We start from the raw sequence: 55,864 nt of genomic DNA, 5'->3' as shown, positions 1-55,864 counted from the left end.
GGGTGCGGCGAGCGAGCGCAGACCCTCTTCGAGTTCCTGATCGACAATCGCGAACCCGTCGGCGCGAATCTTCTCGAGTTCGGCACGCAGTCCGTCGGCGGTGGAGATGGTCTTGCCGGTCAGGCGGGCGAAGGACACTCGGGCGAGGTAGGCGTCCAGTGCGTCGTCCGGCAAGCCGGCGAGCAGAACCCTACCCATGGATGTGGCGTACGCGGGAAAGCGCGTGCCGATGGTGATGGAAACCGTCATGATGCGGCTGACCGGAACACGAGCCACGTACACGACGTCGTCACCGTCGAGGATCGACACGGACGTGGATTCACGGACCTTGGCGGACAAGGCTTCCAGATGCGGCCCGGCGATCTCGGGAAGGGACAGACTGGAGAGGTAGCTGTAGCCGAGTTCGAGGACACGGGGCGTCAACCAGAACACCGAACCGTCAGTACGTACGTATTCGAGTTCGACGAGCGTGAGTAGGAAGCGGCGAGCAGTCGCACGCGTGAGATCGGTGTGCCGGGCAACCTCGCTGAGGGTGCGACGCGGGTGCTCACCGTCGAAAGCCTTGATGACGGAAAGCCCACGGGCCAGCGACTGCACGTAGTCCGGGGACGGTCCCGGCGCCTGCTCGCTGCTGTTCTCACTCATGTTGTCTCGTTCTCCTCAGGTTCGGCCGAGAGGTCCGCGAGTGCTTGCTTTCCCAGCGCAAAAGCCAAGTTGCTGTTCGGCACACCCGCATAGACCGCGGTATGGAGAAATACTTCCACGAGCTCGTCGGGATCGATCCCGGCGCGCAGCGCAGCGCGAATGTGCATGTCGAGTTCGTGTTCGTTGCCGACGGCAGTGAGGATCGCGAGAGTGAGGAGCCTGCGGGTGTGGTGATCGAGGCCGGGGCGCGACCAGATGTCACCCCACGCCGTGCGAGTGATGAAGTCCTGGAAAGGGGCGGTGAACTCGGTGGCACCGGCAATGGAACGGTCGACGTGGGCGTCGCCGAGCACCTGGCGTCGTATGGTCATGCCGGCCGACACCGCGGCGCTACGTTGGGCGAGCGCAGATGTGTGCGAGGCAATATGCGTTGCAAGTAGTTTGGTGACGCGCCCGGCCTGTTCGACGCTGGCGAGGTGTGCGCCGGGATCAACGACGTGCAGTACCGCGTCGGCGATGCCGTCGGCGATCGCGCTCAACGTCGCCGGAGGCGTCGCCGGATCCTGCTCGCCAGCGATGAGGAGCGTCGGAGCGACGATGCGGGCCAGGTCGGCGCGGCCGTCCCATACCGAAAGCGCCTCGCAGCAGGCGGCATAGCCCTCGTCGGGTGTGGCTTTGACCATTGCGACGTGGCGGGCAACTAGTTCCGGATCGTTGTCGGCCAGACCCGGCGTGAACCAGCGTCCGACGACGGCGGCCGCGATTGACGCGATACCGTCCGCACGGACAGCCCGAGCACGATCGATCCACGGCTGAGCCGGGGCGAACTGCGAGGACGTGCACATCAAGGTCAACGTCTCGACGCGAGTGGGGTGGTGAGCGGCGATCCACTGGCTGACAGCGCCGCCGAGGGAGAGCCCGACGAGATGTACGGACTCGAGTTCGAGCGAATCGAGGAGAGCGATGACATCGCCGGCAAGATCGGCAATGGAGTAGGGGCCCGCAGGCACCGGTGACTTGCCGTGGCCGCGATGGTCGACGGCGATGACGCGGTAGCGATTCGACAGCGCGTGAATCTGCGGCTGCCACATGGACAGATCGGATCCGAGTGAACCCAGGAGAACCACTGCCGGGGCATCGAGATTGCCGGTCTGTTGAAAGTTGAGCGCGACGCTCATCGAGATCCTCCTGTAGGGCGTTCGGCGAGGGCGCGGTCGACCAGATCGGTGGCGTGGCCCAGATAGTGTGCGGGGTCGAGTAGTTCGGCGATCTCGGTTTCGCTCAGGTGCGCGGCGATGGCGGGATCACGATCCAACCTGATTCCGGAAGTGGCTGCCGCGGTGACGATGTCGCGTGCTCGATCAGTGTGTGCGGACAGGGCCTTGGTGACACGCTCGGCGAGAATCAGGCCACCGGTGATGTCGAGATTGCGAGCCATCGACTCGGTGTGTACTTGCAGGCCGGTGAGGCTCACGGAAAGCTGGTGCGCCGCTCCGCCTGCCAGACGCAGGAGATCGGTGACGGTTTCCCACTCGGCGTGCCAGGGGCCTGCGGCGCGAGCGAATTCGTGATCCATGTTCGACAGGGCTGTGGCCACCAGCGCGGGAGCACGTCGCGCTGCCGCGCGGGCGGTGATCGCGGCAACCGGATTCTGCTTGTGCGGCATGGCCGATGAGCCGCCCGGAGCGCTCTCGGCAACCTCGGACAGTTCGGTGGACGCCATGACGGTGATGTCGGTGGCGGGCTTGGAAACGGCGCCGGCGACGATACCGAGTGTGGTCGCGAGTTCTGCGATAGTCACGCGGTCGGTGTGCCAGGGAGCAACCTGCCTGGCCAGGCCGAGTTCGTCTGCCAGTGCATCGGCGATCCTGAGCCCGTCGGGATACAACGCAGCGAGTGTGCCTGCGGCGCCGCCGAACTGAACCGGCAACGTGGACAATACGATCTCGAGGCGAATCGCGGCGGCATCGAGTGCGGTGAACCAACTCGATGCCAGTAGCCCGAAGGTGGTCGGAAGTGCTTGTTGTCCCAGGGTTCTCGCGACCATCGGAGTAGAGCGATGGATGCGGGCGAGGTGGGCGGCGGAATCGGCGGCGCGGGTCAGGTCGGCCAGAACCACCGCGCCCGCGCGTCGCGTCAACAGCATCAGCGCACAGTCCATGATGTCCTGACTGGTGGCGCCCGGGTGCACCACGGAGGCAGGCACACCTTCCTGTCCCACCCTTTCGCGCAGCATCTTCACCAGCGGAATGACGGGATTTCCGCCGGCGGCCGACGCCCGGCCGAGCGCCACGATGTCCAGACCACCCGGTTGTGAGAGTTCGGCCGCAGCAGCAGCCACCGCGGCGCAATGTTCCCCGTCCGCCAACCCGACTGTGGCCATCGCACAACTCAGCGCGGCTTCCACGTCGAGCAACGCGGTGACCCACGCCTGGTCGGACAGGTGTTCCGCTACTCGGGTGGCCCCGAACACCGGATCGAACAGTGCGCCGCGAGTGGGCATGTGTACTCCTCTTACAGCTCGAAGAAGGGCGTCTCGACGCCATTCGCGTCCTCGTCCTGAACATAGACCGTCCAGGAGTACCCACCGTCGACCTTGGTTGCAACCAGCTTCGCGCGTTCGGTTTCGCTCAGTGAGGACAGCACCGGATCTGTTGCGTGTGCGTCGGCGTCTTCGGGGAAGTACAAGCGGGTGACCAGGCGGTCGAGCATGCCGCGAGCGAAGACCGACACGTTCACGTGTGGGGCCTCGTCCGCATCCGTTTCAGTGGGCTGCGCACCGGGCTTGACAGTGTGGACCAATGCAGTGCCCGTGGGATCCGCTGCGCTGCGGGCGAATCCGCGAAAACCAGCCGGAGTGAGCTCCACTGCGCCACGGGGATCGTCCGGATGGTTGAAGCGTCCGAGCGTATCGGCCTGCCATGTTTCGATCATCGCGTCCGCGACGGGTGTACGGGCGCCGTCGATCACCGTGATGGCCAGCGTGATTCGTCCGGGGGTATCGCTCGGGGCAGCGTCGGGGCCGTCCGTCCAGGGGAGGCCGATGTGCCAGTACGGCCCGACGGTCTGAGAGGGCGTGACCCCGAAGGGGGCAGTGGTGAAGTCGCCGGGGACGACCGGATAAGTGGGTGCGGGCTTCGCGGTGTGATCAGTCATCGTGGTCTTCCTCGTTCTCGAATACGGAGGCGTTACGGCCGCGCAGGACGATGTCGAAGCGGAACCCGAGAGCCCAGTTGGGGACTGTGGCGTCGTAGTCGAAGACGCTGACCATGCGGTGACGTGCTGCTTCGGGTACCGCGTTGTAGATCGGGTCCTGGAAGAACATCGGATCGTCGGGGAAGTACATCTGCGTCACGAGGCGCTGCGTGAATGCCGTGCCGAACAGCGAGAAATGGATGTGTGCCGGTCGCCAGGCGTTGTCGTGGTTCATCCACGGGTAGGCGCCCGGCTTGATCGTGGTGAAGCTGTAGTGGCCGTTCGCGTCGGTGACGCAGCGACCCAGGCCGTTGAAGAACGGATCCAGCGGCGCGGGCCAGTTGTCGCCGGTGTGGCGGTAGCGTCCACCGGCGTTGGCCTGCCACACCTCGAGCAGTGTGTGGGGGACGGGTTTTCCGTCGCCGTCGAGTACGCGGCCGTGAACGACGATGCGCTGTCCCTGTGCTTCGCCGCCGTTGGCAATGGTCAGGTCGTTTTCGCCGGCGCCGACGCGATCTTCGCCGAATACCGGCCCGGTGAGCTCCGTGAGGCGCTGGGGGAGCAGCTTCAGCGGTTGCTTCGGGTGGCGAAGAGAAGTGGTCTTGTAGTCCGCGAAATCGGCCGGGGCGTTGACGCCAGTCGGCCGCTGGTACCTCGGCGGTAGATGCAGCATAGGGAACCTCGTCGTTCGGTTACGTGAAGGTGTTCGCAATGTGTACATGTGTTGCGCTCTGCGAACAGAATAGTTCGTGGATGTGACCCAGGCAATGCCGGGGGCGAGAAATGTTCGTTATGCGGACGGGGGTTCACAATACGTACGGGTCGCGCTACTGTGATCGACATGATGGACAAAGTCATTCCCACTGCTGCCGAGGCCGTCGCCGACGTGCCGGACGGCGTCACGATCGCTGTCGGAGGTTTCGGGCTCGTCGGAGTGCCGGAAATCCTCATCGATGCGCTCCTCGAGCAGGGCGCGACATCACTCGAAACGGTGAGCAACAACTGCGGCACCGACGGGTTCGGGCTCGGAGTGCTTCTGGAGAAGGGGCGTATCCGTCGTACTGTCAGCTCGTACGTCGGCTCCAACAAGGAGTTCGCGCGTCAGTACCTTTCCGGTGAGCTGGAAGTCGAACTCACGCCGCAGGGCACGCTCGCCGAGCGCATGCGCGCCGGGGGAGCGGGCATCCCCGCGTTCTTCACCCCTGCCGGCGTCGGCACCCAGGTCGCCGACGGCGGCCTGCCACTGCGTTACGACGGCAGCGGCGGCATCGCAGTTGCCAGTCCGCCCAAGGAAACTCGTGACTTCGACGGCGTCACCTACGTGATGGAGCGCGGCATCGTCGCCGACTATGCACTGGTCCATGCCTGGAAAGGTGACCGGCATGGCAACCTCGTCTACCGCGCGAGTACCCAGAACTTCAATCCGGCTGCAGCAACGTCGGGGCGCATCACCATTGCGCAGGTCGAGCACCTCGTAGAGCCGGGTGAGCTCGACCCCGCCGAGATCCACACGCCGGGCATTCACGTTCAGCGTGTTGTCCACGTCGGCCCCGTGACGGTCGGCATCGAGAATCGGACGGTACGAGCATGACTTCTGTACTACCCACCAAACTCACTCGCGAAGAGATGGCGGCCCGCGTCGCGCGCGAACTCGAGGACGGGCAGTACGTGAACCTCGGCATCGGTATGCCGACGCTGGTTCCGAACTACCTCCCGACCCATATCACCGTTGTATTGCACTCGGAGAACGGCGTTCTGGGCGTGGGGCCGTACCCGACCGAGGACGAACTCGATCCCGAGCTGATCAATGCGGGCAAGGAGACCATCACCGTTCTCCCCGGTGCGTCGTTCTTCGACTCCTCAGCGTCGTTCGGCATGATCCGCGGCGGCCAGGTCGACGTTGCCGTGCTCGGTGCCATGCAGGTCAGTGCCACCGGAGACCTCGCGAACTGGATGATCCCCGGCCACATGGTCAAAGGCATGGGCGGCGCGATGGATCTGGTCCACGGCGCAAAGCGCGTCATCGTGATGATGGAGCACGTCTCGAAGAAGGGTGAGCACAAGATCGTCGAGGAGTGCTCGCTTCCGCTGACCGGTAAGGGCTGCGTCCAGCGAATCATCACCGACATGGCCGTGATCGACGTGACTGACGACGGTCTCCGCCTGGTGGAGACGGCGCCGGGCATCAGCGTCGACGACGTGGTTGCCGCTACCGGAGCGAAACTGATTCTTTGACAGTATGTTTCATCTGATGGCTCAGCCGCCGGGTCGTGACTTCCATCCGACCCGGCGGCTGTTTTACGCCCCGACGTCGTTCAGCTCGCTCTCGACCGGAATCCAGAGCTCGAACCGTGCGACGGTGAAATCGTCGTTGTATTCGGTACGCATGATCTCGGGACCAGGTACGGAGCGAAAAGGGTTGGCAGGGAACCATTCCGTGTAGATATCTCGCCACAAATACTGCACAGATTCGATTTCCGACCCGTCGGCGGTGAAGACGGCCCACGTGTGTGCGTCGACCGTCAGCGCATCGAAACCCGTGGGTGAAGGTTTGCCGGTGACCACTCCCAGGTAGTAATCCAGTTCTGTGCCTTCGGTTCTGGGATGCGCCAAATTGTCGACGACACTGACGATTCCCGCCGGGTCCTGATCGGAGAGCTCGCGCAACCCTCGCAACGCAACCTTGTCCACGGAGCGGGTGAAATCTTCGATCGCAGAATTGGGACCTTCGTGAACCAATGGAACCCGGGTCTTGAACCCGACTACCGTCAGGGCAGGTTTGTCCACAAGCATGTAGTCCATCGGTGTGGCTCCTTCCAGTGTCACGTGAATGACAAGTTTCTGTTGGGATTTGAGAACGGCGGGAGCGCGTTTGACCGCGCCGGGGCTCACGCCGTGAAATGCGGTGAACGCTCGTGTGAAGGCCTCCGCGGACGAGTAGCCGTACTTCACGGCGGTCTCCAACACTCCTGATCTGCTGACGGACAACTCGGCACCGGCCAGGGTGAGTCGACGTCGACGGATGTATTCGGATACGGGAATGCCGGCCAGGGCCGAGAACATCCTCCGAAAGTGATACTCCGAGGTGGTTGCCAGCCTTGCCATCTCGGCTGTCTCGATCTCGCCGCTCAGATTGCTTTCGATGTAGTCGAGCGCGCGGTTCAGTCCGTCGATCATCGTGTCTTCCTGTTCACGGGTTTCACGCTACGCAGATCACTTGGGCCGTACCCGACTATCCGTGCCCGAAAAAGTAGGGCAGGAAATGCATCTGGACAACTCAGTTAATCATCATTATCTTGAATCGAACATCGATGGTTGACCAGGAGGCACAGTGAGCACCCGTTTTCCGCAGGCTGAATTGACCGAGGTGCCCGAGGACATCGCCGCCAAGATTCTCGAGATCCAGGAGAAGTCGGGGTTCGTGCCCAACGTCTTCCTGATGTTCGCTCGGCGCCCAGCCGAGTTCCGGGCATTCTTCGCATACCACGACGCGATCATGCTCAAGGAAGATTCCGAACTCACCAAGGGTGATCGAGAAATGATCGTCACCACGATCTCTGCGGCCAACAAATGTACGTACTGCGTTGTCGCGCACGGCGCAATTCTGCGTATCTACGAGAAGAAGCCGTTGGTTGCCGACCAGGTTGCGGTCAACTATCGCACCGCAGAGATCTCCGATCGTCAGCGCGCGATGCTCGACTTCGCCACCAAGGTGAACTCCGCCTCACACGAAATCGCCGACGCCGACTTCGACGCCCTCCGTGTGCACGGCTTCGGCGACGAGGACGCGTGGGACATCGCCGCGATCACTGCATTCTTCGGGCTCAGCAATCGCATGGCGAGCTTCTCCGGCATGCTGCCCAATCCGGAGTTCTACCTGATGGGGCGCGTTCCGCGGTCCTGATTCCTGCGGTTAGCGCAGCAGCTCTCAATTTTTCGAACCGACCGGTCGTAACGTCTGGAAGTCAGCCGACGAAGTAAAGGCTGTCCACGCCGGAATTGCCGTCTTCGTAAAGAAGGCCGAAAGGTTGAGCGCTATGTCGGAGAAGTCCATCGCCCATTCTCGGAGGGTCCGCTCTGCGGCCGCCGGTGCCGTACTAGCTCTCGGATTGGCGGTGGGCGGCACGGGAATTGCATCGGCAGAGCCGGAAACCGTGTGTACCCCGAGCGCTGATCCGCTGGTGACCTGCGCCGAGGAAGAGGCAGCTGCCACCACCGACGCCGACGCGGCGACGAGCACCGAGACCACGCCGGAGAAGGTTGAAGCCGGGGTCGCGGGCACGGGCAGTGCCGAAACCGCTGGTACGGACGCTGCAGCACTGGCGGAAGCCGAAGCAAAAGCCAAGGCAGCTGCCGACGCGGCAGCGAAGGCCGCCGAAGCAGCCGCGACGGCAGGGGTCGACTCGTCCGCAGCGACAGACACTTCGGTGAAGGCGACCGAGGCAATGACCCAGGCGAGCGTCGAGGCAACCAAGGCGGCGGTCGAATCGACCAAGGCCAAGGCGGAGGCCGGGGCCGCGGAACAGTCTGCCAAGGAAGCCGAAGAGGCAGCCAAGGTTGCGGAGTCCGCGGCGGCCGATGCGAAAGAGGTAGCAAAAACAGCTCAGGCAGAAGCCGACGCGGCCGCAGCCAAGGCTGCTGAACTCGAGGAGGCTGCGAAGGCCGCCGGTTCGGGGCCCAAGACCGAAGAGGCAGCAAAGGCGCGCGCCGAGGCTAATGCTCTGCAGGCCAAGGCCGATGAGGCGAAGGCTGCCGCGGATGCAAACGCCAAACTGGTAGCGGACAAGAACAAGGAAGCCGAGGAAGCCTTCAAGAACTGGGATTTCGCGAAGGCAGCCGTCGCTAAGGCTCAGGCGTTGGCCGCAGCATGGAATGCCAAGCAGCTCGCGATCACCGTCAAGGAAACTCAGAAGGTGGCCACCGCCGCTGAAACCACGGCCAAGGCAGCCGAGTCCGCAGCTGCCACCGAGGTAGAAGCTGCTACCGCCGCCCGTAAGGCCGCAGATGAAGCGGCGGCTACTGCGGCTTCCGCGCTGAAGGATGCCGACGCTGCGCAGAAGGCCGCGGAGACGGCCCAGGCCGAGGCCGATGCTGCAGGGGAGGCGGCCACCGACAAGCGAGCAATCGCCGACGAAAAGGCTGCCGAAGCCGCCAAGAAGGCCGAAGCTGCCGAAGCCGCGAGTAAGAAGGCGCAGGATCTCTACCTGGCCGCCGAAGACGCGAAGGCGGCGGCCGACGCCGCAGCAGCAAAGGCAAAGGAAGCTCAGGCCGCCGCAGCCGCCGCAAAGGCCGAAGCGGATGCAGCGCAGAAGATCGTCGACGAGCTCAAGGCAAAGGGCGAGAAGGAGATCGACAACGGAACAGGCGTCGGCGGTGAAGTGATCATCGGTGAGCACACCGACGACGGCTCCGGGGTCACGAAGGTCGACGAGACCACCGCTGTAGTGAACAAGACCGGCGTCAAGCTGGTCGGCTACTACAACAACAAGGGAGCCTTCGACGTCGTCGACTACTACGTCACCGATGCCGACGGCGATCCGGCGCTCGCCGGAAGCCTGCCCCCGGTCGACCTTGCTCTCGGTGACACCGCAAGCAGCAGCACCAGCGGTAGCAGCAACTCCAACCTGCCGGCTGTATTGATCGGCGTCGGAGTCGTGGGCGCTGCCGCCGCAGCAGCTACGACGGTGGTTGTTCGTCGCAAGCGTCATGACGGCCCGGGCAACACGTCTGCGTAGCCTCGGTCTCTCGGCGGTAGCGATCCTCGCCCTCCTCGTATCCGGATGTTCGGGCGAGAACGCGGGATCGCTACCTGACCGCTCGCCGGTGCAGTCGCATATCGCGGCTGCACCGGCTTCGGTGACCGTCGATCCGGCAGAACCCGAGAGGATCGAGTTGAGGTCTGCGTCCGGGGTCACGTACCTGAGCAGTCCGTTGCACTCGGAGAAACTGATGCGCGGCGGCGAGAGTGGGCAGCAACTGAATCCCGTCGACGAACTGCCGGTGTGGTGGGGTGAAAGCGGAATGCCGGGAACGTCGACCACACAAACAGTTGTCGTGGTCGGCCACAACTACACCACTCGCGAAGCACCGTTCCGGGCGCTCCGGGTAGTGGAGCCGGGCGATCGAATTCTCCTGGGTACACCGAACGGCACACTCGAGTACGACGTCGAAACAGTCGGGCCGCTGCACAAAGGTTCGCTGCTGGGCGCTCACGAGTTGCGCGAATCGGTTCCGGGACGGCTGATCCTCGCCAATTGTGATGTCGTCGAAGGAGAGTCGACCGACGACAATTACGTTGTCATCGCCCAGCTGGCAGCGCACTGAATCCGTGGCAGTGCAAGAATAGGTACATGGATTCCCTCGGACTTCTCTCGGAACTGGTAGCTCTCGACACGGTCTCGGGGGAGTCCGCTCCTCAACAGCGGGCGATGGATTCGATTGTCTCGTTGGTTCTCTCACGTGCGCCACAGGCGAAGGTGGAGTCAGACCTGACCGGCAATCATCCCTGGGCCTTGATCACCAACGAAGCTGCACCCTCGGCAGCCAGACTCCTGTTCGCCTGCCACGTGGACACGGTGCCGGTGGGCACTGTCTCCGACTGGGAGTTCGATCCGTATGCCGCACAGGTCGACGGCGAATTGTTCCTCGGCAGAGGGACATCGGATATGAAGGCCGGCCTTGTTGCCGCTACTGCCGCGGTTGTCGACGCTTTCGAACGTGGAGTCCCGGTCGCGCTGTTGCTGACGAGCGACGAGGAAATCGGATCGCTCGGGGCTGTTCGTTCGGCCGACGCCGTTGCGAATCTCGAGGTCGGGGCCGTCATCGTTCCCGAGGCGACCGGCAATCGCATCAACCTGGGGCACCGCGGCGCACTGTGGCTCGAAGTGTCCGTCAAAGGAAAAGCCGCGCACGGGAGTACACCGCAGCGAGGAACCAACGCCGTCCTCAAACTGCTTGACGTCGTCGACCGAGCCCGGCGTGAGCTTCCGCTGTCGTCCGACGCGTTTCTGGGTGCCGAAACCTGGAACCTCGGCTTGGTCGGCGGGGGTTCGGCTCCGAACATCGTGCCGGACAGTGCACGTGCGGTGATCGATCACCGCACGGTGGGAGACGGCGCCGACCTGCTCGCGTGGTGGCGAGCCCAACCAGAAGTCGACTCGGTGGAGACGTCGATTCATCTGGGAGGTGTGCGTACCGACGCGTCGGACCCGTGGTTGGCCACCCTGCCTATCCCTGTTGCAACCGAACCGGTTTCGTACTTCACCGACGCTTCGGTACTGGCCGCCGCCGCCCCTGGTGCTCCCGTCGTGATCTGGGGCCCTGGCACTCCCTCGCTGATGCATGCGGCCAACGAAAGCGTCAAGGTCTCCGAACTGGACGATGCGATCGCTGCTTACGGTGCGGTTGCCGCCGCTTGGCCGACGGTGGACTGACGGACAATCAGTTCAGGAGCAAGCGCGATGTGGGCTGTCGACTCGGAAGAGTTGTTCATCGCCTGATCCAGAAGTCGCACAGCTTCTTCCGCGATTCTTTCCTGCGGCTGCCCGACGGTGGTCAACGGAGGGTTGCACAATTCAGAGAACGGGATGTTGTCGAAACCGGTGACCAGAACGTCGCCGGGAACGTCGATGCCCAATGCGTGACAGGTCTGCAACACGCCGAGTGCGATCAAGTCGTCGGCGCAGACCAGGGCGTCGGGGCGAGTTTTGCCGGTCAGGATGATGTTGGATGCCGTGCGCCCCCACTCGATCGAATACTCGCCGAGTTGTGTCCACTCGTCACGAGTTTCGATGCCCATTCGATCCGCGTGGCGGAAGAAGCCGGCCCGGCGAAGTTCTGTTGACGAATTGGTCAGCTCGGAACTGATGAAGGCAGCTGATTGCGCGCCACGCTCCGACAGATGCTCCATCACCAGGGATTGAGCGGCGTCGTCGTCGACGCCGACCCAGTCCGTCTGGGTATCCATTGCAAACCGGTCCAGTTGAACGACCGGAAGCGTTGCCGCGCTGGCTCGGACGGCCTCGGCACTCAGTTCGCCGTGGCACGGGCTGATGATGATTCCGTCCACTTGCCGGGAGACGAGCGACTTGAGCCGCTGCGCTTCCACGTCGGGATCGGAACGAGAATCGCACAGGAACAGTTGTAGGCCGCGCCGAGCGAGGACGTGTTCGACGTTGACCACCAGCGAAGTGAAGAAGGGGTTCGCGATACTCGGAACCACCATTCCGACAGTGTCCGTCCGATTACGACGCAGTGAGCTGGCGATGATGTTTCCCGAGTATCCGAGAGAATCCGCGGCTCGTTTGATCGTCGCTGCAAGCTCGTCCGAGACAGGGCGGGATCCGGACAGTGCCCGCGACACGGTGGCCGTCGACACCCCGGCCAGTTCCGCGACATCGCGAATGGTCGCCTTGCGCATGCGTCCCCCGTTTTCTGCTCGATTCGGGTCCGAGGTTATCGAACCGCACGGTCCAGTGTCCCGCATGTAACGCGATTGAGGCAATCGTTTACAAATTCGAATTGTGAAATCCTTGACACAACCCGGTGTTGATCGCATAACCTGCTAATTCATCAAGGCAATCGATTACATCGTGTGCAGATCTTGTGCATGGACATACAGCGCAAATCTTGCGCATGGAATGGGGTAGCTGAAGTGACCGCATCACCGCTCGGAGTCTTTCCGCCCAAGCCCTCGGCGCTGGCAGAGATGTTCACTGGCACGCCATCTCTCATCGGGGCCATTCACCTCCCGGCCCTGCCGGGCAGCCCGCACTACACCGGGCAGCCGGTTTCGGAAATTGCTCGCTTCGCCGTCGAGGAAGCACACGCGTATGTCGACAACGGTTTCGACGGTGTGATCGTCGAAAATCACTGGGACATACCGTTCCTCAAGCCCGGCGAACACGGATACGAAACCGCCGCGAGCATGGGAGTCATCACGGCAGCGGTGGTCGGCGAGTTCGGCAAGGCCGTCGGCGTCAGCATCCTGTCCAACGCCGGCGAGTGCGGAGTGGCCGCAGCGTGGGCGGCAGGCGCGAGTTTTGTGCGCGTCAATCAGTGGGCAAATGCCTACATTGCCAATGAGGGCTTCATCGAGGGCCAGGCCGCCAAGACGACGCGCTTCCGCCATCGCATCGGCGCCGACCCGGTCCGGATCTTCGCTGACGTGCACGTCAAACACGGTGCGCATGCCATTGTCGCGGACCGCACTGTCGCGGAACAGACCGAAGACGCCGAGTTCTTCGACGCAGATGTTCTGATCGCGACGGGTTCGCGCACCGGTGACGCCGCTTCGGTCGACGAGGTTTCCGTGATCCGAGACAACACCGTTCTTCCGGTGATCATCGGCTCCGGCATCACGGCTGCCAATGTCGCAGCGCTGATGAAGGAATGCGACGGCGCGATAGTTGCATCCTCGGTGAAGGACAATGGACGCTGGTGGGGACGGGTCGCAGGCGAGAAGGCCCGCGAACTGTCCCGGGCCGCAGGAAAGTAACCATGATTGTATTTTGTGGATACGCCAACAACGATGTGACGGTACATGTCCCACACGTACCGGTACTCGGTGAGCGCGTCCAGGCAACGGCCATCAGTCAGATCGACGGTGGAATGAATGCAAATGCTGCGGTATCCGCGGCCAGAATGGGCGCGCAAGTGATCTTTGCCGGTGCCGTGGGCCCGGACGCGCGGTCCACCGAGTTTCTCGAATCCCTCGAGGCAGACGGCGTCGACACCAGTTGGTCGCCGCGAGATGCGTTCCTGTCGACGGCAGTTGTTCTCATCGCGCAGGACGGCGATCGCTCCATCATCAGCCAGGACGACCCGAACGATGCCGAACGCATCGGAGTTGTCGTCACCCGATTGGCCGCTGCCGGCGGTGGACGACTGTTCCTCGACGGATACCGTGCGCCCTTCCTCCCGGATGAATTACCGGGAAGCGTAAGTCTGGTAATCGATCTGGACGGTTGTGAAAACAAAGCCGCGGCACTGCGCGCGTTCGCTCTGGCCGACCACGTCGTCGTAGGGCGTGCCCTGTGGGAAGGCGAGTTCGGGATCGGATTCGACCAGTGGCAGACTCTGGCCGCCGAGCACCACACCCACCTGCTGGTGACCGACGGCTCGCGAGGTTGGACACTGGCCACACCGGACGGCGAGGTGACGAGCGAACCGGCAGTAGTGGTCGACGTCGTCGATGCAGTCGGGGCCGGTGATTGCTTCGGCGGTACGTACATCGCTTTTGTCGACGCCGGGCGCTCACCGGTGGACGCCGCACGACTCGCCGGGGCATCGGCTGCATTGGCTTGCGCCACCGCAGGCCCCCGCGGATGCCCCACCCGAGATGAATTGGACAGCTTCACAGCAACATTGACCCCTCACACCCTTTTGGAGACTCGATGATGAAACGTGCATTGCCTCTGGCGCTGGGAGCTGCAGTCGCGCTCACGCTCACCGCTTGTGACTCGGCTTCGTCGAGTGACTCGAAGGACGCATCGGGGGGCTCGTCCATCCCGCAGCCGACCCGGGTCGCCGAAAGCTGTGACGGGACGAACGGCAAGCTCAAGGTCGGTCTGGTGACCATCAACCTCCAGGCGCTGTACTTCAACCAGATCAACAATGCCGCGAAGAACGTCGCGGACAAGGCAGGCGTCGACCTGCAGATCATCAGCGGCAACGACGATTCCGTCGCGCAGGCCAACGCCTTCGACAATCTGATTGCCGCCGGAGTCGACGCGATCATCGTCGATGCAATCGACACGGACGGAATCAAGCCGTCGGTGGTCAAGGCCAAGAACGCGGGCATCCCCGTCGTCGCGGTGGACGCGACCATCGACGATCCGGCACTGTCGACTCAGGTCGGTACGGCCAACGCCGAGGGTGGTGCCAAGATCGGAAACACCTTGGCCGACGTCGCGAACAACACCGGAACGGTCGGTATCGTCGGCGCGCTCAACAGCACTGTTCAGTTGGAGCGGCAGAAGGGCTTCACGGAGACCGTGACCGGCCGCGGAATGACCGTCGGCACCGTCGTGGACGGACGTAACATTCAGGAGAACGCACAGACCGCGGCGGAGAACCTGCTGACCGGCGGTGGCGACATGAAGTACGTCTACGCAACCGGTGAGCCGGCACTGATCGGTCTCGTCGCGGCGGTCAACAGTCAGAAGGCGCAGGATCGCATCGAAGCAGTCGGTTGGGATCTTTCGGATCAGGCGGTAGGCGGACTCAAAGCCGGTTGGCTTAAAGGCGTGGTCCAGCAGAACACCTTCGAATTCGGCCATGAGGCAATGAATTCGGCAATCGACCTGGCTTGCGGACGCGGCGCTCCGGCAAACATCCCGGTTCCCACCCAGATCGTGACCCCGGAGAACGTGGCCGACTACATGTACTACTTGGAGAAGTAATCATGGCACCTCCACTGATCGAACTCTCGGGCATCACCAAGTCGTACGGACCGGTGAAGTCCCTTCAAGGAGTGGACCTTCGGCTGGCGAAGGGTGAAGTACTCGGAGTGGTCGGCGACAACGGCGCCGGTAAGTCCACTCTGATGAAGATTCTCGCCGGTGCGGTTCAGCACGACGGCGGCGAAATGCGCGTCAACGGTGAACCAGTGCGCTTTTCGACGCCTCTCGACGCGCAGCAGAAAAAGATCGGAATCGTCTACCAGGATCTGGCTCTGTGCGACACGCTGGACGTCGCCAGCAACCTGTTCCTCGGCAGAGAACCGCGAAAAGGCCCCTTCCTCGACCGGCATGCCATGCACGAGAAGGCGGCTCACATTCTTGCCGACCTGCATGTCAAGGTGAAGTCGACCTACCAGGAGATCGGGCAACTGTCCGGCGGACAGCGGCAAACCGTCGCGATCGCCCGCGCAGTCTCCTTCCGCCCAGACGTACTGATCCTCGACGAGCCCACCGCAGCGCTTGCCGTCGCCGAGGTCGAGTCGGTGCTCAAGCTGATCACGGACGTCGCAGCGGCCGGCGTGGGCGTCATTCTCGTGACACACCGCCTGCAGGACCTGTTCCGCGTGTGTGACCGAATCACGGTCATGTACGAGGGGCAGAGTGTCGACGACGTTCCGATCGGCGACCTCAACATCGAGTCCCTCGTCGGACTCATCACTCGAACTCCGGTGCCGCAACGGACATCGGCAGCAACACAGGGAGCCACGGCATGACCACTCTCGAGAAGACCCAGGCGCCGATCGAGCGCAAGCTCGCCGCGAAACCCTCCTTGTGGGACAGCGTCAACAAGCCCACCCTCGCGATGCTGGCGGTGACAGTTGCTGTCGCAGCCGTCTTCTCGGCGACCACGTCGTCGTTCCTGACATTTACGAACCTGTCGAACCTGGCAACCCAGATCGCTCCGGTTCTGATCATCGCGGTGGCGATGACTTTCGTGATCACGGCAGGTCAGATCGACCTGTCCGTCGGTGCGATCGTCGCGTTCGTCGCGGCGATGAGTGCCGAGCTTATCCAGGCCGGCGTCGATTCGTCCCTGGTCTTCGTCGCCGCCCCGGTGATGGGTGCGGCCTGGGGCCTGGTCAACGGATGGCTCGCTGCCTATCAGGGTATTCCGCCGTTCATCGTGACCCTGGCGACGATGTCCGTCATTCGCGGTATCGCGCTGTATCGGACCGAAGGATTCTCCGTTCCGGTTCCGGCCGACACCTACTTCGCGAAGCTCGGAACTGCTGAGTTCCTCGGGTTCTCCGCCAGCGCCTGGATTGCTCTCGTCGTCGTGGTCATCGGAGCAATTGCGCTCAACCGCATGCGCTTCGGGCGCTATGTCACCGGTATCGGCTCCAACGTCGAATCCGTGCGACGGTCCGGCGTCAACACGCGTCGTGTGCTCATGATGACGCTCGTCTTCACCGGCTTGGCTGCCGGTATCGCGGGACTGCTGATCGCGGCTCGACTGGGCTCGGGTTCGGCCAACTCCGCAACGGGATTCGAGCTCACCGTGATCACCGCGGTGGTTCTCGGTGGCACCAATCTCTTCGGCGGTCGCGGCACCGTGATCGGTACCGTCATCGGCGCCGTCCTGACCGGAATCATCGCCAACGGATTGACCCTGCTCGGCGTGAGCCCGTTCCTGACGCCGATCATCACCGGTGTCGTTCTGCTACTGGCCATCTGGATCAACATGCGCGGACATACACTGAGCGCGCTGTGGCGACACCTGCAGTCCGCACCGTCGGGGCCTGCACGCTCATGAGCAAGGTTCGTACTGTCACGGGAACCGTGGACAGCTCGGAACTCGGACTGGTTCTCCCACACGAACATCTGCACAACGACGTCACCGGTGCGTACACCGAGGCCCCGGATCCGGTTGTGGCACAGCGGTTGGCCGGTCCGGTACGCGCCGAGGATGCCTGGCTTCTTCACGACAATCCGTATTACAGTCTCGACAATTGTCGAGTCGACGACGGATCGGCCGTGGTGGAAGACCTTGCGGACTTCGCCCGCCTCGGTGGTCGGACGATCGTCGATCTGACACCGCCGGGACTGGGCCGGGCACCGGAGAAGCTGGCGGAGTTCTCGCGAAAGTCAGACGTGCGAGTGATCATGGGTTCAGGGTGGTACCTCGAGACGACCCATCCGGTCGAGGTCCACGAACTCGGTGTCGACGATCTGGCAGGTTCGCTCGTCGAGGAGTTCGATCCGGCAAAGGAATTGGCTCCTGGCGTGATCGGGGAGATCGGAGTCTCCCCGCTCTTCACTCAGAACGAGGCGAAAGCGTTGCGGGCGGCATGCATCGCCCAGCGCGAGGTGGACGTGCCCCTGTTCGTCCACCTTCCGGGCTGGCAGCGCGTGGGACATCACGTCGTCGACATCGTGGTCGACGAGATGGGCGTCGATCCGCAAGCAGTGGTCCTGTGCCACATGGACCCGTCCGGACACGACGCCGACTACCAACGATCGCTCGCCGACCGCGGTGTCTTTCTCGAGTTCGACATGATCGGGATGCCTTTCGATTTCCCCGGCGAGGGTCTTTCTCCGCATCCGGCGGAAACAGCCACTGCGGTAGCCGGATTGGTCACCTCCGGTCACGCATCACAGCTCCTGCTCAGTCACGACCTCTTCCTCAAATCAATGCTCAGAAAGCACGGCGGAAACGGATTCTCCTACGTACCACTCGCCTTCGCCGCCCGATTGGTGCGCGCAGGCGTAGATCCCCAGCAAGTGTCCGCATTGATGCGAGACAACCCGAGGTCGCTCTTCGAGCAGGCCGCGAAAGGAAACAGAAGCAGTCATGGGTAAACGAGTACTGATCGCCGGCGAGAGCTGGATGACGACGTCGACGCACGTCAAGGGCGTCGACGAGTTCAGTGTCCATTCCTACGTCGAGGGAGTCGGCCCGCTTCGGGATGCGCTCACCTCACGTGGCCACGACGTGACACACATGCCCGCACACCTGGTGCCGACGCAGTTCCCCGGTACCGCAGAAGCACTGTCGCAGTTCGACGTCGTCGTTCTCTCCGACATCGGAGCGAACTCGCTGCAGCTGGCTCCCGGCGTGTTCGACCAGTTCCGCGCCGGCGAGGATCGCCTTGTCGCGCTTCGTGACTGGGTGAACGCCGGCGGCTCACTGATGATGATCGGTGGTTACCTCTCGTTCTCCGGGTTCCAGGCGCGAGCAGCTTTCCGCCAGACCGCGATCGCCGAGGTACTGCCCGTGACGATGCTGGCCGAGGACGATCGCGTCGAGACACCGGCCGGGATCGTCCCCACCGTCGTCGATGCTGCTCACCCGGCTCTCGGTGGTGCCGGCGATTCCTGGCCGGCGCTCCTGGGATACAACCGCGTCGTCGCGAAGGACGGTGCCGTGGTTCCCGCCACCATCAACGGCGACCCGCTTGTCGCTGCCGGTGAATACGGCGCCGGACGGTCGATCGTCTTCACCTCGGACTGCTCGCCGCACTGGGCTCCGCCGGAGTTCTGTGAGCAGTGGCCCGGATACACCGACCTGTTCGACGGCTTGATCAGTTGGGTCGCCGGCGAATGAGTCGCTCCTCAGACCTGCTCGCGCGGCAGCAGAGTAATCTCGCTGCCGCGCGGGCGGTTCCATTCATCGAGGACACCATCGGCGGGACGTTGAGTGATGAGGGATTCCGCCGGTACCTCGTGATCGAAGAGGCATTCGTACTGACGGCCGTCAAGGTGTTGGGGTTGGTGGTCGCCGAATCCCCGACGCTCGACGACGCGCTCGACCACGTGACGTCGATGTCGAACCTGGTGGGCGAGCAGCGCGAGTATTTCGCGCAGTTGCGTTCCCGCTTCCCGTACGAGGGTGACGCAGCGGCGCTGGTCGAGGAGTCGGCCGTGCTGTCCACGCACGCCTTGGCCCTCGCTCGCGAAGAGGGCAGGGCGGCGGCGCTGGTGGGCATGTACGCCGCGGAAACCCTGTATCTGTCGTGGTGCCGGGAGGCGGCGGCAGTGAAGGTAGATCGCGAACCAGCGTTGCAGGACTGGGTGGACATGCATGTCGCTCCGCCGTTCGTGTCTCAGGTGGCGGTGCTGGCGTGCGAGGTGGACGCCATGCCCGAGTCCGTCACCGACGAGGACCTGGATCGGTGGTTCTCCGGCATGCTGGTCGCAGAGATCGATTTTCACAACGTGGTGGTGTGAGGAACTGCTGTGCGCCTTTATTAACCCCCGGCGGTTAATAAAGGCGCACAGCAAAAGGCCCGTAGGTCGCTTTCGCAACCTACGGGCCTCTTCTTTGTAGCGGGGACAGGATTTGAACCTGCGACCTCTGGGTTATGAGCCCAGCGAGCTACCGAGCTGCTCCACCCCGCGTCGGTGTGAAACCAACAGTACACGACTTCTGGAGGCGCAATTACCACCCCCTGTCACCGGCTGGAGTGCGCGCTTTCCGAGTAGTAACCGCGGATGTGTCCGACTATGCGCTGACGTGCGAGTTCGCCGTCACCCGCGTTGACCGCATCCACCAATCCTCGGTGTTCGTCACGCAGTCGCATGCAGGTGCTCGGCCAGCTGTCGATCTGGACGCCCGCGAGAACGTAGGCCTCGATGGACTCGCGCAGGCCGGTCATCATGGCTGCGATCACCTGATTGCCCGCCGCGTCGGCGAGCGCCACGTGGAACTGTGCGTCGAGTAGCAAGAATTCCTCGGCCGAGAGAGCTGCGTCCTCCATCGAGTCGAGCAGTTCGACGGCCGCGCGGAGGTCGGGCGTCGGAGTCCGCGATGCCAGGGATTGCATCACCTCGGATTCGAGAACGAGTCGTGTCTTCACCACATCCGAGACCGGAAAGCCTTGTGCTGCAACCTGCATCCGCATCAGCATGGTCATACCGCCGGTCGGTTTGGCTACGATCATCGCGCCGGACGTCGGGCCGGAGCCAGTCTGCGCCTTGAGGAGGCCGAGTGCTTCCATGACCCGCAACGCTTCTCGGACCGATGACCGTCCGACGCCCAACTCTGCTGCCAGAATTCTCTCTCCCGGCAGGCGCTGGCCAGGAGACACCTCGCCTGAAACGAGCCGACGTTCGAGGTGGCTCAGTACTTGTTCCCACGCTCGCGGGCTCGGCTCGGTCGGCATGAGGCAAGAGCATAACCGGGTGGACGCCGTTTATGGGGTGGCCTGTACGGGGATGTATTACTGTGGTCAGACCACACCGACAGATTGCGGGGAACCACATGCGAGTAGCGCTGTTCGCCACCTGCATCGGGGACACGATGTTTCCCGACGCCGTCAAGGCCACCGCCCTCCTGCTCACCCGTCTCGGGCACGACGTCGTGTTTCCGTCCGGGCAGACCTGCTGCGGGCAGATGCACGTCAATACCGGCTATCAGCCGGGCGCACTACCGCTGGTCGCGAACTACGCCGACACCTTCGGTGATGCGTCGATCGACGCGGTTGTCGCACCATCGGGGTCGTGCGTCGGTTCGGTCCGTCATCAACACGAGATCGTCGCCGAGCGCTACGGCACCGCGTCGCTGTGTGGACAGGTGCAGACCGTGAAGGCAAAGACGTACGAGCTTTCCGAATTCCTCGTGGACGTTCTCGGGGTCACCGATGTGGGCGCGTACTTCCCGCACCGGGTCACCTATCACCCGACCTGTCACTCACTGCGCATGTTGAGGTTGGGGGACAAGCCACTTCAGTTGCTGCGCAACGTCCGCGACATCGATCTGGTCGAACTCCCCGAAGCAGATTCCTGCTGTGGATTCGGCGGCACCTTCGCCATCAAGAATGCGGAGACTTCGACGGCCATGCTGGCGGACAAGATTCGCCACGTTGCGGACACCGGCGCCGAATTCTGCAGCGCCGGAGACTCGTCCTGCCTCATGCACATCGGCGGCGGTATGTCACGACTGCAGATGGGCGCCAAGACCATTCACCTCGCGGAGATTCTGGCGTCGGTGGAAAGCCGGGTGCACGCATGAGCGCTGTGACGCTGGGTCTGCCCAGCTTCCCGCCGAGGTCGCCCGAGGGTGCAGGGTTCCTGCGAGGTACTGAGAAATTCCCCGTCGCAGCACATCACGAGCTGGCCAACGCGCAACTGCGACGCAATATCGGCAAGGCGACGCACACCATCCGTGCCAAGCGCATCAACGTGACTGGAGAGCTGCCCGATTGGGAAGAGCTGCGTGACGCGGGTTCGGCGATCAAGGCCGACGTCATGGCGCGGTTGCCGGAACTGCTCGAACAGTTCGAGGCTGCAGTCATCGCGCGCGGTGGGCATGTGCATTGGGCGGCGGATGCCAACGAGGCCAACGCCATTGTGACCGAACTTGTCAAAGCCACCGGCTCCGACGAGGTCATCAAGGTCAAGTCGATGGCCACGCAGGAGATCGGTCTCAACGAGCATCTCGAAGCCCACGGAATCACCGCCTACGAGACCGATCTCGCGGAATTGATCGTCCAACTCGGCCACGACAAACCGTCGCACATCCTGGTTCCCGCGATCCATCGCAACAGGTCCGAGATTCGGGAGATATTCCTTCGTGAGATGCCAGATGTCGATCCGAACCTCGGGGAGAACCCGGCCGAACTTGCCGCAGCTGCACGAAAGTTCTTACGCCACAAGTTCATGACGACGCCGGTCGCCGTCTCCGGCGCCAATTTCGGCATCGCGGACACGGGCACTCTGACCGTCGTGGAGTCGGAGGGCAACGGGCGAATGTGCCTGACGCTGCCGAAAACACTGATCACCGTGATGGGCATCGAGAAGATTCTGCCGACGTATCAGGATCTGGAGGTCTTCCTGCAACTGCTGCCGCGGTCCTCGACGGGGGAGCGGATGAACCCGTACACCTCCATGTGGACCGGCGTCACGCCCGACGACGGTCCACAGGAGTTCCACCTGGTCCTCCTCGACAACGGTCGGACTGCCGCGCTTGCCGACAAGATCGGGAGGGAAGCCCTGAGCTGCATACGGTGCTCGGCGTGTCTGAACGTGTGCCCGGTCTACGAGCGCACCGGCGGTCACGCCTACGGATCGACCTATCCGGGACCGATCGGCGCGGTGCTGACTCCGCAGCTCGCGGGCATGCATGGCAAAGACGATCCCAACTCGACGCTTCCCTTTGCCTCGAGTCTGTGCGGTGCGTGCTTCGACGCCTGCCCGGTCAAGATCGACATACCCTCGCTGCTCGTCGAATTGCGGCACCAGAAGGTCGAGCAATCCGGTGTCACGGCAGAGTCTTTGGCGATGAAAGCCGCCTCTCTGGCGATGTCGACCGAGGGCCGGTGGACGTTGGCTCAGAAAGCTGCCGGGCTCGGACGCGTCGTGGCCGGCAGGAAAGGGAAGATCTCTACGTTGCCACCTCCATTGAACGGTTGGACAGCTGCCAGAGACATTCCCGCACCGCCCAAGCAGACCTTCCGATCCTGGTGGGACTCCGACGAAGGCCGCGCGGCATTGGACGAGGCTCGTCGTGACGGGAAGGCGGACAGATGAATTCACGTGAAGTGGTGCTCGGACGCATTCGTGATGCCATCACCTTGGCGCCCGCCCGCGAAGGCGAGATACCGCGAAACTACCGGACTGGCAGAACCATGTCCGACGAGGAACTCATCGATTTGTTCGTCGACCGTCTGGTGGACTACAAGGCGCACGTTCACCATTGCGCTGCAACAGAAATCGCCGAGGCCGTCGCCGGAATACTGAAAGGGCGCGGACTACACACTCTGGGGATCCCCGCCGGCCTCGACCGATCATGGGTAGCCGGATTCGACGGAACGCTGGTGGTGGACAGCCCGGACGTACCGGCTCCTGAACTCGAGAACCTCGACGCCGTTGTCACCGGCTCGAAGGTATCGTGCGCCGAAACCGGCACCATCTTCCTCGACGCCGGTCCATCACAGGGACGCCGTGCGTTGACACTGGTACCGGACACACACATCTGCGTCGTGTATCGCAGCAGTGTGGAAGTGGGAGTGCCGGAGGCGATTGCGAAGCTGACACCGGAGCGCCCCACCACCATGATCAGCGGCCCGTCGGCGACCTCCGACATCGAACTCGAGCGCGTCGAAGGTGTCCATGGTCCGAGGAATCTTCACGTCGTCATCGTCGACGGTTGATTCCCGTCGAGCGGGAACTCGGAGGCAGCGGGCCACATCAGCGTCTAACGTCCCGGCCATGACACAACTGTTGGCAGGCAAGGTCGTTTTCATCACCGGTGCAGCGCGGGGTCAGGGACGCAATCACGCGATTCGACTCGCGCAGGAAGGTGCAGACGTCATCGCTGTCGACGTGTGCGCGTCGGTGTCCGAAGACGTGGGTTACGCGGCCGCGACTGAAGCCGACCTCGACGAAACGGCTCGTCTCGTGCGAGCGGAGGGGCGCGAGATCGTCACCGCTGTAGCGGACGTCCGTGACCTCGAGGCACTGCGTGCGGCGGTGGCGTCGGGCGTCGACAAGTTCGGTCGCCTCGACGTCGTGATTGCCAATGCGGGCATCGCTACGTGGAACCGTTTCTGGGAGATGCCTGAAGAACAGTGGTCGACGCTGGTGGACATCAATCTCAATGGTGTCTGGCGCACGATGACAGCTGCGGTTCCTGCAATGATCGAAGCCGGCAACGGTGGTTCCATCGTGATTGTGAGCAGTGCTGCCGGCGTCGCCGAAGCGCCCGGCTGCGCGCACTACTCGGCGGCCAAGCACGGCCTCGTGGGTTTGGCTCGTACTGCTGCAACGGAATTGGGAAGCTTCGACATTCGAGTCAACAGCATCCACCCTGGCGCGGTGGAGACCGAGATGGGCAACGATCCCAACGTCGGTAAGGTACTCACTACTCATCCGGAGTACATGAACTCGTACAAGTGGCCGCTCACGTCCGTCCCGCGCACCACCGTCGAGGACATCTCCAACGCCGTCGTCTACCTCGCGACGGACCTCTCCCGCGCGGTCACCGGGACGAAGATCGTCATCGACATGGGTCAGACGATGGCGTAGTTGCGCTCAGAGGAGATTGAACTGCGCGACCTCGATGGTGTTCTCGACTGCCTCCGAGAGGGTGCGGATACGCTCGTCGGCGCCTGGCGCGGTCAGTATCGCCAGGCGATCGGCGTCGCCCATCGGAATGCTTCGCGCCAGGGCATACAGCCGAGAACCCAACGGATCCAAGGGATCAGGTGGGACGGGCATTCGTGGGGTCTGTTCGCCGGCCCGTAGTGCGAGCTTTCCCAACATTCCGTACATGAACTCTATGCGCTCGAGGAGTGAGTCGTATTCGTAGGCGGTGACGGGTGTTCCGTTGTTCTCGTCCGGCCACAGTTCGACCTCGGCAAGTGGGTAGGGATCGTCCGGCAGCCAGCGATTGACCCGGATGCGGTCTTCGGTCCGGCAATACAACTGATACCGCCCGGCACCCATGGCGACATGAGACTCGATCCGAGCCAGAGTGCCGACGTCGTGACGTGATTCGCCGCCACCGACCTCGTGGCCACGAGCGATGAGCACTACTCCGAACAGTGGGCCGTCGGCAGCTTCGAGAACGTTCTCGACCAGTGCGCGATACCGAGGTTCGAAGATGTTCAGGGGCAACACCTCACCCGGTAGCAAAGCGGAGCCGAGCGGAAACATGGGGAAGATGGGCATCAGGGGATTCTCAACCTCGGAATCGGAGGGGCGGGGAAATCGCCGGGGCGATCGATTTCGGCGAGCAGGTGCTCGGACCACGTCAGTAGACCGGGGATATCGAGGCCGTGCGGACTCTCGACCTCGTAGTGCCTGATGCGGTCGTGACCCTGGCCGAGGAGTGAGACGGCGCCGGTGTTGTTGCCCCGAAGCAGATGGGTGAGCCCGACGGCCAGCTGAGCCAGTCCCTGCCACAGGTCACGTTCCTCGGGCGGCGCGCTTTTCCACGTTCCCTCGAGAATCTCGTGTGCATGGAAAGGCATGCCGTGGTCGAGGAGGCGCTGAGCCTCGGTGATCGACTCGTCTGGTGGCAGGCGTACATCGTCGGGAATGCGCGGGACACCGCCCGCTGCGTCGCGTGGCAGTGGACGTCCGAGTCCGTCACGGGGCCGCGAATTGAGGGGTTTCCCAGCGGCGTCCCGGTCGCGTTCGGTCATACACTCAGCCTAACGGCAGCGCCTCGGCCGAACTCGCCAAAAGTTTTTTCGAGTCGCCTGTCGATCCCGGGGAGAACCGTTCGTCGTCATGTTGTAAGGCAAGAAAGCCGCAAGAAAAACAACAGACCAAGGAGTCAGTCATGAAGTACATGTTGCTCATCTACACCGCACCCGGCGGAGACACCGAACCCCAGTGCACGTTCGAGGACTGGCAGCAATACGACAAGGAAATGAAGGATGCCGGGATCTGGGTGTCCGGCGATGCCCTCGCCGACCTGACGACAACGACGACGGTTCGGGTCTCGCAGTCCGGAGAAAAGACCGTCACCGACGGACCCTTCGCAGAAACCCGTGAAATCCTCGGCGGCTACGACGTCATCGACGTTCCCGATCTGGATGCGGCGCTTTCATGGGCCGCGCGGTGCCCCGGCGCGCGCGACGGCGGCAGCGTCGAGGTGCGTCCACTGGCCGGGTTCGGGGACTGATTCGCCGTGGACGAGCAGGCCGAGAACTCCATCGAGTCAGTGTTCCGGGAGGAACGCGGACGACTCTTGGCCTCGCTCGTCCGCCGCTTCGGTGATCTGGATCTGGCCGAGGAAGTCACCTCCGAAGCCGTCGAGGCCGCGTTGGTGCACTGGCCCGTGGACGGAGTGCCGGCTAAACCCGGCGCCTGGCTGCTGACCACGGCGCGTCGTAAAGCCGTCGACAGGCTTCGTCGTGATCAGGCCTATGCGGCGCGATTGGCGGTGATGCAGGTGGACGCCGATCGTGCCGACCCGGCGCCGCCCACAGTCGACGGAGAACTTCCCGACGAGCGGTTGCAGCTGTTCTTCACCTGCTCGCACCCAGCGCTGGCCGAGGACGACCGAATCGCACTCACCTTGCGTTGCCTCGGCGGGTTGACGACGCCCGAAGTCGCTCGGGCCTTCCTCGTTCCTTCGGCGACGATGGCGCAGCGGATCGTGCGCGCGAAGAAGAAAATCCGTCAGGCTCGGATTCCCTTCCGCACTCCCAGCGCCGAAGAACTCCCGGAACGTTTGCCCGGTGTTCTGCAGGTGATCTACTCGGTGTTCACCGAGGGGTACGCAGCGAGTTCGGGTCCGGATCTGCAACGCGTAGACCTGGCGGTGGAGGCGATCAGGCTGGCGAGGATCTTGCGCGCATTGCTTCCCGATGAGCGCGAGATCGCCGGGTTGCTTGCATTGATGCTTCTCGTCCACGCGCGTCGGGATGCCCGTACCGACGCCGCCGGCGGGATCGTGCTCCTCGAAGACCAGGATCGCGGGTGTTGGGACCAGCCGATGATCGAGGAAGGCAGCGACCTCGTCGTAGTCGCGTTGACCGGGGGAGCGCCGGGGCCGTACGGGGTGCAGGCCGCCATCGCCGCATTGCATGACGAGGCCGCAGATGTGGAGAGCACCGACTGGCCACAGATCTGCGCGCTCTACGGAGTGCTCCTCACGCTGACTCCGTCGCCGGTCGTGGCCGTCAATCGGGCAGTAGCGTTGGCGATGCGCGACGGCGAGGAAGTCGGGCTGACTGCGCTGGAGGAACTGGCAGCGGAGCCCAAACTTGCCGACTACCATCCGTATCACCTTGCACGAGCCGAACTACTTGCTCGGTTGGGGCGCACCGACGCAGCGGCATCCGCGTACCGACAAGCTCTGAAACTCGTTGGTACGGAACCGGAGCGGGCCTACCTGGAGCGTCGGTTGGGTGAGATCTCCGATTGATCGGCTCCTATCGAGGGACGTCGAGATCGAAGTACAGGGTCTCGGACCAGTAACCGAGGCCGAGCTCGCGTAGCGGTTCCTCGACGCTCTCCTGAGTCGGCGTGAACAGTCGCTCCCAGAAGCTTGGCTTGACGGGTGCGAGCGTGGCCAGCGCCGCCTCCATCTCGGCGTCGATGTCCGCCAGACCGGTCATCAGGGCCGTGCCCTGTTCGGCGAACGGTTCGTCGTCCATGTCGAAGATCTCGCCGCACTCGAGGACGAAGTAGTGGTCGGGCTCGGTGTGGCTGCGCAGGAAACGCAGCGCATCGCCGGCCATCGTGCCGAGTTCGGGGTGATCGATTCGGCCGAGGAAGTCTTCGAGCCGGGCGATACCAGGACCACAGGGCGCGGTGACCGCGATCAGGTCGGGGGTGTCGTCCCAGATGATCGACTGTTGGGCGAAGGGATTCACGGACACAAGGATCCTCGGGACCAGCGGTATCGCGTACGACCACTCGGAGATACCGGTGAGACCTCGGGCGCGAGCGGCAGCCGGATTCTCATGCGGGGCAACAGGGGTCGAGTAGAGATAGGTGCGGTTGGCCACTGGCCGAGTCCTTTCTGCGGTCGGTGTCACCTGATTCGGGCGGCGCCCACCATCCTCAATGCCAGGTCTCCGTACAGTTTTCCGATGTCTTCCGGATTCGTGTAATTGCCGGCCGGGAACCAGCGGCACACGTCGACGCACAGGGACATCAAGGCGAGGGTGACGCCTTCGGCATCGGGGATCGTGAAGTCGCCTGACTGCACGCCGGCATCGACAACCTCCCGGACCACCCGCGTCGTGCTGCGGCGAAGCGCGACGACGGTTCGGTAGTGCTCTGGTGTGAGGGCAGTGAGTTCGTACTGGACAACGCGAGCGAGTGAATGGTGCCCCGCCTGCCAACTGGCGAAGGTGCTGATCAGTTCCTGCAAACGAACGGACGGTTCTTCACCCGGTCGGTCGGCGCCCTCGACCACCTTCAACGCTTCGGTGTGGCCTTCGTAGCTGATCGCGAAAAGCAACTCTTCTTTCGAGCGGTAGTGCGGGTACATGGCGGCGGGACTCATGTCGAGTCGCGCGGCGATGTCACGGGTGGTGGTGCCGCCGTAGCCGGCAGAGGCAAAAGCGTCCACGGCTGCCGCGCGGATACGGGCCGCAGCTTTGGAGGGGCTGATCACCACGTCAGGTGAATCGCTCACGGTTTCCTCCAGGTGTGACGGATTTCGATGTTGACAATATCCCGCTCTCGATTCACTATAAGCAGGTGCTTAGATTCTAAGCGAATGCTTAGGAACATCGTTACGTGTGGCTTTGCCACGCCGAAAGGAAGCAACTCGTCATGCGTCGCACTCTGTACGGACCCGATCACGAGGCATTTCGCGAATCTGCTCGCGAATTCGTCAACCGGAACATCCTTCCGGTCGCAGAGAAGCTGATCGACCAGCGCTTCATCGATCGTGAAATCTGGCTCGAAGCGGGACGCAACGGCTTCCTCGGACTCGAGGTTCCGGAGGCGTACGGCGGAAGCGAAGCCGGCGACTACCGCTTCAACGCGGTTCTGGCCGAAGAGCTCTCGCGCGCCAGTGCAGCTGTTGCTTCGAGCTTCGGCATTCACGCCGACGTCGTTGCTCCCTACCTCGTTCAGCTCACCACCGAAGAGCAGAAGCAGCGTTGGCTGCCCAAGTTCTGCACCGGTGAGATGCTGACGGCCATCGGCATGACCGAGCCTTCCGGTGGATCCGACCTCGCCTCGCTCAAGACCACTGCGGTCAAGGACGGCGACGACTGGATCATCAACGGCTCCAAGACCTTCATCACCAACGGCTACAACGCCGACCTCGTGATCGTGGCGGCTCGGACCAGTCCCGAGAAGAAGTCCAAGGGCATCACCCTCTTTGCCGTCGAGACCGGCATGGAAGGCTTCGAGCGCGGACGCAAGCTCGACAAGGTCGGCCAGCACGAGTCCGATACCGCCGAACTGTTCTTCGAGAACGTTCGCGTGCCGTCCACCAACATCATCGGTGAGATCGACCGCGGCTTCATCCACATGATGGAAATGCTGCCGCAGGAGCGCGTCGGCGCTGCGGTGTCCAACATCGCGCACGCCGCTCCGATCCTCGAAGAGACGCTGCAATATGCCAAGGACCGCAAGGCTTTCGGTCAGCCGATCGGCTCGCTGCAGTGGAACAAATTCCTTCTCGCGGATCTCGTCACCCGCATCGAGGTCACCCAGGCCTACGTCGACAACTGCGTCGCGGCACACGCTGCCGGCGAGCTGACCGCCATCGACGCCGCCAAGGCTAAATGGTGGACCGCGCAGGTGCAGAACGAGGTCCTCGATCACTGCGTTCAGTTGCACGGTGGCTACGGCTTCATGACCGAGTACCGCGCCGCTCGCGCGTGGATGGACGCCCGCGTCACCAAGATCTGGGCCGGATCCAACGAGATCATGAAGGAACTCATCGGCCGCGATCTCGGCCTGTAATTTCGCAACTGCAGTCGATACGTCACTGCAACCGCCACTTCCCGAACCCGACGACACAGGAGCATCACCGCGCATGTCTGTTCTCGACAAGTTCTCTCTGACCGATCGAGTGGTCATCGTGACCGGTGCGTCGTCGGGCCTCGGGGTGGCGTTTGCGAAAGCCGCAGCAGAGGCCGGCGCGGACGTCGTCCTCGCTGCTCGCCGCGTCGACAAGCTCGAAGACACGGCCAAGCTCGTGCGTGACGCAGGCCGCGAAGCATTGTGCGTGGCCACCGACATCGTCGATCCGGCTCAGGCTCAGAACATGGTCGACGCCGCGATGGAGAAGTTCGGCCGCGTGGACGTGCTGGTCAACAACGCCGGCGTCGGAACTGCCGTTCCGGCGACCCGCGAGACCCCGGACCAGTTCCGCGCCGTCATCGACATCAACCTCAATGGGTCCTACTGGGCAGCGCAGGCCTGCGGCCGCGTCATGCTCCCAGGCAGCTCCATCGTCAACATCTCGAGCATTCTCGGATTGACGACCGCCGGACTCCCGCAGGCCGCCTATGCGGCGAGCAAGGCAGGCGTCGTCGGATTGACCCGCGACCTCGCACAGCAGTGGGGAACGCGCAAGGGCATTCGCGTCAACGCGATCGCGCCCGGCTTCTTCAAGTCGGAAATGACAGACCAATACAACGACGGTTACTTGGACGCGATGGCTCCGCGCCTGATCCTCGGCCGCATGGGCGATCCGGAAGAGCTCGCGGCCACCATGGTGTGGCTCGCGTCCGAGGCCGGCGGATACGTCACCGGTCAGACCATCGCCGTCGACGGAGGAATCACCATCACCTGACGCCGATGCCGAGATGTCGCCGGCTTTGCCGTATAAGTAGCTGGTGACCTCTCGCGCCGAACCTCAGGAGAACTGGGAAGACCGTCCGCCACCATCCATGGCTGCGACGGAGCTTCTGCGTGACCTGCCGGTGACTGCCCGCGGCGTCCGGACCAGGGCTTCTCTGGTCGCAGCGGCTCGAACGGTGTTCGAGCGCGCAGGGTATCTCGACGCCCGTCTCACGGACATCACCAAGGAAGCGAACTGCTCCACCGGCACGTTCTACACCTACTTCGACAACAAAGAGCAGATCTTCGCCGCAGTTCTCGACGTCGCGCAGGAAGACATGCTGCACCCCGGCATGGGACGGGTCCGCGACGTCGACAATCCGTATGCGGTCCTCGAATCGAGCAACCGTGCCTACCTGACGGCTTTTCGCCGCAACGCCAAACTCATGGGCCTACTCGAGCAGGTATCGCATATCGACCCGGCCTTCGCGAAACTGCGTCGGGACCGCGCCGAAACCTTCATTTCTCGCAATGCCCGAGCCATCGAACGCTTGCAAGCAGCTGGCAAGGCAGACGCCTCGTTGGACCCGCTGTTGGCTTCCCGAGCACTGTCGGCGATGGTGAGCCGCCTTGCCTACAGTTCATTCGTCTCCGAGGAACCTGGCGCCGACGGCAACCCCGTCCCGTTCGAGGACGTCGTCAAGACGGCTACTCAGGTGTGGGCCAACGCGCTGGGACTCGAAGGCGACCGCGGGTAGTTTCAGCCTTCGCCGCGGGCCGCGAACTGCTCCTCGAGGCTGTGGCGCAGTGTTTCCTCGCTGTTCTTGACAGCGTTTTCGACGAACGGTCCGATCAATCGGCCGAGTGCCTTGCCGGCAATGCCGCCGGGCAGTTTGTAGGCGAAGTCGACGGAAAGCTCGGTCTTGGAATCGTCGATCGCGGCGAACTCCCACGTGGACGAGTTGGATACACCGCCGAGCGAGGACAGCTTGATGATCCGATTCTTCTCCCACTCGGTGACCTCGAGTTTGGAGCGCAACGTGCTCGGCCCGATCTGCATGGCCGCGTCGAACGTGGCGCCGAGTCCCTGATCGAACTCTCCGAACGGGGTGAACTCGGAAACACCGAACATCCACGTCGGGACATTGCGGTAGTTGTCGATGTAGTCGAAGGCGACATCAACCGGCACGGCAGCAACCGCGGTGTGGCGAACATGGATCATGACTGGTCCCTGTCTTTCGGTGAACACCGACTCTAACCAATGGCTCCGACGTGTTCGGCGGCGGCGCAAGAGCGATCTACGGTATCGGTATGACGAACGAGCTTCCGGTACGCGGGTCCTGGCGCGATTACGAAGACCTGGGACTACCGAAACCGCTCGCTGCGGCGCTGGAGGCGTTCGTCGAGCAGGGCTATCACGGGACTTCGATCCGTGACGTCGCGTCGCGGTCCGGGCTGTCGGTGCCGGGGCTCTACCACCACTACCCGTCCAAGCAGGCTCTGCTGATCGGTCTGGCGACCGTGGTGATGACGGAGTTGTTGGAGCGAAGCCGCGCCGCCGAACTCGATGCCGGGGACGATCCCTCCGATCGCTTCGACGCGGTGATCGAATCTCTGTTGCGGTTCCACATGTTTCGACGCGAGCAGTCGTTCGTCGCCTCCTCGGAGATTCGCAGCATGGAGCCCGACAGCCGGGCTGGTTACATCGCCCAGCGCGACGAACAGCAGAAGCAGGTGGACCGGATCGTCCTCGACGGCGTCGCTTCGGGAGTGTTCGAGGCCGACCATCCCGAGGACGCCAGCCGAGCCGTGGTGACGATGTGCGTCGCCGTCGCGGTCTGGTACCGACCGGACGGTGAGTTGTCTCCGGACGAGTTGGTGGAGAGGTATTTGGAGATAGCGAGGCGCATGGTGGGGGCGAAGCGGGTGGGGGAGTGACTGTGGGGGCGAAGCGGGTGGGGGAGTGACTGTGCGGGCGAAGCGGGTGGGGGAGTAACTGCTGTGTGCAGTGTCGCGGAAGGCGGTCGCCAGCGTTTGGTGTCGGCCACGACGCGTTCAACCTCGCTTTTGTTTGCCTGGGAAATCGCGTAGGTCGGTCGCATTGACCAGCGCGCGGACACGGTTTGTTGCGTTGCGAAGGCGTTCTCCAGCTATCGGATTCCGGACGGCCGCGGCGGCCAACGACTTTGCAACAGTGGCGACTTCATCGCCGCCGGGGATCAGTAGGCGGTCAGCGCCGGCCAGGAGGCTTGCGAGTGCGGTCTCGCGGGTGACCGTCCACGCGTCGTTGCAAAACAGTGCAGGCTCGCTGTAGCTACTTTTACACCGGCACGAGGCTCACCTTCGGGCACACGGCTCGGTCGATCAATTACCAGTGCGCTGATTCTTGCCCTATTGACTCTTCCACGTGCGGTGATACGTTTAACCGCACGAGAATGGTGAATGTTATCCCCCGGTGTCGTTACGCGCAATGATGCAGTGCGCAGTGTCGACCTGGCGGGCGTGCGGCTGCGGGGACTGTTTGGCCTAGGATGTGCGCGATATGTGCATATTTATGGTGAATTAGTTCTCGCACTGCGCATCGTTGTTGTGATGGCGACTCCGTAACGTGATTTGGACAACGCTGATTGCAGTACATGACGTGCCTCGCAACCCTATTGAGGGGCACGCGTGTGCAGATTGAGGACTCACAATGACTACGAACATTTCGGAAGACCGGCCGGCGCTGAGCCTCCAGCGAATTCGGCTTGCCCGGGTTGCGACATTCTTCGGATTCGCGCAATTGGGAGCGGTCATGCTCACGTGGTCGACGAACACCACTGCGCTCCGTGCTCACCTGGGGTGGTCGGGGGAGGGCGGAGACTCGAATTTCGGGCTGGTGGCACTGGCGATCGGCGTCGGCGCTGCAGTCGGCTGCTTCCTCATCGGGCCGTTCGTCGACAGGTACGGTCCGCGAGCCACCTGTATGCCGACGATGATCATCTACCCGTTGATGTATATCCCGTTCGCGTTCTTGCAGGGTATTGCCAGCGCAATGTTCCTCGGCGTGATGATCGGCCTGTTGAGAGGTGCCTTCGATACCGCCTTCAACACACACGGTGTGCAGGTGGAGCGTTACTACGGCAGGCCCATCATGTCTGCGTTCCACGCGGCCTATCCGGCAGGCGGATTCGTCATCGGCCTGGTGGCCAGTGCAATCGCCCGTCACTATGTCGAGAGCCCCGCCGTGGCCTACATCTCGATCGGTGTCACGATGTCGGTTCTCGGAGCTGTGTTCGGTCGCTGGCTGTTGACTCGCGATGAGCTGCTTCCCCCGGCTGCCGCAGTCGCGATCGAGAAGCAATCGACAACCGAGAGATCGGCGTCGACGACGACTTTGCTGATCATGGCCGGATTCGGCCTCTTGATGCTGGCATCGATGCTCAGCGAAGGCGCAATTCTGGACTGGGGACAGGAGTTCGTCCGGCGCCATGCCGATACCAGCGCAGGTATGGCTGCGACAGCTGTGACCTTCTACTCCGGTGCACAGTTCGTGGGGCGCCTCTTCGGCGACCGGCTCGCCGAGTACTTCGGTGCGCGCGTCATCGTGGCCGTCAGTGGTGTGATCGGATTCGTCGGTGCCTTGCTCGCGATCGGGGGTGCGTCAGCTCCGTTCGCCCTGGTGGGATTCGTTCTCCTGGGGCTCGGGCTGGCATGCATGGCTCCGCTGATGCTCTCTGCTGCCGGCCGTCGTGACCCCGAGAACGCCGGAAGAAACATCGGAATTGTCAATGCGATCGGCTACGTCGGCATGCTCGCCGGGCCGGCTGCGATCACGCTCATCGTCGACGGATTCGGAATCGGCTGGATGCCGGCGCTGCCGGCAATCTTGCTCCTGCTCATCGCCGTCGGCGGTCCTGTTTTGATGAAAACCGTTCCGCAATACTCGGAAACTGAACGTACGGGAAATGCTCCGAAGCCGGAGCATCACACGGTCTCCCGCTGAGGTCGAACAAGCAGTGGCCCACGTGCGAGTACATCGAAATCCGGTGTACTCGCACTGGTGTCACCGAACGGAAGGAAATTCTGTTCGGGATTTGAGGAAGAAACATGAGCACCGGCGGACCTTCGGAGTCGATCAGACGTTCTGCGCGAGCGCTGATCGTGGATCATTCGTATCGAATACTGTTGTGCAAGTTTCGATCTAGATCCGATGAAACCTATTGGATCACGCCCGGTGGCCGTTGTGAGGAACGTGAGACCCCACGCGGCAAACTCGAGCGAGAGCTTCGAGAAGAGGTAGGGCTCGAACTACGCACGACGCAGCCGCTCGTCTGGCGCCAAACGATCATCGATCCAGAGCACTTTCCCGGATTCAGCGGCGTCGACAACTTCTATTTCCTGGTTCGAGTTCATGAATTCGAACCACGAGGGGCACTGACCGACGCAGAATTGCGCGATGAGCACCTACACGGTTTCAGATGGTGGAGTCTGGAAGAGATCGAGAACTATTCGGGTTCGGCCCTTTTCGCGCCTCACGATATCGCCGAGAGGCCCGATCTCACCCTTCGTCGCGGCTCGCCGTGCCCGGTAGTGTGTTTCGGCTCGGATTGATCCAGGTTGCTACTCGTACAGAATCGGGCCGCGCGATCGCTGGCGACACCGACGCCACGTACATGACAAGACACCGACGCTCTGTACAGGAGAATATGCCGCAACTGGGCAGCGACCCGTCGTAGACAACCCCGTGGACGACTCGTGATGCCAATGCCGTTCGAGGTCGACGGGGTTATGTTCGGCGCACCAGGACTGTGCCGTTGGTCGCAGAGTTGGTTCCAGACACGTGAAACATTGCGTGCGCCCAAGGGCGGTCCGCGTTCAGCAACGAATTCTCTTCGATCATCCTGTCGTCGTGATAGCCCTGTGGATCCTCGCCGAGCTCGACCAATCGTTGTCGCGCTGTCTCCGGTGCGGTGTCGACCCACACTGTCGCGTCGTACAACATCCGCAATGAACGGCGGATCGACCCGGCACCTTCCACGAGAAGCAACGTCGTCTGGTCAGGGACAGCGATATCGCGAGGCTTGTCGTGGTTCGGCTGGAAGGTGAATGGAAGCCCATTTCGCCGGATAGGTTCCAGTAATTCCTTGGCGAGCAAGGTATCCCAGCCAAAAAATGTTCGACTGCACGCGATGTCATCTGTGTGCACGATGACCGTCCCTGTACAGTTTGCCGATAGCAGTGCGGCCAGCGTCGACTTGCCGGAACCACCCCTCCCATCGATCCCTACGATTGCCGGGCCGCGCCCAACTGAACCGGCCCGCAGAAGTTCCACGAATTGTGGGATCGCGAATCTATTCCAATCCGTATTTTCGTCACGCTCAGTGGGACGTTTCATGAACCTCTACCTTGGATCGAACCAGCTCCGAGTGTGAATTGTGAACGGCTACTGTCCACAGAAGTCGACTGGGACCCGGTTACCCGTCCTGGCCGACTCGAGTATCGAGATGCTCACTGCCAGTGCGTTGGTCGCGTCGAGTCCGTCGACGACTGGTCGGCCGTCACCGCGCGTGGCACGGGTGAAGTGTTCCAGCGTGATGTCGTACGTGTGCCGGCGGTCTTCGACATCGATCTCGTGCGATCCCCGGCGATCGTGCAGAACGACCGACCCGATGGGTTCCGGAGTCATGACGTCGGCTGCATGAAGGCTGCCGGCTGTCCCGTGCACCTCCACATACGTGGGTGCGAATGGCGTAGTGAAAGTGTCGTGGAATCGTACAAGGACGTTGTTCTCGTAGAGAATCGACGAGGAGGCTGCATCTTCGGCTTCGGTCACCCAATCTCCTTGGGCCACAGTGATCGCGCTCGCCGTCAGTGCTCTTGTGCCGAGTAGCGGATTCACGACGGAGGCGTTGTGGCAGGAAAGATCCATGACGGCGCCTGATCCCGGCGTGCTACCGAGTCGCCACCCTCGCAAACGTTCGGGTAGGAGCGACGTGTGGCGAACACTGACCGACAGAATCCGGCCTATGTCGCCGCGCGCCACTGTGCGTCGAATGGCCTGGTGCGTACCTGCTGCGGGCAGGTGGTGGTTGACGCCTAGGACTACGCCGGCGGATTCGCAAGCGGCGGTCATCTTCCGCGCATTGTCGATGCTCGTCGACAGCGGCTTCTCACAGAGAACGTGTTTTCCGGCTGCTGCCGCCGCGCACACCTGCTCGAGGTGGCGATCATTTGCACTGGAGATGTAGACCGCATCGATGAGGGGATCGCTGAGCAGATCGTTCAGCTTGTTCGTTCCGTTCGATATCTCGTTCCGACGTGCGTACTGCTCGGCATGGTCCGCATTTCCGCTGTACACGGAACTGATGTGGTGGCCGGTCCTTCGCAGTGCGGGAATCATTCTCGTTTCGGCGATATCACTCGCACCGACGATTCCCCAGACGAGATGCGGTTGTTCGCTCATCGAAGTATTCCTTCTCGGGCATCGACGATGTCGAATAGACAGCGACGGCTCCGGGTATCGGCCGACTCGACGTCAGGAGTTCGGCGCGGACGAAATCTGGTAGGCCAACCCTACGAAGTGGCGATAGATATCGACAGCGCCAAAACGTGCAAGCGTGAGCCGCTGATCGACCACTGTGAGCAGGCGCGAGCGCTGCACCTGCTCTGACCGTGAGCTTTCGAACGACCGGCATATCATGCACGGATTGGGCAGAATTTGGCAGAAGTGGTTCCCCCTATGTGTCTGTCCGCTGGATCACTTCGCAGGAAAGCTAGGGCTATCAGTTTGATTTCATGCCTCACCTCGAAGGAGTAACCCGCCAATGTCGTTCGTTCTCAAAGCCGCAGTCGGCGAACCAGCGCAGCGTGCCAGCAATCCGGCGGTGGTCGACACTGTCGCGGGTGTGATCGCAGACATTCGTGCCAACGGTGACGACGCGGTCCGCAAGTACTCTGACCGTTTCGACCGGTGGTCACCGGATTCGTTCAGGCTCGACGAAGATCAGATCCGCGAGATCGTCAATTCCGTCCCGACAACGGTCCTCGAGGACCTGCAGTTCGCGCAGCGTCAGATTCGCGACTTCGCCCAGGCGCAGCGCGACACCATCACAGACCTCGAGGTCGAGACTCTGCCCGGCGTGTTCTTGGGGCACCGGAACATTCCGATCGACGCGGCTGCAGCTTACGTTCCGGGTGGCAGGTACCCGCTGACAGCGTCGGCGCACATGACGGTGCTGACCGCGAAGGTCGCAGGCGTCGAACGCGTCGCGGCTACGACGCCCCCGAATGACGGGCTTCCGCCCCAGATCAGCATCACCGCAATGCATCTCGCCGGGGCCGACGAGATTTTCGTGCTCGGTGGCGTACAGGCGATTGCAGCGCTGGCTCTCGGTACCGAGACGATCGATCCTGTCTCGATCCTCACGGGGCCGGGCAACGCATACGTGGCAGAGGCAAAGCGTCAACTCTTCGGTGAGGTCGGAATCGATCTCTTTGCAGGTCCCACCGAAACACTGATCGTTGCCGACGAGTGCGCCGACCCGTTCACCATCGCAGTGGATCTACTCAGCCAGGCTGAACACGGTCCGGATTCACCGTGTGTGTTGATCACGACGTCCGAGGCTGTGGGCAACGAGGTGATCAAACACATCGACGCATTGCTACCCGGTCTGGAGACGAACGCGATCGCCGGGCCCGCTTGGCGCGACCACGGACAGATCCACGTTGTCGAGACTCTCTCCGAAGCATATGAACTCGCGGACAAGTTTGCCTCCGAGCACGTACAGATCCTGACGCAGAATCCGCGTGAAGCGCTCGACAGCATGAGCAACTACGGTGCCCTTTTTCTGGGGGAAGGAACGTGTGTTCCATACGGCGACAAAGTGATCGGGACCAACCACGTACTTCCTACTCTTGGCGCTGCGCGCTACACCGGAGGGCTCTGGGTAGGGAAGTTCCTCAAAACCCTCACTTTCCAGGAGGTGCGCGATCCGGCGGCGAGCGCCAGGATCGGCGAGATCGCTGCGCGACTGTCCCGACTGGAACGCTTCGAAGGCCACGCCCGTTCAGGTGACCTGCGTGCGGCGAAGTTCGGTGGAGCCGAACTACCGTGGGGCGAGATCCCGGTGGCGGCAAACCTCAAATGACGATGCGCATCGAGCACGACCTGCTCGGTGATCGCGAAGTGCCTGCGGAGGCCTACTACGGCATCCACACGCTGAGAGCACTGGAGAACTTCCCGATCACCGGTATTCCTCTCTCGGTCCACCCGGACATGGTATCGGCGTTGGCTGCGGTCAAGCAGGCCGCTGCTCGGGCGAACGCCGACCTCGGAATCCTCTCGCCCGAGCATGCAGCGGCGATCGAGCAAGCTTGCAAGGAGATTCGTGCGGGCAGGTTCACCGACCAGTTCGTCGTCGACGTCATTCAGGGTGGTGCCGGCACGTCATCGAACATGAACGCCAACGAAGTGGTCGCGAACCGCGCGCTCGAAATTCTCGGCGGCGAACGGGGGCAGTACCAATTCCTCCATCCGCTCGAACACGTCAACATGAGTCAGAGCACCAACGACGTCTACCCCACCGCGATCAAAATCGGCTTGCAAGGTGCCGTCACCAGGCTTCGAGGTGCGATGGACGAACTTGCAGGCGCATTCGCGGAGAAAGCAGCCGAGTTCTCCCACGTGCTCAAGGTCGGGCGGACTCAGTTGCAAGACGCGGTCCCGATGACTCTCGGTCAAGAGATTGTCACGTTCGCCGTGATGATCAAGGAGGACTCTCAGAGACTGGAAGAGGCCGCTCGGTTGATCTCGGAGATCAACCTGGGAGGGACGGCGATAGGTACCGGTCTCAATGCGCACCCGGAGTACGCCAGACGTGTGCGTGAGCATCTGGTGTCGATCACCGGTCTCGACATCTCGACGGCATCGGATCTCATCGAAGCAACCCAGGACGTCGGGGCCTTCGTTCAGCTGTCGGGAGTGCTCAAGCGTACCGCGGTCAAACTGTCCAAGATCTGCAACGATCTGAGATTGCTGTCCTCAGGCCCACGAGCAGGTCTGGGTGAGATCAATTTACCTGCGGTGCAGGCAGGTTCGTCGATCATGCCCGGAAAGGTCAATCCGGTCATTCCGGAAGTGGTCAATCAGATTGCCTACCGGGTGGTGGGAAACGATCTGACCATCACCATGGCTGCCGAGGCGGGTCAACTGCAGCTCAACGCATTCGAACCGGTCATTGCACACAGCTTGTTCGAGACTGCAGAACTCCTCACGCGGGGCTGCACTGTGTTGCGCGAGCGATGCGTGATCGGCATTACCGCCAACGTCGAGCATCTCGAACGAACGGTCGCGGCTTCGATCGGTGTCGTGACCGCGCTCAATCCCTACATCGGCTACACAGCCGCGACGGAATTGGCGGCGGACGCGCTTGCTTCCGGTCGTACCGTCGTGGAGTTGGTGCTCGAACGCGGGTTGTTGGGCAAGGAGGATTTGGACGCGATCATGGAGCCTGCGAATTTGGCACGAACTGCGATCGTGTCGGCTCCCGATTTCGATCCACTCGTCCCGTCGACCTGACCAGGTCTTCAGGGCGGTTGACACCGCACATGTGGGCGGTATCGTTTAGTGATACGTATAACTACTTGCAGTCCTGTTGTGTCAGGATTGACAGAAGCTGAGTCGGCACGGTTCAAGGACGTACCGCGCCAAGCCAGCCAGGAGACGGAAACCATGTTCGAAAAGACACGAATGGACAGTCATCCCCCCTGTAAGAGCAACTACGACGTCATCGTCGTGGGAAGCGGAATGGGGGGTGGAACGATGGCATACGCTCTCAAGGATTCCGGCCTCGATGTGCTCTTGATCGAGAGGGGAGACTTCCTTCCACAGGAACGTCAGAATTGGGACCCCCGAGCGGTGTTCGAGAAAGATCGGTACAAGAACGCCGAAAAATGGGTCGACACCGAAGGGCGGGAGTTCGCCCCCGGCACCTACTATTACGTCGGCGGAAACACCAAATTCTACGGTGGCTCGTTGGTCAGGTTCAGGAGAGAGGATTTTCAGTCCTCACGGCATCAGGACGGTGAATCGCCGGCATGGCCGTTCTCGTATGACGATCTCGAACCCTACTACGCACGTGCCGAGCAGGTGTACAAGGTTCACGGCGACCACACCGACGACCCGACGTTGCCACGCGACCAACCATTTCCGTACCCTCCCGTAGGGCACGAGCCAGCGATACAGCAGGTCGCCGACGACATGCGTAAGGCGGGTTTCACCCCTTCCAATCTCCCTCTCGGGGTCGACCTTCGGCAGGGTGGGTCATGTATTCGATGCAAGACATGCGACGGGTTCCCCTGCCGTACCTTGGCGAAATCGGATGCCGACGTCTGTTGCGTGCGACCCGCACTCGATTCGGGCAACGTCGAAATCGTCACGAACGGGTACGTGGAGAAGGTGTTGACCGACGATTCCGGACGTCGAGCATCAGGCGTCGAATTGACCCATCGCGGCGTCACCTCCACAGTACGTGCGGATACGGTCGTAATCTCCTGTGGTGCGGTCAATTCTGCAGCGCTGCTGCTACGTTCGGCCACATCTGTCCATCCTGACGGGCTCGCAAATTCCTCCGGAATGGTCGGTCGTAACTACATGGTGCACATGAACTCGATCATGGTGGCCATCGACCCACTCAAGAAGAACAAGTCCGAATTTCAAAAGACGTTGTACTTCAACGACTTCTACCTGCGTGGCACTGACGATCATCCGTATCCGCTAGGCCACGTGCAACTGATCGGGAAGCTCCAAGCGGAGATGATCAAGGGGCAACGGCCCCACATCCCCAAATGGGCGTTGAGCCTTGCCACGAACCGTAGTACCGATTGGTGGCTGTTCACGGAGGATCTGCCCAACCCTGAAAATCGTGTCACGCTGACTCCCGGAGGGCGTATCCAGATCGCATGGAAACCGAATAACGTCCGGGCACACGAGGTTCTGGTTCGCGAGACGCGAAAAATGCTTCGCAAGATCGGATTTCCGGTGGTCATCAGTGAAGGAACAGGGATAGAGGTCAACTCGCATCAGGCCGGAACCGTTCGGCTCGGTACCGACCCGGCTACATCGGTCCTCGATCCGAGTTGCCAGGCACACGATGTCGACAACCTGTATGTCGTCGACTCCTCCTTCTTTCCGTCGCTCCCGGTGATGAATCCGGCGCTGTCGATCGCGGCGAACGCGTTGCGTGTTGCAGATTCGATCATCGCTCGAAGTGGCGACTCCACGGCGGGTGCATCGCACGGCTCGTCGATCTCTGCATAAATTGCTCACCCCCAATTCTTTTCGATTCGAAAGTGAAGAACATGACTGTGCAAAAGCTCACCGGTGGCCAGATGGTGGTCGACATACTGATCCGTGAAGGAGTTGAAAAGGTATTCGCTATTCCGGGACACGGCAATACGGCGTTACTTGATGCGTTCGTCGACCGGGCCGACGAAATCGAGTTGGTTCCCGCCATCCACGAGCAGGGCGCCGCACACATGGCCGACGGCTACTACCGCGCATCGGGCAAGATCGCGGCCGTCTGTACTTCCATCGGACCGGGAGCGACAAACACCGTAACCGGAATCGCGACTGCGTTCGCGGACTCGCAGCCGATGATTCTGATCACCGGCGCCGTTCACACGTATATGGAGAACCGCGGCGTCCTCCAGGAGATCGATCGGCCGCACGGGAACAATTTCCCACGGATGGTCGAGCCGGTCGTCAAGCGCTGGTGGCAGCCCGGTCGACTCGAGCAGCTACCTTCCGCGATGGCTCAGGCGTTCAACACGATGCTCGAAGGTCGCAGAGGGCCTGTCCTGGTGGATATCCCGCAGGACCTGCAAGCTGAGTACGGCGACTATGTTCCAGAGTTGTACTCGCGCCGAGCTCAGACCCGGGCGACTGGTGATCCCGTCGCCATTGCCGAGGCAGCCAAGCTACTGGCGGGTGCTAAGCGTCCCGTGATCCTCGCTGGCGGAGGCGTCATCGCAGCCGAGGCCGGTGCGGAACTCCTCACACTGGCGGAACGTCTCGGCGCTCCCGTGACGCACTCCTTCCAGGGCAAAGGCGCATTCCCTGCAGACCACGATCTGTACGCGTGGCCGTGCGGCGACATGGGATCGATTCCGGGTAACGGAGTCACCAAGACCGCCGACGTCATTCTTGCAGTGGGTTGCCGGTTCAGCGATCGCATCACGTCCTCGTATCGCCCAGGAGTCACATTCGACATCCCTAACACGAAACTCGTTCACATAGACATCGACGGATTCGAGATCGGCCGCAACTACCCGGTCGAGGTCGGGATCGTCGGCGACGCCAAGACCTCGCTCTCGTCTCTGATCGACGAACTCGGCGCACCGGCAGCGGATTACGACTTCCGGGCAACCGACTACTACGCCGAACTTCAGGACTTGAAGGCACGGTGGGACGAGCACCTGCGCCCTATGCGTGAGACCGACTACTTGCCGATGACCAACTCGCGGGCAATGGTCGAGATCCGAAAGGTCCTTCCGCGTAACGGAATTCTGGTCACCGATTCCAGCAACCCGGCAAACCAGGCGTTCAACGAATTCCCGATCTACGAGCCGAAGAGCAACATCGTTGCCGGCGGATTCTCCGGAATCGGATTCGGTGTACCTGCCGCGATCGGCGCCGCGATCGGCGCACCGGACAAGCCGGTTCTCGCGCTCGTCGGCGATGGCGCGTTCCTACAGACCGGCACGGAGATCGCAGCTGCCGCCATGAGCGGCGTCAATGTCGTCTTCGTCGTTCTGAACAACGGTGGCTGGGAAGCAATCAAGGACCTCCAGATCAATCTCTTCGGCGCGGAACGGGAAATCATCTCAGGCTGGAAGTTGCCGGATGGATCCCCGTACTTCGCCGATATCACTGCGTTCGCGCAGTCCCTCGGATGCAAGTCCGAGCGAGTCGAGGATCCCGCAAAGCTCGGCGCCGCTGTTCAGCGCGCATTCGAGACCGAGGGCCCCGTAGTCATCGAGGCGATCAGTGCTCGCGAGCTGCCCTGGACCGAGATGCATGCAATGGGTTGGTGGGATATCACCGTACCGGCCTACCACGGCGAAGTTCGAGACGACTACGTGAACCAGCGCGGCTTCTGACCCACCCCTCACCGGAAAGTAGTTGTAAGTCATGGGCAACATCAAACTCGGACTTAATCTGGAGTTCGCGCGATACGAGAACGGCTCTTTCGATTGGGCCATGGACCAAGCTGCCGAGATCGGCTACAAGTACGTCGAGCCGATGGTGCACTGGGGTCGTGAACTGCTCAGTGCAGCAGGATATTTCCACAGCCGTTCCATGCTCGACGATCCGTTGATCCTGCGGAATGCGGCCGAAGATCGCGGTCTCAGCATCTCGTCGCTGTCGAGCCACGCGCCACTCGCCAAGCCGGAGGTGGCAGTGGAGTACTTCCGCCAGGCCATCCGCTACGCCGCGGAGGTGGGTTCTCCGATGATCATGGTCGACGATGGACCCACCCCGTCCTGGACCACGGAGGAAGAGAACTACACGCTCATGCGGTACACCCTGAAGGAGGCAGCGCTGGTCGCGGAGCCCCGGGGTATCAAGATCGCAATCGAGACCCACGGGCCGTACACCGCGACTCCGGAGCGCCTCGACAAGATCATGAATTTGGTCGACAGTCCTGCCCTGACGATCAACCTCGATACCGGAAACAGCTACCTGAGTGAGAACGATCCGCACGAGTGGCTCGAAGCCATCATCGGTCAGGTCACGCACTTGCACGCCAAGGACATTGCGGTGGACGACGCGAAACGTCTACGCGGAAAAGTGAGAGGCATGCTGGGATGCGCCTGCGGTGAAGGTGTCATCGACTGGAAGCGCATCGTCGACACGCTCGCCGCGGCCGACCACGACGTCGTCTTGTCGGTGGAGTGCGGCACGCTCGACGCCGCGAAGAAGAGCTACACCCACCTCAGCGCATTGATCGAAGCAGTCGGTCAGTAGCCGTGTTCGGTTTGGAGACGCATCCGGGAAACATGAATACAGTCGTGATCATGAACCCGTCCGTGATGAAGCAGAGGATTCCGAACGGTGAAGTACCGACCGTCGAGGAGTTCGTGACAGCCCCGCCTGCCTTACGCGCACTGCCGATCCCGCGGATCGAAGCCGTCGATGGCCGAGTACAGATCAACTAACCGAACACCGAAAGTGCTCGGGCCCAACCTCATCAGGTTGGGCCCGAGCACTTTTCGTCTCGGCGGCTGTAGACCTGCCTCGTCTGGGGCGGTGGGGGCCAGAGGGGTGACGGAAAGGGTCTCGGATGTCCGACGCCGACGCCGACGCCGACGGTGACGGTGACGGTGACGGTGAGTATCGGATCCGCGACACGAACAGGCCCGTCGAAAGTCGTGGTGACTTCAGACGGGCCTGTACGTCGATCTGCCTGCAGCTACAGCTGCTTACGTGACGGCCTCTGCAGGTCGAGCGCCGGTGATCATCGAGACGATCTCGTCGGCGGTGGTTTCCTTGGTGTTTCGGCACCCGACGACCTGGCCTCGCCGGAAAACGTACACCCGGTCGGTCAGTTCCAGCACCTGTTGCATGTTGTGGCTGACGATGATGACCGCGACTCCGCGTTGTTTGAGGCGTTTGATGATGTCGTGGACGTGGGCGGTCTCCTGCAGGCCCAGTGCCGCTGTGGGTTCGTCCATGATGATGAGCTTCGATCCCCAACCGGATGCGCGGGCGATGGCGATACCCTGGCGCTGGCCACCGGAAAGACCCCGAACGGTCCGGTGTACCTCGGGCACGTTCACTCCGATCTCCGTGAGCAATTCGGTTGCACGCTTGGCCATCTTGCGTCTGTTGAGCACGCTCAAGCCGCCCAAGTTGATCAGCTTCTCTTCACGCCCGAGGAACAGGTTGGTCAGGACGTCGAGGTCGTCTGCGAGTGAAAGATCCTGATAGACGGTTTCGATCCCGGCTTCGCGTGCATCGATCGGGCTTTGGAACTCACAGTCCGCACCGTCGAATCGGATGGTGCCATCACTCGACGGTTGCGCGCCGGAAAGGATCTTGACGAAGGTGGACTTGCCTGCGCCGTTGTCGCCCATGATGGCGATGTGCTCACCGTGTCCGACGCTGATGGAGGCGCCTTGCAAAGCTTTGACGCCGCCGTAGAACTTGGAGAGGTTCGTAGTCTGGAGAAGAGGCTCGGTGGTGTTGGTGATAGTACTCATTGAGGTGGTTCCGATCTGGGGGGGTCGTCTCGAATCAGTACGCTGCGGGAGAGTCGGCGACATTGGCGGATGTTACGGGCGGGATCGGGACGAAGATCTTGGGTTGCACCGTGCCACCGTCCAGCAGGGTCAGCATGGCGGCGACAGCTTCTCGCGCCATCTCCTTGGGATCACCGTTGATGGTTCCGTACGTGTCTCCCGCGAGGATGCTCTCGCGCATCTCTTCCGGATAGTCGTTGCCGACGAAGACGATTTCGCTTCGGCCCATAGACTTGGCCAGGCGGGCGCCCGCAGCCAATTCAGGTCCTTGCGCGACCACGGCGTTGATCTGCCCCGCCGGATACTTCGCGAGCCAGTCCTGGGTCAGGCTGATGGTCTTGTCGTTCGCCCAGTTGTTCGGCTGCTCTTCTACGAGCTTGACGTCGGGGAAGTTCTCCTGCAGTTCGGCACGGAATCCTTCCGACCGACCGATCTGCGGCCCACTGCCGAGGATGCCGGTCATCAAGGCGACGTTGCCCCGATTGCCTATTGCTCCTGCGACCATCTTCGCCTGCTCGCGTCCGACCTGAACGTCGTCGGTCCCTACGAACGAGGAGACCGGGGCGTCTTCGGACAGCGCCAGGGAGAATGCGATGACCGGGATTCCTGCTGCTTCGGCTCGTTTGATAGACGGAGTCATGCTGTCCTGGTCGCTGGGGGCGAGGAGAATGGCGTCGACCTTCTGCGTGACCAGCTGGTCCATTCCGCTACTCATCTGAGCGATGTCGTTGTGCCCGTTGACAACACTGAGCTTGTATCCCGCAGCTTCAGCTTCTTCTTGCACAGTCGAGATGGCTACGTTCATCCATGGGTCGACGCCGACGTCGTACACCACGAAGCCCAATGTCTTGTTCGCACCCGAGGAAGGTGCGGTTCCGCAGGCCGTGAGTGCGACGGCGACGAACGCAGCCAGGCAAAGGGCAAATGCGGTTTGGATCGTTCGAGAAGTTCTTCTTACGGTCATGTGTTTTCACTCCTGGAATGTGGTTGGCTGCGAGGGGAATCGGATGTATCAGCGTTTGCGGGCGCTGCGGAACGCTTCGAAGCCGACTGCGAGCAGAACGGCCGTACCCGTCAGCGCCGGCTGCCAGTAAGCGGACACGCTGTACAGGTTCAACGCGTTTGTCAGGACGGTGAGCGACAGGATGCCGATCACCGCGGAGCTGATGCCGCCGACTCCGCCGGTGAGTGGTGTGCCGCCGATGATGACGGCGGCGATGGCGAGAAGTGCCCACTGTGTACCTGTTGCCGGACTCCCGATTCCGGAGATCGAGACAAGAAGAATTCCTGCGATGGCGGCGCACAGCCCGCCGATGGCATAGACGGCAATCAGAACCCGATCGACATGGATTCCGGCGCGGCGCGACCCTTCCTTGTTGCTCCCGACGGCGTAGATGTGCTGGCCGAAGAGCGTGCATCGTAAGACGAACAGCAGAATCAGGATGACCACGACGAATGTAAGACTGGCAAAGGAGATTCCGGCGATGTTCTTCAAGCCCAGATCGGTCCATCCGGAAGGAAGAGGAGCGATCGGGGTGGCGCCGGTTGCGGCGTACAGCAGTCCGGTGACGACGGCTTGTGTACCGAACGTGGCCACGAATGGGTTGATGCCGATCTTGGCTACGAGGATGCCGTTCACGAAGCCGGCGAGTAGACCGGCGACCAATCCGACGAGAATTCCGATGGCTATACCGTGCTGGAGACTGACGTACGCTGCAGCGCATCCGGCTGCCGCTGCCACGATTCCGACCGAGAGATCGAAGCCACCCGAGATAATCATCAGCTGCATACCGCCGGCAATGATTCCGACCATCGCCGCCTGTTGCAGCACGTTGAGCAGGTTGTCCGACTGCCGGAAGATCGGGTTGGCGATGCCCAGAATCACCACCGATGCGACCAGTACAGTCAGCATCACCCGCTGAACGACCTGCGAAGGTGTGCTCGGCAGAATGCGTTTGAGCAGAGCCGGTAGCCATTCCTGCGAGGATGCGTGGGGCGGCTGAGGTGCCGCGGAACGAGTGGAACGGCCGACGTCATCGACAGAGATTCCCGCGCTTGGCGGCCGTTTCTGCTGGTCTTCGGTCAGGGGCATTGAGGACTCCTCGAAAGGGTGTTTCGGTGTTCGGTCGAAAGAGCGAAATCAGGTCACCCGGTCGCACGGCGTTGTGCGTGTCGAGATTCGGATCGGTGCCCTGCAGTTCGCGTTCGGTTCGAGAATCGGTAGCGATTACTCGGACGGTGGGCCGGCAGTACAGGGGCGCTGAAACAAATCTTCGGACAGGTAGGAAGCGGGTTCGCCATGTGTCTCAACTCTGTTTGGCGACCCCCGGCGAAGCCCTGGGGTTGTAGAAATACTGTCCTGTGACTGCATTCACAGCTAGACGCAAGCCGGGAAAGATGTCTCGGCTGGACGACACGTTTTGTGTAGTGTCTTTGACATGTCTTTCACGGTTGCGGACGCTCTGGAACTCTCACTGATCCGCGCGGCCGGTCCTCACGTACTCACCAGCGGAACGGATCTGGATCAACGCGAAGTCCGATGGGTTCACTCGTCCGAGATCCCCGATATCGCACGATTTCTCAGCGGCGGCGAATTGTTGCTGACGGCGGGCCTCGGTATAGGGGAAACAGAAGCCGAGCAGCGTGCTTACGTGAAGGCGGTTTCTCGAGCCGGTGCGGCAGCTCTGGTGATCGAAGAATCCGGTCGCATGTTCGATCGAGTTCCTCAAGCTGTTGTGCAGGAAGCCCAACAAATGCTGCTTCCGGTGATCGCGCTGACCCACGAAGTGTCGTTCGCCGGAGTCTCCGCCCAGGTGCACGAAATTCTGACCGAAATGCGACTTCGGAGCCTGACTCGTGAACGTGAGGTCGAAGCAACATTCTCGGGATTGCTGCTCGACGGCGCAGACCATCTCGGAATAGTGGAGACTCTGGCGGCGCTCACCGACAGCACGGTGGTTCTGGAAAACATCGCTCACCGGGTGACGGTCTATTTCTCAGTGGACGGTGTCGAATTCGACGACGACGAGTGGAATCGTCACGCCAGAGTATCGCACGACAATGAAACTGATTGTGTCCGAAGGCCCGTCGTCATGCGTGGTCAACCGTGGGGGTGGATCCACGTGCTCCAAGGACAATCGCCGACCGCGCCGTTCTCGGCTGAATTCGCGGCGGAGCGGGCAGCAGCAGCGATCGCGATCTCGCTTCTCACCGATCGTAGCCGCGAGGCGCGTGACGATCAGCGCAGTACCGCTTTGATGACACACTTGCTGCTGGGAGAAATTTCCGGCGATGAGTTCGTGAAGCAGGCCAGTCGTCTGGGGTATCGGCTCGGATCTGGCCTGATGCGAGTGTTCGTGGCCAACAAGAATACTCGTGACGATTCTGCTGGAATCCGGCCCAAGCGCAGGAGCAGTCCCAATGCGATCAGTGCCGACATGGGTGATTACATCGTCACGGTGGCGCCGGAAGTGAGTGGCCGTCCGCCGGAGATCGAGGATCTTGTCGGTTTCGTCGGTGCGGGTGTCGGTGTGAGCCGCGCTATTTCACGTGACATGGTTGCTGTCGCGCTCACTCAAGCGCGCAGTGCTGCCGCGGTCGCCCGAGCTTCTGGTGGTGTCCTTCACTTCGACGAACTGGGGGTCGAGCGGATTTTGGTGACCCTGGCGCAGGGCCCGGAACTGGCGAGCTTCGTCGAAGACGAATTAGGTCCGTTGTTGACGAAGGATGCGCACTCGGCCAGTCCGCTACTGCCGACACTGCGCGCATTTCTCAGCGTCGACGGTCGCAAGACTGAAGCGGCGGACAAGCTCTACGTGCAGCGCAGAACTCTGTACAACAGGTTGGAGCGGATCTCGACGATTCTCGGGAAATCCCTTGATGCCCCGGAAACGCGGCAGCGCTTGCTGTTGGCAGTCAAAGGTCTCGAGCTGCTGGAGGGGTCGGCGATCAGTTCGTCGCGACGTTCCGGAAGGAACTAGCATTCCGACTTCGATGAGGGGGACGGCGGTGCGGGCTGCGCGCGCGGCAGTGAGACGGCCTGTTGCCGGCAATCCGCACAGGGAACCACCGGGCAGTCCCAAGATGACGAAACCGAATCCGCTGGTGGTGAGCTCGAGTGCATTCTTGACGTCGGGTGTCCCTGTCGCCCAAGAGGCTTGGCAAGCTCCGTGAAGTGCGAAAGATGACAAGCAATGCCCATTTCGTGCGGTCGAGCACGAACGGCGACTTCGGCTAGAGGATTTCGTTGATTCCCTTCATAGAAGAGATGAGTGAATCGTATCACTAGGTGATACGATTCACTCATGTCGGTGGTGGTAAAACAAGGTGAAGGTTGAGATGTGGCGTGACAGGCGAAAGTATCGCAAACCACGGTGTCGCGCCTACCTTCTCCCGAAGTGTTCAGTCGGGGCAATCGCCGCTGTCGACGGTACGTCTCACGGACGTCGTCGTGTGTACATGTGCGGGACCTTCAGTGCAGAAACATCTTTCAGGCTACCGAGCTACGGCAGGAGTGGGGCGACGAACATGGCTGGTCACCGTATGGAGGAAGAAGTGGGGTACGTCTGTGTCACGTGTCGCCATATCGGTTCGTCGTTGCCTATGCCCAAGCCGTCTGTGCCGCTCGCCGTGCGAGCTCGATGCAACCTCTGTGGCGAGATCGACACGGCGATGTCGGGGCGGAAAGACGATGTGCCATACCGTGTCGAGCTCTTCGGGGGCTTTCGTAGAGCTTGGACGCATGCAGTCCGGTGTGGGCGAATGTGTGAACACCATCTACTGTGACGACAGGTCAACCGAAGCCGACACTCGGTTGAAACGAGACCACGATAGAATTCGTGAGATCGTCAAGGGTTACGGCGGATGATTCGTCCGGAGCAAGGGGAGTCGCTTCAGTGGTTACGATGAAGGACGTGGCGCGGGCAGCAGGCGTCTCCCAAGCCGCTGTCTCATACGCGTTCAGTAACTCTCCGAAAGTTTCTGCATCGCAGCGTGATCACATCTACGCAGTCGCTCAGTCTTTGTCCTACGCCGGGCCGAACATCGTCGGCAGTAGCCTGCGCTCCGGCCGAGTCGGAGCGGTTGGCATCATGGTGATGGAGTCGTTGGGGCACGCACTGGAAGACCCGTCGACCATGCTGTTGATGAAGGGGGTAGTCGAAGTCAACGAACTCGCCGACGTTGCCCTGACTTTGTTGCCGTTGGTCTCCAGTAGGGAAGAAGGATTCAATTCTCCCGCGGTCAGAGGTTTGGTCGACGGAGTCGTCCTGCACAATGTGACTCCTACCCACCCGATCATTGCGGCCCTGATTCACTCCGGAACGCCGGCAGTTGCGATCGATTCACCCGCGGACTGCGGCTTGCCGTTCATCGGAATCGATGATCGCGCTGCAGGATTCAAGCAGATGGCCCATCTCTTGGATCTCGGGCACCGAAGAATCGGTGTGGTCTGCGAACGTTTGAACATCGGTGGCACCGACGGGTCGATCTCCAAGACAGTTGTCGAACATTCTTCCGAGCGGGTCCAGCGAGATCGGATCCTCGGGTACTTCGATGCTGCAACTGCGCGGGGAGATGCCGGTGTCTCGATCGAGGTTTACGAGGCTTCAGGTATCGATCGTGACAGCGGCGTCCGTGCTGTCCGCTCGATGGTCGAGAAACTGAATCCGACCGCAATAGCCACGACGTCAGATGTCTTTGCCGTCGCTGCCTTGAGCGTGCTCCGTAGCATGAATATCCCAGTACCTGAGGTTGTTTCGGTTGTCGGATTCGACGATGCCCCCATCGCCGAACTCATGGATCTGACCACTGTGCGTCAACCGCTGGTGGAGAAGGGCCGCGCCGCAGCCTCCATGCTGCTCGACAATATCGACGGCGCGAAGCGAAGGCAGAAGATCTTCAAAACCAAGCTGATCGTCCGAAACTCGACAGGCCCGGTCAGCACAGTCTGAACGAGACCATGCTGACCGGGCCGGAGTGGTCAGGATCGATAGACTTTCCGGTACAGTTCGGCGATTTCCTGTGCGCTGGGCACCACCGGGTTGTTCGACGGAGAACCCGACGCCAACGCCTGGTCCGCCATCAGTGGAATGAGCTCCTCCCAGCGAGTCTCGTCGATGCCGAATGTGCGCGGACTGGGTACCTCTACGTCGACGCACAAAGTATCGATGAAGTCGACCAGCTTGTGCGAGGCCGCCTCGTCTGAGTCGCCGCGATCTGCCGCGCCCAGCTGCCTGGCGCAATCGGCGTATCGATCACGCGCCCCGGGTATGGAGAACGCGGTGATCGCCGGAAGCAGCATTGCATTGGAAAGTCCATGCGCCACATGGAAATGTGCGCCGATCGGACGACTCATCCCATGTACCAGGCACACGCTCGCATTGGAGAACGCCATACCCGCCTGAGTAGAAGCATGCATCATCTGTTCGCGCGCCTCCCGATCTGAGCCGTCACGGTACGCGCGCAAGAGGTACTCCCCGATTGTCTTCATCGCCGACAGTGCGAGCCCGTCCGAGATGGGGTTTGCCTTCTTACTGACGTAGGCCTCGATCGCGTGTGTAAGTGCGTCGACACCTGTGTCGGCCGTCAGTCTCGGCGGCATCGACATCGTGAGGTCGGAATCGACGATCGAGGCGATCGGAAGAAATGAAAGTCCAGGGCACAGCATCTTCTCGTCGGTGGCGACATCCGTGATGATCGTGAATTGTGTTGCTTCCGAGCCACTTCCTGCCGTCGTCGGGATGGCGATGATCGGAAGCGCCGGCCCCGCGTACACCCGAGGGGCTTTGAAATCGCGCATGACGCCGCCCTGCTTGAACAAGACGGCAAGTGCTTTTGCCGTGTCCATCGGGCTGCCACCGCCGAAGCCGATGATCGAGTCGGCATCGTGGGCGGTCAGAGCGTCGAGACCAGCCTGTAGAGAATCGGTAGTGGGGTCGGGAACCGTCTCGGAGAAGAGTGCGGCCTTCTTTCCTGCTGCTGCAACGATCTTCAGCAATCGATCGGCTGAACCATTGGTGACCATGAATGCGTCGGTGACGAGAAGCGGACGCTCGATGTTCAGATCCGTCAGCACTTCGCCGAGACTCTCGACGGACCCAGGACCAAGTTTCAAGAACCGGGGAAATGAAATGTTGGCAACCATGCCGATCCCTTCGAATGTTGTGAATGTATTTCCCAGCCCGTGGTATTCGGACGGGACAGGGACTCAGTTGTTTTCGGGGAAGCCGAGGTTGATGCCGCCGTGGCTGGGATCGAGCCAGCGGGTAGTGACGACCTTCCCGCGGGTGAAGAAGTGGACACCCTCGGTACCGTGAGCGTGCGTGTCGCCGAACAGGCTGTTCTTCCAACCACCGAAGCTGTAATAGGCCATGGGGACTGGAATAGGGACGTTGATCCCGACCATACCAACCTCGATCTCGTTCTGGAAGCGACGTGCTGCGCCACCGTCATTGGTGAAGATCGCGGTGCCATTCCCGAATGCACTCGAATTCACCAGGTCGAGTGCTTCGTCGTAGGAGTTCACCCGCACGACCGAGAGCACAGGGCCGAAGATTTCGTCTGTGTAGATGCTCATGTCGGTGGTGACGTGGTCGATCAGGGTCGGGCCGAGCCAGAATCCGCCCTCACCACCGTTCGCCTGCACTTGCCTGCCATCGACGACGAGTGTCGCGCCGGCGGCCTCACCGGCGTCGACGTAGGAGGCGACCTTGTCGCGGTGGGCCTTGGTCACCAGAGGGCCCATGTCTGAGTTCTTCGTGCCGTCACCGGTTTTCAGGGTGCGGGTCCGCTCGGCGATCTTGCCGACGAGTTCGTCGGCGATGTCGCCGACGACGACCAGTGCCGAGATCGCCATGCAGCGCTCGCCGGCCGAGCCGAATCCGGCGTTGACCATTGCGTCGGCGGCCAGATCGAGGTCTGCGTCAGGCAAGACGATCGCGTGGTTCTTCGCTCCTCCGAGAGCCTGAACGCGCTTTCCATGGCTGGTGCCGGTGCTGTACACGTACTGGGCGATGGGGGTTGAACCGACAAACGAAACGGCCTTGATCGCAGGGTTGGTCAGAAGTTCGTCGACAGCTGTCTTGTCGCCTTGCAGGACGTTGAACACGCCTGCTGGAAGTCCTGCCTCGGCCCAGAGTGCCGCGATCCACAGCGAAGCAGATGGAACTTTTTCGGACGGCTTGAGTACTACCGTGTTTCCGGTGGCGATCGCGATGGGGAAGAACCACATCGGGACCATCGCGGGGAAATTGAACGGCGAGATTATCGCGACCGGGCCGAGTGGTTGACGGATCGAGGTGACGTCGACGTTCGTCGAGGCATTCTCGGTCATACCGCCCTTGAGCAGGTGCGCGATGCCACAAGCGAATTCGACGACTTCCTGGCCTCTTGACACCTCGCCGAGTGCGTCGGAGAGGACTTTGCCGTGCTCGGCGGTGATTATCTCGGCGAGTTCGTGCTTGCGGGCATTGAGCAGTTCGCGGAACGCGAAGAGGATTGCGGTTCGCTTGGCGAGCGAACTGTCGCGCCAATCGGGAAACGCAGCAGCAGCTGCGTCGATAACGGCGCGTGCGTCTTGCACGCTGGCGAGCGCGACACTGCCAGTGACGGCGCCGGTCGCAGGGTTCGTGACCGGAGCGGAGTTTCCGCTCGAACCGGGGGCGATCGTGTTGTCGATCCAATGTGCGATGACAGTCATGACTATTCACTCCTGAGGCTGGGGTTGATTCGAGTCTGTGCCGCAGAATTGCCGTCGTCAACAAGTAAGATCGCAGTACTCAATGCAAAATTGCAGCCAAGAACGGGAATGGCGATGTTTACTTCTGACAACCTGCGCTTTCTGCTGGAACTGTCACGCACGGGGCGCATTTCGGATACGTCGAAGCGGCTGGGGGTCGATCAGACCACTGTCTCCAGGAGAATCTCTAGGCTTGAAAAAGACATGGGAGCAAGGCTTTTCGATCGCGGCGTCTCGGGCTGGCAGCTGACCGAGGCGGGCAGGCGATTGGTTCCCTACGCGGAGAGTATCGAGTCGACGCTACTTTCTGCGCTCGGTGAGACGACCGCCTCGGCGTCGCCGAGCCTCAACGGGACGGTCCGGATCCTGACCCCAGACGGCTTCGGTGCCTTCGTCTTGGTTCCGGGCCTGCGCTCTGTCCGTGTCCGGCACCCGGATTTGTACACCGAAGTGCTGACTTCGACTACCCACGATGTGTTGACCGGGCGTGACTTCGACGTCGCCGTCACGTTGGAGCGTCCCTCTCCCCGATCTGTGGTCGTCAGCAAACTTGCGGACTACAACTTGCGGCTTTACGCCTCGCGTCGGTATCTGGAGACGCACGAGTCGATCTCGTCGGTGGACGACCTACGTCATCACACGCTCGTCTGGTATGTGGACGCGTTCTTGGATGTCGAACCTCTGCGTATCCTCGACCGGATACTGCCTACCGGGCGGGCGCAGATCCAGACCAATAACATCGCTGGTCACTACGAGGCGGTCAGGCACGGTGTGGGAATCGCGCCCTTGCCGACATACATCGGCGCGACCGACGATGACCTCGTGCCGGTGCTGCGTGACGAGTTCGTAATTCGGAGGTCGTATTGGCTCGTTGTCCCGCGCGAGCTGATCAGATTGGCCCGCGTACGGGCGATAAGCGATGCCTTGCATGAGATTGTCGACAGGAATCCCGACCTCCATGCGCGGTGATGTGCGTTTCCTGTATTCCCCGGGTTGGGCGATGGTTGACGGTCAGTTTGTAGCGCCTGAGGAATGATCGCGATGTCAGGTGTGGACGCTGTCGAAGGGTCTTGTGGAATGTGCGAAGAGGGGTGGGTTACCCTGAGGTCTTCAACAATTCGAGGGCTGCGTTCCGGCCGGCACCGAAGGGGTCGGTGCCGATACCGATCCCGTCTGCGACGAGGGCACCTTCGTGAAGCAGCATGATTGCCTCGACGAGACGTTCGTCGGCTAGTCCGTCCGTCGCCAGAATGCGCCGGAAAAGGTCTGACATCTCCCGCTTTTGTTCGGCGATGACAGCGAACACCGGATGTGAGTGATCGCTGAACTCGGCGTGCGCGTTGATCATGCTGCACCCTTTGCCTCCGCTCGCCTTGGACCAGGAGGCGGAAGCGTC

56 protein-coding genes and 1 tRNA gene (2 of these 57 only partly in view) are annotated in these 55,864 nt (G+C 62.0%); 35 read left to right on the top strand and 22 right to left on the bottom strand.

All coding sequences use genetic code 11. The features are described 5' to 3' along the window. The 5 genes in view from M1L53_RS11800 to pcaH are tightly spaced (at most 11 nt apart) and all read right to left on the bottom strand, a layout consistent with a single transcriptional unit that may run on beyond the window. On the bottom strand, window positions 1–645 hold the 5' portion of the coding sequence (locus M1L53_RS11800; protein ID WP_054188427.1) for an IclR family transcriptional regulator C-terminal domain-containing protein. The gene continues 180 nt to the left of window position 1, outside the view; 645 of the gene's 825 nt are visible here — the first part of the coding sequence; it begins with the start codon at window positions 643–645; its stop codon lies off the left edge, out of view. Next, window positions 642–1,823 (bottom strand): 3-oxoadipate enol-lactonase, encoded by a 1,182-nt coding sequence (gene pcaD / locus M1L53_RS11795; RefSeq protein ID WP_054188426.1) that lies wholly within the window; start codon window positions 1,821–1,823, stop codon window positions 642–644. Before pcaD ends, M1L53_RS11800 begins: the two co-directional genes overlap by 4 nt. Beyond that, entirely contained in the window at window positions 1,820–3,148 is a 1,329-nt protein-coding gene (gene pcaB, locus M1L53_RS11790) for a 3-carboxy-cis,cis-muconate cycloisomerase (protein WP_054188425.1), read from the bottom strand. The genes pcaD and pcaB overlap by 4 nt, the downstream gene beginning before the upstream one ends. A gap of 11 nt (window positions 3,149–3,159) precedes the next feature. After that, complete coding sequence (gene pcaG / locus M1L53_RS11785; RefSeq protein ID WP_030536553.1) at window positions 3,160–3,801, bottom strand: protocatechuate 3,4-dioxygenase subunit alpha; 642 nt, start codon at window positions 3,799–3,801, stop codon at window positions 3,160–3,162. Next, on the bottom strand, window positions 3,794–4,513 hold the full coding sequence (gene pcaH / locus M1L53_RS11780) for a protocatechuate 3,4-dioxygenase subunit beta (protein WP_007730015.1): 720 nt from the start codon (window positions 4,511–4,513) through the stop codon (window positions 3,794–3,796). The genes pcaG and pcaH overlap by 8 nt, the downstream gene beginning before the upstream one ends. A 171-nt stretch (window positions 4,514–4,684) precedes the next feature. Here pcaH and M1L53_RS11775 point away from each other — a divergent pair, with 171 nt between their 5' ends. Next, window positions 4,685–5,431, top strand: a complete 747-nt coding sequence (locus M1L53_RS11775) for a CoA transferase subunit A (RefSeq protein ID WP_030536554.1) — start codon at window positions 4,685–4,687, stop codon at window positions 5,429–5,431. Then, a complete protein-coding gene (locus tag M1L53_RS11770; RefSeq protein WP_054188424.1) occupies window positions 5,428–6,075 on the top strand; it encodes a CoA transferase subunit B in 648 nt (215 codons plus the stop codon). The genes M1L53_RS11775 and M1L53_RS11770 overlap by 4 nt, the downstream gene beginning before the upstream one ends. Before the next feature lie 63 nt (window positions 6,076–6,138). On the opposite strand, the gene M1L53_RS11765 is transcribed toward M1L53_RS11770, so the two are convergent. Continuing rightward, a complete protein-coding gene (locus M1L53_RS11765) occupies window positions 6,139–7,017 on the bottom strand; it encodes an AraC family transcriptional regulator (protein WP_054188423.1) in 879 nt (292 codons plus the stop codon). A gap of 154 nt (window positions 7,018–7,171) precedes the next feature. On the opposite strand from M1L53_RS11765, the gene M1L53_RS11760 reads away from it, so the two are divergent. The 4 genes from M1L53_RS11760 (at window position 7,172) to M1L53_RS11745 (ending at window position 11,273) form a co-directional block, all read left to right on the top strand. After that, a complete protein-coding gene (locus tag M1L53_RS11760) occupies window positions 7,172–7,744 on the top strand; it encodes a peroxidase-related enzyme (protein WP_054188422.1) in 573 nt (190 codons plus the stop codon). Between the two features lie 133 nt (window positions 7,745–7,877). After that, on the top strand, window positions 7,878–9,575 hold the full coding sequence (locus M1L53_RS11755) for a hypothetical protein (RefSeq protein WP_030536557.1): 1,698 nt from the start codon (window positions 7,878–7,880) through the stop codon (window positions 9,573–9,575). Then, the gene (locus tag M1L53_RS11750; RefSeq protein ID WP_047272058.1) at window positions 9,547–10,164 is read left to right on the top strand and encodes a sortase domain-bontaining protein; all 618 of its coding nucleotides are present in this window, start codon (window positions 9,547–9,549) and stop codon (window positions 10,162–10,164) included. The genes M1L53_RS11755 and M1L53_RS11750 overlap by 29 nt, the downstream gene beginning before the upstream one ends. 26 nt (window positions 10,165–10,190) lie before the next feature. Then, window positions 10,191–11,273 (top strand): M20/M25/M40 family metallo-hydrolase, encoded by a 1,083-nt coding sequence (locus M1L53_RS11745; protein WP_030536559.1) that lies wholly within the window; start codon window positions 10,191–10,193, stop codon window positions 11,271–11,273. On the opposite strand, the gene M1L53_RS11740 is transcribed toward M1L53_RS11745, so the two are convergent. Further along, window positions 11,234–12,259, bottom strand: a complete 1,026-nt coding sequence (locus tag M1L53_RS11740; RefSeq protein WP_042446970.1) for a LacI family DNA-binding transcriptional regulator — start codon at window positions 12,257–12,259, stop codon at window positions 11,234–11,236. The two genes, M1L53_RS11745 and M1L53_RS11740, sit on opposite strands and share 40 nt — an antisense overlap. A 234-nt stretch (window positions 12,260–12,493) precedes the next feature. Here M1L53_RS11740 and M1L53_RS11735 point away from each other — a divergent pair, with 234 nt between their 5' ends. The 8 genes from M1L53_RS11735 to M1L53_RS11700 are packed head-to-tail and all read left to right on the top strand — an operon-like array spanning window position 12,494 to window position 19,469. Continuing rightward, window positions 12,494–13,336, top strand: a complete 843-nt coding sequence (locus M1L53_RS11735; protein ID WP_054188421.1) for a BtpA/SgcQ family protein — start codon at window positions 12,494–12,496, stop codon at window positions 13,334–13,336. A gap of 2 nt (window positions 13,337–13,338) precedes the next feature. Beyond that, entirely contained in the window at window positions 13,339–14,238 is a 900-nt protein-coding gene (locus M1L53_RS11730; RefSeq protein WP_054188420.1) for a carbohydrate kinase family protein, read from the top strand. Beyond that, window positions 14,235–15,242, top strand: coding sequence for a substrate-binding domain-containing protein (locus tag M1L53_RS11725; protein WP_019745494.1), 1,008 nt, complete (start codon window positions 14,235–14,237; stop codon window positions 15,240–15,242). The genes M1L53_RS11730 and M1L53_RS11725 overlap by 4 nt, the downstream gene beginning before the upstream one ends. Before the next feature lie 2 nt (window positions 15,243–15,244). Continuing rightward, complete coding sequence (locus M1L53_RS11720) at window positions 15,245–16,015, top strand: ATP-binding cassette domain-containing protein (protein ID WP_003939830.1); 771 nt, start codon at window positions 15,245–15,247, stop codon at window positions 16,013–16,015. Then, window positions 16,012–17,055, top strand: coding sequence for an ABC transporter permease (locus M1L53_RS11715; protein WP_003939698.1), 1,044 nt, complete (start codon window positions 16,012–16,014; stop codon window positions 17,053–17,055). The genes M1L53_RS11720 and M1L53_RS11715 overlap by 4 nt, the downstream gene beginning before the upstream one ends. Beyond that, complete coding sequence (locus M1L53_RS11710; protein WP_228232250.1) at window positions 17,010–18,101, top strand: phosphotriesterase; 1,092 nt, start codon at window positions 17,010–17,012, stop codon at window positions 18,099–18,101. Before M1L53_RS11715 ends, M1L53_RS11710 begins: the two co-directional genes overlap by 46 nt. Then, window positions 18,094–18,846 (top strand): glutamine amidotransferase, encoded by a 753-nt coding sequence (locus tag M1L53_RS11705; protein WP_003939869.1) that lies wholly within the window; start codon window positions 18,094–18,096, stop codon window positions 18,844–18,846. Before M1L53_RS11710 ends, M1L53_RS11705 begins: the two co-directional genes overlap by 8 nt. Next, window positions 18,843–19,469, top strand: a complete 627-nt coding sequence (locus M1L53_RS11700; RefSeq protein WP_042446961.1) for a TenA family protein — start codon at window positions 18,843–18,845, stop codon at window positions 19,467–19,469. Before M1L53_RS11705 ends, M1L53_RS11700 begins: the two co-directional genes overlap by 4 nt. 97 nt (window positions 19,470–19,566) lie before the next feature. On the opposite strand, the gene M1L53_RS11695 is transcribed toward M1L53_RS11700, so the two are convergent. After that, window positions 19,567–19,640: transfer RNA gene (locus M1L53_RS11695), tRNA-Met, on the bottom strand. Window positions 19,641–19,693: 53 nt separating this feature from the next. Next, window positions 19,694–20,404: a FadR/GntR family transcriptional regulator gene (locus M1L53_RS11690; protein WP_030536564.1), complete on the bottom strand. Its 711-nt coding sequence runs from the start codon at window positions 20,402–20,404 to the stop codon at window positions 19,694–19,696. A 98-nt stretch (window positions 20,405–20,502) separates the two neighbouring features. Here M1L53_RS11690 and M1L53_RS11685 point away from each other — a divergent pair, with 98 nt between their 5' ends. From M1L53_RS11685 to M1L53_RS11670, 4 genes are read left to right on the top strand one after another with little or no spacing between them, the layout of a single operon-like run. Continuing rightward, window positions 20,503–21,252 (top strand): (Fe-S)-binding protein, encoded by a 750-nt coding sequence (locus M1L53_RS11685; protein ID WP_054188419.1) that lies wholly within the window; start codon window positions 20,503–20,505, stop codon window positions 21,250–21,252. Continuing rightward, window positions 21,249–22,769, top strand: a complete 1,521-nt coding sequence (locus M1L53_RS11680; protein WP_047272064.1) for a LutB/LldF family L-lactate oxidation iron-sulfur protein — start codon at window positions 21,249–21,251, stop codon at window positions 22,767–22,769. The genes M1L53_RS11685 and M1L53_RS11680 overlap by 4 nt, the downstream gene beginning before the upstream one ends. Continuing rightward, on the top strand, window positions 22,766–23,392 hold the full coding sequence (locus M1L53_RS11675; protein WP_050654583.1) for an LUD domain-containing protein: 627 nt from the start codon (window positions 22,766–22,768) through the stop codon (window positions 23,390–23,392). The genes M1L53_RS11680 and M1L53_RS11675 overlap by 4 nt, the downstream gene beginning before the upstream one ends. A gap of 58 nt (window positions 23,393–23,450) precedes the next feature. After that, window positions 23,451–24,266 (top strand): mycofactocin-coupled SDR family oxidoreductase, encoded by an 816-nt coding sequence (locus M1L53_RS11670; protein ID WP_054188418.1) that lies wholly within the window; start codon window positions 23,451–23,453, stop codon window positions 24,264–24,266. 6 nt (window positions 24,267–24,272) lie between these two features. Here the strand turns inward: M1L53_RS11670 and M1L53_RS11665 are convergent, their stop codons facing one another. Further along, window positions 24,273–24,911 carry an LON peptidase substrate-binding domain-containing protein gene (locus tag M1L53_RS11665; RefSeq protein ID WP_003940076.1) on the bottom strand — a complete coding sequence of 213 codons (639 nt, stop codon included), beginning with the start codon at window positions 24,909–24,911 and terminating at the stop codon, window positions 24,273–24,275. Beyond that, window positions 24,911–25,387, bottom strand: a complete 477-nt coding sequence (locus tag M1L53_RS11660; protein ID WP_003940372.1) for a DUF309 domain-containing protein — start codon at window positions 25,385–25,387, stop codon at window positions 24,911–24,913. The genes M1L53_RS11665 and M1L53_RS11660 overlap by 1 nt, the downstream gene beginning before the upstream one ends. 140 nt (window positions 25,388–25,527) lie before the next feature. On the opposite strand from M1L53_RS11660, the gene M1L53_RS11655 reads away from it, so the two are divergent. Both M1L53_RS11655 and M1L53_RS11650 read left to right on the top strand, forming a co-directional pair. Next, window positions 25,528–25,872 (top strand): YciI family protein, encoded by a 345-nt coding sequence (locus M1L53_RS11655; RefSeq protein ID WP_003939718.1) that lies wholly within the window; start codon window positions 25,528–25,530, stop codon window positions 25,870–25,872. Between the two features lie 6 nt (window positions 25,873–25,878). After that, window positions 25,879–27,120 (top strand): RNA polymerase sigma factor, encoded by a 1,242-nt coding sequence (locus M1L53_RS11650; protein ID WP_003940594.1) that lies wholly within the window; start codon window positions 25,879–25,881, stop codon window positions 27,118–27,120. A 7-nt stretch (window positions 27,121–27,127) separates the two neighbouring features. Here the strand turns inward: M1L53_RS11650 and M1L53_RS11645 are convergent, their stop codons facing one another. Both M1L53_RS11645 and M1L53_RS11640 read right to left on the bottom strand, forming a co-directional pair. Continuing rightward, window positions 27,128–27,706 (bottom strand): hypothetical protein, encoded by a 579-nt coding sequence (locus tag M1L53_RS11645; RefSeq protein WP_042926530.1) that lies wholly within the window; start codon window positions 27,704–27,706, stop codon window positions 27,128–27,130. 26 nt (window positions 27,707–27,732) lie between these two features. After that, window positions 27,733–28,341 (bottom strand): TetR/AcrR family transcriptional regulator, encoded by a 609-nt coding sequence (locus M1L53_RS11640; protein ID WP_050654586.1) that lies wholly within the window; start codon window positions 28,339–28,341, stop codon window positions 27,733–27,735. A 140-nt stretch (window positions 28,342–28,481) separates the two neighbouring features. Here M1L53_RS11640 and M1L53_RS11635 point away from each other — a divergent pair, with 140 nt between their 5' ends. The 3 genes from M1L53_RS11635 (at window position 28,482) to M1L53_RS11625 (ending at window position 31,207) form a co-directional block, all read left to right on the top strand. Then, window positions 28,482–29,627 carry an acyl-CoA dehydrogenase family protein gene (locus tag M1L53_RS11635; protein WP_007730036.1) on the top strand — a complete coding sequence of 382 codons (1,146 nt, stop codon included), beginning with the start codon at window positions 28,482–28,484 and terminating at the stop codon, window positions 29,625–29,627. Window positions 29,628–29,700: 73 nt separating this feature from the next. After that, complete coding sequence (locus M1L53_RS11630; protein WP_003939707.1) at window positions 29,701–30,462, top strand: SDR family NAD(P)-dependent oxidoreductase; 762 nt, start codon at window positions 29,701–29,703, stop codon at window positions 30,460–30,462. 97 nt (window positions 30,463–30,559) lie between these two features. Next, window positions 30,560–31,207, top strand: coding sequence for a TetR/AcrR family transcriptional regulator (locus M1L53_RS11625; protein ID WP_007730038.1), 648 nt, complete (start codon window positions 30,560–30,562; stop codon window positions 31,205–31,207). 2 nt (window positions 31,208–31,209) lie between these two features. Here the strand turns inward: M1L53_RS11625 and M1L53_RS11620 are convergent, their stop codons facing one another. Next, complete coding sequence (locus M1L53_RS11620; RefSeq protein ID WP_003940411.1) at window positions 31,210–31,671, bottom strand: SRPBCC family protein; 462 nt, start codon at window positions 31,669–31,671, stop codon at window positions 31,210–31,212. An 89-nt stretch (window positions 31,672–31,760) separates the two neighbouring features. Here M1L53_RS11620 and M1L53_RS11615 point away from each other — a divergent pair, with 89 nt between their 5' ends. The 3 genes from M1L53_RS11615 to M1L53_RS11605 all read left to right on the top strand — a co-directional run bounded on the left by M1L53_RS11615 (window position 31,761) and on the right by M1L53_RS11605 (window position 35,042). Then, a complete protein-coding gene (locus M1L53_RS11615) occupies window positions 31,761–32,387 on the top strand; it encodes a TetR/AcrR family transcriptional regulator (RefSeq protein ID WP_030536574.1) in 627 nt (208 codons plus the stop codon). Window positions 32,388–33,141: 754 nt separating this feature from the next. Next, the gene (locus M1L53_RS11610) at window positions 33,142–34,434 is read left to right on the top strand and encodes an MFS transporter (protein WP_054188417.1); all 1,293 of its coding nucleotides are present in this window, start codon (window positions 33,142–33,144) and stop codon (window positions 34,432–34,434) included. A gap of 104 nt (window positions 34,435–34,538) precedes the next feature. Beyond that, the gene (locus tag M1L53_RS11605; protein WP_054188416.1) at window positions 34,539–35,042 is read left to right on the top strand and encodes an NUDIX domain-containing protein; all 504 of its coding nucleotides are present in this window, start codon (window positions 34,539–34,541) and stop codon (window positions 35,040–35,042) included. Between the two features lie 175 nt (window positions 35,043–35,217). Here M1L53_RS11605 and M1L53_RS11600 read toward each other — a convergent pair whose 3' ends face one another. Beyond that, a complete protein-coding gene (locus M1L53_RS11600) occupies window positions 35,218–35,637 on the bottom strand; it encodes a hypothetical protein (protein ID WP_125052065.1) in 420 nt (139 codons plus the stop codon). 237 nt (window positions 35,638–35,874) lie between these two features. After that, window positions 35,875–36,894, bottom strand: a complete 1,020-nt coding sequence (locus tag M1L53_RS11595; RefSeq protein ID WP_042923914.1) for a Gfo/Idh/MocA family protein — start codon at window positions 36,892–36,894, stop codon at window positions 35,875–35,877. A 361-nt stretch (window positions 36,895–37,255) separates the two neighbouring features. Here M1L53_RS11595 and hisD point away from each other — a divergent pair, with 361 nt between their 5' ends. From hisD to M1L53_RS11565, 6 genes are all read left to right on the top strand, one after another. Further along, complete coding sequence (hisD, locus tag M1L53_RS11590) at window positions 37,256–38,578, top strand: histidinol dehydrogenase (protein ID WP_054188414.1); 1,323 nt, start codon at window positions 37,256–37,258, stop codon at window positions 38,576–38,578. After that, window positions 38,575–40,008: an aspartate ammonia-lyase gene (locus M1L53_RS11585; RefSeq protein WP_042923920.1), complete on the top strand. Its 1,434-nt coding sequence runs from the start codon at window positions 38,575–38,577 to the stop codon at window positions 40,006–40,008. Before hisD ends, M1L53_RS11585 begins: the two co-directional genes overlap by 4 nt. Before the next feature lie 153 nt (window positions 40,009–40,161). Next, on the top strand, window positions 40,162–41,748 hold the full coding sequence (locus tag M1L53_RS11580; protein ID WP_054188484.1) for a GMC family oxidoreductase: 1,587 nt from the start codon (window positions 40,162–40,164) through the stop codon (window positions 41,746–41,748). A 41-nt stretch (window positions 41,749–41,789) separates the two neighbouring features. After that, complete coding sequence (locus M1L53_RS11575; RefSeq protein WP_054188483.1) at window positions 41,790–43,589, top strand: thiamine pyrophosphate-binding protein; 1,800 nt, start codon at window positions 41,790–41,792, stop codon at window positions 43,587–43,589. A gap of 31 nt (window positions 43,590–43,620) precedes the next feature. Next, window positions 43,621–44,457 carry a sugar phosphate isomerase/epimerase gene (locus M1L53_RS11570; protein WP_054188413.1) on the top strand — a complete coding sequence of 279 codons (837 nt, stop codon included), beginning with the start codon at window positions 43,621–43,623 and terminating at the stop codon, window positions 44,455–44,457. 50 nt (window positions 44,458–44,507) lie between these two features. Continuing rightward, on the top strand, window positions 44,508–44,648 hold the full coding sequence (locus M1L53_RS11565) for a hypothetical protein (protein ID WP_156778931.1): 141 nt from the start codon (window positions 44,508–44,510) through the stop codon (window positions 44,646–44,648). A gap of 264 nt (window positions 44,649–44,912) precedes the next feature. Here the strand turns inward: M1L53_RS11565 and M1L53_RS11560 are convergent, their stop codons facing one another. From M1L53_RS11560 to M1L53_RS11550, 3 genes are read right to left on the bottom strand one after another with little or no spacing between them, the layout of a single operon-like run. Then, window positions 44,913–45,692: an ATP-binding cassette domain-containing protein gene (locus M1L53_RS11560; protein WP_019745466.1), complete on the bottom strand. Its 780-nt coding sequence runs from the start codon at window positions 45,690–45,692 to the stop codon at window positions 44,913–44,915. Window positions 45,693–45,726: 34 nt separating this feature from the next. Beyond that, window positions 45,727–46,695 carry a sugar ABC transporter substrate-binding protein gene (locus M1L53_RS11555; RefSeq protein WP_054188412.1) on the bottom strand — a complete coding sequence of 323 codons (969 nt, stop codon included), beginning with the start codon at window positions 46,693–46,695 and terminating at the stop codon, window positions 45,727–45,729. A 48-nt stretch (window positions 46,696–46,743) separates the two neighbouring features. Next, complete coding sequence (locus M1L53_RS11550; protein ID WP_054188411.1) at window positions 46,744–47,823, bottom strand: ABC transporter permease; 1,080 nt, start codon at window positions 47,821–47,823, stop codon at window positions 46,744–46,746. 346 nt (window positions 47,824–48,169) lie between these two features. Between M1L53_RS11550 and M1L53_RS11545 the strand changes: the two genes are divergently transcribed. Both M1L53_RS11545 and M1L53_RS11540 read left to right on the top strand, forming a co-directional pair. Further along, a complete protein-coding gene (locus tag M1L53_RS11545) occupies window positions 48,170–49,711 on the top strand; it encodes a PucR family transcriptional regulator (protein WP_021331895.1) in 1,542 nt (513 codons plus the stop codon). 924 nt (window positions 49,712–50,635) lie between these two features. After that, on the top strand, window positions 50,636–51,682 hold the full coding sequence (locus tag M1L53_RS11540) for a LacI family DNA-binding transcriptional regulator (protein WP_081377525.1): 1,047 nt from the start codon (window positions 50,636–50,638) through the stop codon (window positions 51,680–51,682). Between the two features lie 29 nt (window positions 51,683–51,711). Here M1L53_RS11540 and M1L53_RS11535 read toward each other — a convergent pair whose 3' ends face one another. Both M1L53_RS11535 and M1L53_RS11530 read right to left on the bottom strand, forming a co-directional pair. Beyond that, a complete protein-coding gene (locus M1L53_RS11535) occupies window positions 51,712–52,875 on the bottom strand; it encodes an iron-containing alcohol dehydrogenase (RefSeq protein WP_054188409.1) in 1,164 nt (387 codons plus the stop codon). A gap of 63 nt (window positions 52,876–52,938) precedes the next feature. After that, window positions 52,939–54,429, bottom strand: a complete 1,491-nt coding sequence (locus M1L53_RS11530) for a CoA-acylating methylmalonate-semialdehyde dehydrogenase (RefSeq protein ID WP_054188408.1) — start codon at window positions 54,427–54,429, stop codon at window positions 52,939–52,941. Window positions 54,430–54,543: 114 nt separating this feature from the next. Here M1L53_RS11530 and M1L53_RS11525 point away from each other — a divergent pair, with 114 nt between their 5' ends. Next, window positions 54,544–55,437 carry a LysR family transcriptional regulator gene (locus tag M1L53_RS11525; RefSeq protein ID WP_042924016.1) on the top strand — a complete coding sequence of 298 codons (894 nt, stop codon included), beginning with the start codon at window positions 54,544–54,546 and terminating at the stop codon, window positions 55,435–55,437. A 127-nt stretch (window positions 55,438–55,564) separates the two neighbouring features. Here the strand turns inward: M1L53_RS11525 and M1L53_RS11520 are convergent, their stop codons facing one another. Continuing rightward, window positions 55,565–55,864 carry the 3' portion of a TetR/AcrR family transcriptional regulator gene (locus tag M1L53_RS11520; protein ID WP_054188407.1) on the bottom strand. Its footprint extends 279 nt past the window's final position, so 300 of the gene's 579 nt are visible here — the last part of the coding sequence; its start codon lies off the right edge, out of view; its stop codon occupies window positions 55,565–55,567.

This window comes from Rhodococcus sp. T9N (genome assembly GCF_024436645.1).
Taxonomy (GTDB): Bacteria; Actinomycetota; Actinomycetes; order Mycobacteriales; family Mycobacteriaceae; genus Rhodococcus_F; species Rhodococcus_F qingshengii.
Note: the sequence above shows the minus strand (reverse complement) of the source record. Positions and strands in the feature narration are given on the sequence as shown.

Excerpts from the sequence above, each read along its gene's own strand:
- pcaD (WP_054188426.1), bottom strand. The coding sequence starts at position 1,823 with ATGAGCGTCGCGCTCAACTTTCAACAGACCGGCAATCTCGATGCCCCG.
- pcaB (WP_054188425.1), bottom strand. The coding sequence starts at position 3,148 with ATGCCCACTCGCGGCGCACTGTTCGATCCGGTGTTCGGGGCCACCCGA.
- pcaG (WP_030536553.1), bottom strand. The coding sequence starts at position 3,801 with ATGACTGATCACACCGCGAAGCCCGCACCCACTTATCCGGTCGTCCCC.
- pcaH (WP_007730015.1), bottom strand. The coding sequence starts at position 4,513 with ATGCTGCATCTACCGCCGAGGTACCAGCGGCCGACTGGCGTCAACGCC.
- M1L53_RS11775 (WP_030536554.1), top strand. The coding sequence starts at position 4,685 with ATGGACAAAGTCATTCCCACTGCTGCCGAGGCCGTCGCCGACGTGCCG.
- M1L53_RS11770 (WP_054188424.1), top strand. The coding sequence starts at position 5,428 with ATGACTTCTGTACTACCCACCAAACTCACTCGCGAAGAGATGGCGGCC.
- M1L53_RS11765 (WP_054188423.1), bottom strand. The coding sequence starts at position 7,017 with ATGATCGACGGACTGAACCGCGCGCTCGACTACATCGAAAGCAATCTG.
- M1L53_RS11755 (WP_030536557.1), top strand. The coding sequence starts at position 7,878 with ATGTCGGAGAAGTCCATCGCCCATTCTCGGAGGGTCCGCTCTGCGGCC.
- M1L53_RS11750 (WP_047272058.1), top strand. The coding sequence starts at position 9,547 with ATGACGGCCCGGGCAACACGTCTGCGTAGCCTCGGTCTCTCGGCGGTA.
- M1L53_RS11745 (WP_030536559.1), top strand. The coding sequence starts at position 10,191 with ATGGATTCCCTCGGACTTCTCTCGGAACTGGTAGCTCTCGACACGGTC.
- M1L53_RS11740 (WP_042446970.1), bottom strand. The coding sequence starts at position 12,259 with ATGCGCAAGGCGACCATTCGCGATGTCGCGGAACTGGCCGGGGTGTCG.
- M1L53_RS11730 (WP_054188420.1), top strand. The coding sequence starts at position 13,339 with ATGATTGTATTTTGTGGATACGCCAACAACGATGTGACGGTACATGTC.
- M1L53_RS11725 (WP_019745494.1), top strand. The coding sequence starts at position 14,235 with ATGATGAAACGTGCATTGCCTCTGGCGCTGGGAGCTGCAGTCGCGCTC.
- M1L53_RS11720 (WP_003939830.1), top strand. The coding sequence starts at position 15,245 with ATGGCACCTCCACTGATCGAACTCTCGGGCATCACCAAGTCGTACGGA.
- M1L53_RS11715 (WP_003939698.1), top strand. The coding sequence starts at position 16,012 with ATGACCACTCTCGAGAAGACCCAGGCGCCGATCGAGCGCAAGCTCGCC.
- M1L53_RS11705 (WP_003939869.1), top strand. The coding sequence starts at position 18,094 with ATGGGTAAACGAGTACTGATCGCCGGCGAGAGCTGGATGACGACGTCG.
- M1L53_RS11700 (WP_042446961.1), top strand. The coding sequence starts at position 18,843 with ATGAGTCGCTCCTCAGACCTGCTCGCGCGGCAGCAGAGTAATCTCGCT.
- M1L53_RS11690 (WP_030536564.1), bottom strand. The coding sequence starts at position 20,404 with ATGCCGACCGAGCCGAGCCCGCGAGCGTGGGAACAAGTACTGAGCCAC.
- M1L53_RS11685 (WP_054188419.1), top strand. The coding sequence starts at position 20,503 with ATGCGAGTAGCGCTGTTCGCCACCTGCATCGGGGACACGATGTTTCCC.
- M1L53_RS11680 (WP_047272064.1), top strand. The coding sequence starts at position 21,249 with ATGAGCGCTGTGACGCTGGGTCTGCCCAGCTTCCCGCCGAGGTCGCCC.
- M1L53_RS11675 (WP_050654583.1), top strand. The coding sequence starts at position 22,766 with ATGAATTCACGTGAAGTGGTGCTCGGACGCATTCGTGATGCCATCACC.
- M1L53_RS11670 (WP_054188418.1), top strand. The coding sequence starts at position 23,451 with ATGACACAACTGTTGGCAGGCAAGGTCGTTTTCATCACCGGTGCAGCG.
- M1L53_RS11665 (WP_003940076.1), bottom strand. The coding sequence starts at position 24,911 with ATGCCCATCTTCCCCATGTTTCCGCTCGGCTCCGCTTTGCTACCGGGT.
- M1L53_RS11660 (WP_003940372.1), bottom strand. The coding sequence starts at position 25,387 with ATGACCGAACGCGACCGGGACGCCGCTGGGAAACCCCTCAATTCGCGG.
- M1L53_RS11655 (WP_003939718.1), top strand. The coding sequence starts at position 25,528 with ATGAAGTACATGTTGCTCATCTACACCGCACCCGGCGGAGACACCGAA.
- M1L53_RS11635 (WP_007730036.1), top strand. The coding sequence starts at position 28,482 with ATGCGTCGCACTCTGTACGGACCCGATCACGAGGCATTTCGCGAATCT.
- M1L53_RS11630 (WP_003939707.1), top strand. The coding sequence starts at position 29,701 with ATGTCTGTTCTCGACAAGTTCTCTCTGACCGATCGAGTGGTCATCGTG.
- M1L53_RS11625 (WP_007730038.1), top strand. The coding sequence starts at position 30,560 with ATGGCTGCGACGGAGCTTCTGCGTGACCTGCCGGTGACTGCCCGCGGC.
- M1L53_RS11620 (WP_003940411.1), bottom strand. The coding sequence starts at position 31,671 with ATGATCCATGTTCGCCACACCGCGGTTGCTGCCGTGCCGGTTGATGTC.
- M1L53_RS11615 (WP_030536574.1), top strand. The coding sequence starts at position 31,761 with ATGACGAACGAGCTTCCGGTACGCGGGTCCTGGCGCGATTACGAAGAC.
- M1L53_RS11610 (WP_054188417.1), top strand. The coding sequence starts at position 33,142 with ATGACTACGAACATTTCGGAAGACCGGCCGGCGCTGAGCCTCCAGCGA.
- M1L53_RS11605 (WP_054188416.1), top strand. The coding sequence starts at position 34,539 with ATGAGCACCGGCGGACCTTCGGAGTCGATCAGACGTTCTGCGCGAGCG.
- M1L53_RS11595 (WP_042923914.1), bottom strand. The coding sequence starts at position 36,894 with ATGAGCGAACAACCGCATCTCGTCTGGGGAATCGTCGGTGCGAGTGAT.
- hisD (WP_054188414.1), top strand. The coding sequence starts at position 37,256 with ATGTCGTTCGTTCTCAAAGCCGCAGTCGGCGAACCAGCGCAGCGTGCC.
- M1L53_RS11585 (WP_042923920.1), top strand. The coding sequence starts at position 38,575 with ATGACGATGCGCATCGAGCACGACCTGCTCGGTGATCGCGAAGTGCCT.
- M1L53_RS11580 (WP_054188484.1), top strand. The coding sequence starts at position 40,162 with ATGTTCGAAAAGACACGAATGGACAGTCATCCCCCCTGTAAGAGCAAC.
- M1L53_RS11575 (WP_054188483.1), top strand. The coding sequence starts at position 41,790 with ATGACTGTGCAAAAGCTCACCGGTGGCCAGATGGTGGTCGACATACTG.
- M1L53_RS11570 (WP_054188413.1), top strand. The coding sequence starts at position 43,621 with ATGGGCAACATCAAACTCGGACTTAATCTGGAGTTCGCGCGATACGAG.
- M1L53_RS11565 (WP_156778931.1), top strand. The coding sequence starts at position 44,508 with ATGAACCCGTCCGTGATGAAGCAGAGGATTCCGAACGGTGAAGTACCG.
- M1L53_RS11560 (WP_019745466.1), bottom strand. The coding sequence starts at position 45,692 with ATGAGTACTATCACCAACACCACCGAGCCTCTTCTCCAGACTACGAAC.
- M1L53_RS11555 (WP_054188412.1), bottom strand. The coding sequence starts at position 46,695 with ATGACCGTAAGAAGAACTTCTCGAACGATCCAAACCGCATTTGCCCTT.
- M1L53_RS11550 (WP_054188411.1), bottom strand. The coding sequence starts at position 47,823 with ATGCCCCTGACCGAAGACCAGCAGAAACGGCCGCCAAGCGCGGGAATC.
- M1L53_RS11545 (WP_021331895.1), top strand. The coding sequence starts at position 48,170 with ATGTCTTTCACGGTTGCGGACGCTCTGGAACTCTCACTGATCCGCGCG.
- M1L53_RS11540 (WP_081377525.1), top strand. The coding sequence starts at position 50,636 with ATGAAGGACGTGGCGCGGGCAGCAGGCGTCTCCCAAGCCGCTGTCTCA.
- M1L53_RS11535 (WP_054188409.1), bottom strand. The coding sequence starts at position 52,875 with ATGGTTGCCAACATTTCATTTCCCCGGTTCTTGAAACTTGGTCCTGGG.
- M1L53_RS11530 (WP_054188408.1), bottom strand. The coding sequence starts at position 54,429 with ATGACTGTCATCGCACATTGGATCGACAACACGATCGCCCCCGGTTCG.
- M1L53_RS11525 (WP_042924016.1), top strand. The coding sequence starts at position 54,544 with ATGTTTACTTCTGACAACCTGCGCTTTCTGCTGGAACTGTCACGCACG.